This window comes from Kineococcus siccus, from assembly GCF_009906795.1.
GTDB classification, from domain to species: Bacteria; Actinomycetota; Actinomycetes; order Actinomycetales; family Kineococcaceae; genus Kineococcus; species Kineococcus siccus.
In genome coordinates this window covers 1-40,842 of sequence record NZ_JAAALN010000012.1, presented here as the reverse complement: position 1 = coordinate 40,842, position 40,842 = coordinate 1, and the positions used below count along the sequence as shown (strand labels likewise).

The 40,842-nt window shown below is 74.4% G+C and carries 31 protein-coding genes and 2 tRNA genes; 18 read left to right on the top strand and 15 right to left on the bottom strand.

Going from position 1 to position 40,842, the window contains the following annotated elements; translation table 11 throughout:
* The first annotated feature begins 109 nt into the window (after positions 1-109).
* Positions 110-583 carry a ribose-5-phosphate isomerase gene (locus GTR02_RS03325; protein ID WP_166606054.1) on the top strand — a complete coding sequence of 158 codons (474 nt, stop codon included), beginning with the start codon at positions 110-112 and terminating at the stop codon, positions 581-583.
* On the top strand, positions 583-1,380 hold the full coding sequence (locus tag GTR02_RS03320; RefSeq protein ID WP_166606053.1) for an Fpg/Nei family DNA glycosylase: 798 nt from the start codon (positions 583-585) through the stop codon (positions 1,378-1,380). Before GTR02_RS03325 ends, GTR02_RS03320 begins: the two co-directional genes overlap by 1 nt.
* A gap of 12 nt (positions 1,381-1,392) precedes the next feature.
* On the opposite strand, the gene GTR02_RS03315 is transcribed toward GTR02_RS03320, so the two are convergent.
* Complete coding sequence (locus tag GTR02_RS03315) at positions 1,393-2,577, bottom strand: glycerate kinase (RefSeq protein WP_166606052.1); 1,185 nt, start codon at positions 2,575-2,577, stop codon at positions 1,393-1,395.
* Between the two features lie 78 nt (positions 2,578-2,655).
* Here GTR02_RS03315 and GTR02_RS03310 point away from each other — a divergent pair, with 78 nt between their 5' ends.
* Positions 2,656-3,138, top strand: coding sequence for a hypothetical protein (locus GTR02_RS03310; RefSeq protein WP_166606051.1), 483 nt, complete (start codon positions 2,656-2,658; stop codon positions 3,136-3,138).
* Here the strand turns inward: GTR02_RS03310 and GTR02_RS03305 are convergent.
* Positions 3,127-3,200 (bottom strand) — tRNA-Gly (locus GTR02_RS03305). The two genes, GTR02_RS03310 and GTR02_RS03305, sit on opposite strands and share 12 nt — an antisense overlap.
* A 124-nt stretch (positions 3,201-3,324) precedes the next feature.
* Here GTR02_RS03305 and GTR02_RS03300 point away from each other — a divergent pair.
* The 5 genes from GTR02_RS03300 (at position 3,325) to clpX (ending at position 7,987) form a co-directional block, all read left to right on the top strand.
* Positions 3,325-3,398, top strand: a tRNA-Pro gene (locus GTR02_RS03300).
* Positions 3,399-3,561: 163 nt separating this feature from the next.
* A complete protein-coding gene (gene tig, locus GTR02_RS03295; RefSeq protein WP_166606050.1) occupies positions 3,562-4,980 on the top strand; it encodes a trigger factor in 1,419 nt (472 codons plus the stop codon).
* Between the two features lie 187 nt (positions 4,981-5,167).
* The gene (locus GTR02_RS03290; protein WP_166606061.1) at positions 5,168-5,797 is read left to right on the top strand and encodes an ATP-dependent Clp protease proteolytic subunit; all 630 of its coding nucleotides are present in this window, start codon (positions 5,168-5,170) and stop codon (positions 5,795-5,797) included.
* Positions 5,798-5,849: 52 nt separating this feature from the next.
* On the top strand, positions 5,850-6,521 hold the full coding sequence (locus GTR02_RS03285) for an ATP-dependent Clp protease proteolytic subunit (protein WP_166606060.1): 672 nt from the start codon (positions 5,850-5,852) through the stop codon (positions 6,519-6,521).
* A gap of 176 nt (positions 6,522-6,697) precedes the next feature.
* Positions 6,698-7,987 (top strand): ATP-dependent Clp protease ATP-binding subunit ClpX, encoded by a 1,290-nt coding sequence (clpX, locus tag GTR02_RS03280; RefSeq protein WP_166606049.1) that lies wholly within the window; start codon positions 6,698-6,700, stop codon positions 7,985-7,987.
* 69 nt (positions 7,988-8,056) lie between these two features.
* Here the strand turns inward: clpX and GTR02_RS03275 are convergent, their stop codons facing one another.
* The 4 genes from GTR02_RS03275 to GTR02_RS03260 all read right to left on the bottom strand — a co-directional run bounded on the left by GTR02_RS03275 (position 8,057) and on the right by GTR02_RS03260 (position 12,566).
* Positions 8,057-8,914 carry a YceI family protein gene (locus GTR02_RS03275; RefSeq protein WP_166606048.1) on the bottom strand — a complete coding sequence of 286 codons (858 nt, stop codon included), beginning with the start codon at positions 8,912-8,914 and terminating at the stop codon, positions 8,057-8,059.
* Positions 8,911-11,469, bottom strand: a complete 2,559-nt coding sequence (locus GTR02_RS03270) for an MFS transporter (RefSeq protein WP_205708552.1) — start codon at positions 11,467-11,469, stop codon at positions 8,911-8,913. Before GTR02_RS03270 ends, GTR02_RS03275 begins: the two co-directional genes overlap by 4 nt.
* Positions 11,466-11,987 carry a MarR family winged helix-turn-helix transcriptional regulator gene (locus GTR02_RS03265; protein WP_166606047.1) on the bottom strand — a complete coding sequence of 174 codons (522 nt, stop codon included), beginning with the start codon at positions 11,985-11,987 and terminating at the stop codon, positions 11,466-11,468. Before GTR02_RS03265 ends, GTR02_RS03270 begins: the two co-directional genes overlap by 4 nt.
* A gap of 150 nt (positions 11,988-12,137) precedes the next feature.
* Positions 12,138-12,566: a MarR family winged helix-turn-helix transcriptional regulator gene (locus GTR02_RS03260; protein ID WP_166606046.1), complete on the bottom strand. Its 429-nt coding sequence runs from the start codon at positions 12,564-12,566 to the stop codon at positions 12,138-12,140.
* Positions 12,567-12,724: 158 nt separating this feature from the next.
* Here GTR02_RS03260 and GTR02_RS03255 point away from each other — a divergent pair, with 158 nt between their 5' ends.
* The 3 genes from GTR02_RS03255 to GTR02_RS24145 all read left to right on the top strand — a co-directional run bounded on the left by GTR02_RS03255 (position 12,725) and on the right by GTR02_RS24145 (position 16,027).
* Positions 12,725-13,357, top strand: coding sequence for a helix-turn-helix transcriptional regulator (locus GTR02_RS03255; protein WP_166606045.1), 633 nt, complete (start codon positions 12,725-12,727; stop codon positions 13,355-13,357).
* Positions 13,357-14,436 (top strand): inositol-3-phosphate synthase, encoded by a 1,080-nt coding sequence (locus tag GTR02_RS03250; protein WP_166606044.1) that lies wholly within the window; start codon positions 13,357-13,359, stop codon positions 14,434-14,436. Before GTR02_RS03255 ends, GTR02_RS03250 begins: the two co-directional genes overlap by 1 nt.
* A 70-nt stretch (positions 14,437-14,506) precedes the next feature.
* Positions 14,507-16,027 (top strand): diguanylate cyclase domain-containing protein, encoded by a 1,521-nt coding sequence (locus tag GTR02_RS24145; RefSeq protein WP_166606043.1) that lies wholly within the window; start codon positions 14,507-14,509, stop codon positions 16,025-16,027.
* A 1-nt stretch (position 16,028) separates the two neighbouring features.
* Here the strand turns inward: GTR02_RS24145 and valS are convergent, their stop codons facing one another.
* A complete protein-coding gene (valS, locus tag GTR02_RS03240; protein WP_166606042.1) occupies positions 16,029-18,701 on the bottom strand; it encodes a valine--tRNA ligase in 2,673 nt (890 codons plus the stop codon).
* 73 nt (positions 18,702-18,774) lie between these two features.
* A complete protein-coding gene (locus GTR02_RS03235) occupies positions 18,775-19,194 on the bottom strand; it encodes a DUF5684 domain-containing protein (RefSeq protein ID WP_205708550.1) in 420 nt (139 codons plus the stop codon).
* A gap of 162 nt (positions 19,195-19,356) precedes the next feature.
* Between GTR02_RS03235 and GTR02_RS24140 the strand changes: the two genes are divergently transcribed.
* From GTR02_RS24140 to GTR02_RS03220, 3 genes are all read left to right on the top strand, one after another.
* Complete coding sequence (locus GTR02_RS24140) at positions 19,357-20,868, top strand: diguanylate cyclase domain-containing protein (protein WP_166606041.1); 1,512 nt, start codon at positions 19,357-19,359, stop codon at positions 20,866-20,868.
* Positions 20,869-20,930: 62 nt separating this feature from the next.
* Positions 20,931-22,475, top strand: a complete 1,545-nt coding sequence (locus tag GTR02_RS03225) for a long-chain-fatty-acid--CoA ligase (protein WP_166606040.1) — start codon at positions 20,931-20,933, stop codon at positions 22,473-22,475.
* Positions 22,476-22,580: 105 nt separating this feature from the next.
* Positions 22,581-24,572, top strand: coding sequence for a glycosyltransferase family 2 protein (locus GTR02_RS03220; protein ID WP_205708549.1), 1,992 nt, complete (start codon positions 22,581-22,583; stop codon positions 24,570-24,572).
* Positions 24,573-24,682: 110 nt separating this feature from the next.
* Here GTR02_RS03220 and GTR02_RS03215 read toward each other — a convergent pair whose 3' ends face one another.
* The 3 genes from GTR02_RS03215 to GTR02_RS03205 all read right to left on the bottom strand — a co-directional run bounded on the left by GTR02_RS03215 (position 24,683) and on the right by GTR02_RS03205 (position 28,826).
* Positions 24,683-26,734, bottom strand: coding sequence for a 3-hydroxyacyl-CoA dehydrogenase NAD-binding domain-containing protein (locus GTR02_RS03215; RefSeq protein WP_166606039.1), 2,052 nt, complete (start codon positions 26,732-26,734; stop codon positions 24,683-24,685).
* On the bottom strand, positions 26,734-27,969 hold the full coding sequence (locus GTR02_RS03210) for an acetyl-CoA C-acyltransferase (RefSeq protein WP_166606038.1): 1,236 nt from the start codon (positions 27,967-27,969) through the stop codon (positions 26,734-26,736). The genes GTR02_RS03215 and GTR02_RS03210 overlap by 1 nt, the downstream gene beginning before the upstream one ends.
* A 134-nt stretch (positions 27,970-28,103) precedes the next feature.
* Positions 28,104-28,826, bottom strand: a complete 723-nt coding sequence (locus GTR02_RS03205; protein ID WP_205708548.1) for a TetR family transcriptional regulator — start codon at positions 28,824-28,826, stop codon at positions 28,104-28,106.
* Positions 28,827-28,929: 103 nt separating this feature from the next.
* On the opposite strand from GTR02_RS03205, the gene GTR02_RS03200 reads away from it, so the two are divergent.
* On the top strand, positions 28,930-31,308 hold the full coding sequence (locus GTR02_RS03200; RefSeq protein ID WP_166606036.1) for an MFS transporter: 2,379 nt from the start codon (positions 28,930-28,932) through the stop codon (positions 31,306-31,308).
* A gap of 119 nt (positions 31,309-31,427) precedes the next feature.
* Here the strand turns inward: GTR02_RS03200 and GTR02_RS23630 are convergent, their stop codons facing one another.
* A complete protein-coding gene (locus GTR02_RS23630; RefSeq protein ID WP_205708547.1) occupies positions 31,428-32,429 on the bottom strand; it encodes a Fic family protein in 1,002 nt (333 codons plus the stop codon).
* Between the two features lie 367 nt (positions 32,430-32,796).
* Here GTR02_RS23630 and ileS point away from each other — a divergent pair, with 367 nt between their 5' ends.
* The 3 genes from ileS to GTR02_RS03180 all read left to right on the top strand — a co-directional run bounded on the left by ileS (position 32,797) and on the right by GTR02_RS03180 (position 37,900).
* Entirely contained in the window at positions 32,797-36,024 is a 3,228-nt protein-coding gene (ileS, locus tag GTR02_RS03190) for an isoleucine--tRNA ligase (protein ID WP_166606035.1), read from the top strand.
* Between the two features lie 131 nt (positions 36,025-36,155).
* Complete coding sequence (locus GTR02_RS03185; RefSeq protein ID WP_166606055.1) at positions 36,156-37,553, top strand: bifunctional folylpolyglutamate synthase/dihydrofolate synthase; 1,398 nt, start codon at positions 36,156-36,158, stop codon at positions 37,551-37,553.
* The gene (locus GTR02_RS03180; protein ID WP_166606034.1) at positions 37,550-37,900 is read left to right on the top strand and encodes a DUF4233 domain-containing protein; all 351 of its coding nucleotides are present in this window, start codon (positions 37,550-37,552) and stop codon (positions 37,898-37,900) included. Before GTR02_RS03185 ends, GTR02_RS03180 begins: the two co-directional genes overlap by 4 nt.
* Positions 37,901-37,949: 49 nt before the next feature.
* On the opposite strand, the gene GTR02_RS03175 is transcribed toward GTR02_RS03180, so the two are convergent.
* From GTR02_RS03175 to GTR02_RS03165, 3 genes are all read right to left on the bottom strand, one after another.
* Entirely contained in the window at positions 37,950-39,419 is a 1,470-nt protein-coding gene (locus GTR02_RS03175; RefSeq protein ID WP_166606033.1) for a sugar porter family MFS transporter, read from the bottom strand.
* Between the two features lie 100 nt (positions 39,420-39,519).
* On the bottom strand, positions 39,520-39,774 hold the full coding sequence (locus GTR02_RS03170) for a hypothetical protein (protein ID WP_166606032.1): 255 nt from the start codon (positions 39,772-39,774) through the stop codon (positions 39,520-39,522).
* A gap of 59 nt (positions 39,775-39,833) precedes the next feature.
* The coding region (locus tag GTR02_RS03165; RefSeq protein ID WP_166606031.1) for a glycosyl hydrolase family 8 at positions 39,834-40,842 on the bottom strand (1,009 nt) is incomplete at its 5' end.

The window sequence follows — 40,842 nt, the reverse complement described above, 5'->3', positions numbered from 1 at the left end:
CCGTCGACCCCCAGCACGGTCCACACCGCCACGATGCTGCCGTGCGAGCGGGGACGGGGCCCCTCCGGCCCCCGTGCGGGCCCGGGCGGAGGCCTGCCAAGCTGCACCCATGCGCGTCCACCTCGGCACCGACCACGCCGCGTTCGAGCTGAAGCAGCACCTCGTCGCGCACCTGCGCGGGCGCGGTCACGAGGTCGTCGACCACGGCGCGCCGGAGCTCGACCCCACCGACGACTACCCCCCCTTCGTCCTGCGGGCGGCCGCAGCCGTGGCCGCGGACCCGGGGTCGCTCGGCATCGTGCTCGGCGGGTCGGGCAACGGCGAGCAGATCGCGGCCAACGCGGTGCCGGGGATCCGCTGCGCGCTCGCGTGGTCGGTGGAGACGGCGCGGCTGGCCCGCGAGCACAACGACGCGCAGTGCGTCGGCATCGGGGCGCGCATGCACACGCTCGCGGAGGCCACGGCCATCGCCGACGCCTTCGTCGACACGCCCTTCTCCCAGAACCCGCGGCACGTGCGGCGGCTGCGGATGCTCACGGACTACGCCGGCACGGGCGAGCTCCCCCCGCTGCCCGGGACCTGATGCCCGAGGGCCACACCGTCCACCGCAGCGCCCGGACCCTCCGGGAGCGCTTCGGCGGGCAGGAGATCATCGTCTCGAGCCCGCAGGGGCGCTTCTCCGAGGGCGCCGCGCTGCTCGACGGCCGCGAGCTCACGGACACCGAGGCGCACGGCAAGCACCTCCTCGCCCGCTTCGGCGCGGACCGCTGGCTGCACGTGCACCTCGGCCTGTACGGGAAGTGGACGCTCGGCGACGGTGCGCCCGACGCGCCGCGCGGCGCGGTGCGCGTGCGCCTGGAGAGCGAGACCGGCTGGGCGGATCTGCGCGGCCCGACGGCGTGCGAGGTCCTCGACGAGGGCGGCGTCGCCCTCGTGCACCAGCGCCTCGGCCCCGACCCGCTGCGCGCCGACGCCGACCCGGACGCGGTCTGGGCGCGGATCTCCCGCTCGCGCGTCGCGATCGGGGCCCTGCTCATGCAGCAGGAGGTCGTCGCGGGCGTCGGGGCGGTGTACCGCGCGGAGACGTTGTTCCGCACCGGGATCGGGCCCTACCGCCCCGGCCGCAGCCTCACGCGCGAGGAGTTCGACGCCGTGTGGGCCGACCTCGTCGTGCTGCTGCGGGCGGGGGTGCGGTCCGGGCGGATCGTCACCACGCGCCCCGAGCACCGGGCCAAGCGCTCGGGCACGGCCCGGCGCGAGGACGCCTTCTACGTCTACCGCCGCACCGGGCTGCCCTGCCGCCTGTGCGGCACCCCCGTCGCCTACGCCCAGATGGTGGCCCGGCACCTCACCTGGTGCCCCACCTGCCAGCCCGCCTGAGCGCCGCCGGCGTCAGGGCGCGACGCTCGCCGCGAGGTCCGCACCCAGGCCGCGCGCCAGCTCGCGCAGCAGGGGCCCCGCCTGCGCGAGGCAGCGGGCGGTGTCCGGTTCGGCGTCGGTCAGCGCCCGGGCGTCGAGGAACCCGGCCGCCCGCCACTCCTCGGGCGCGAGCGTGCGGCGGCCGCTGAGCACGACCACGGGCAGCTGCCGCTGCGCGGCCGCGGCGGCGACGCCGACGGGCGTCTTGCCGCCCAGGGACTGGTGGTCGAAGCTGCCCTCGCCCGTGACGACGAGGTCCGCCCCCGCGCTGCGGTGGTCGAAGCGCGCGAGCTCCAGCACCACCTCGATGCCCGGGCGCCGCACCGCGCCCAGCAGCCCGAGCACGACGAGACCGGTGCCGCCCGCCGCGCCCGCGCCGGGCGCCTCGCGCGCGTCCCGGCCGCCCGCCTGCGCCAGCGCGTCGGCGAAGCGCGCGAGGGCCGCGTCCAGCCGCGGCACCTCGCCGGGGCCCGCGCCCTTCTGCGGCCCGAACACCGCGGCCGCGCCGCGCGGCCCGAGGAGGGGGTTGTCCACGTCGGCGGCCAGCACCCAGCGCGTCGCGGCGAGGCGCGGGTCGAGGCCCGTGAGGTCGAGGCGGTCCAGGTCGGCGAGGGCGGCCCCGCCGTCGGGCAGCTCGGCGCCGTCCGCGTCCAGCAGCCGCGCCCCCAGGGCCGCCAGCAGCCCCGCCCCGCCGTCGGTGGACGCGCTGCCGCCGACCGCGAGGACCACCTCGCGGGCGCCGTCGTCCAGCGCGGCCCGCACGAGCTCACCCGTGCCGCGGGTGCTCGCGGTCAGCGGCGCGCGGACCCCGCCGGGCAGCCGGTCCAGGCCCGAGGCCTGCGCCATCTCGACCAGCGCGACCGCGCCGTCGCGCGCCAGGACGGCGTCGACCGGCTCGCCCGTCGGCCCCGCGACGCGCACGGCCAGGCGCCGCCAGCCGGCGGCGACGGCCGCGTCGACCGTGCCCTCCCCGCCGTCGGCCAGCGGGACGAGCGTCGTCACGAGGTCGCCGGGGCCGCCGCCGCGGGCGGCGGTGAAGCCCGCGCGCAGACCGTCGGCGATGCACCGGGCGACCTCCTGCGCGGTCAGCGAGCCCTTGAACTTGTCGGGCGCGACGACGACGTGGACCGGCAGCGTCAGCGGGGGCTCCAGGCGCATCGCGCGAGCCTGTCAGACGGCACGCCGGCGCGGGCGGTGCGCTGGCGCGGCGGGCGCGCCGACCCGAGGCTGGCCGGCGTGAGCCCGACCCGCCGCCTGTCCACCGCCGACGTCGCCTGCTGGCTGCTGAAGTCGGCGACGCTGCCGCCCGCGACCCCGGCCGGCTGGGCGCCGGGCACGACCCGGCGCCTGCGCCGCTGCGTCCGCCCCTCCTACCGGCTCTCGCTCATGGCGCCCGGTCAGCCGTGCGTGCTGTGGCTCAGCGGTCGCGTGGACCCGGGTGTCCAGGCGGTGGGCGCGCTCACGTCCTCCCCGGTCGTCGAGGTGGCGGGGGAGGAGGCGGTCGAGGTGGAGCTGCGCCGGGTGCGTCGCGGCGTGCCCCGCGCGGACCTCGTCGACGACCCGGCGTTCCGCGGCGCGGAGGTCGTGCGGATGGCCGCCGGCAGCAACCCCTCCTACCTCACGCACGCGCAGCTGGGCGCGGTCGTGGAGCTGCTGGGGGAAGAGGCCGGCGCCCTGGCGACGGTGTCCGCGGCCGGGGCAGGGGGGTGGAGCGGGTGACGAGAATCGAACTCGCGTAGCCAGTTTGGAAGACTGGGGCTCTACCATTGAGCTACACCCGCAGACGTCGCGGTCCCGGTCCGACGGCACCTGGGAGCGCAGCCGGGGCCGTGGCCCGAGGTCGTCGACCAGCCTACCGGGTTCCGGGCGGTAGCCTGCTGCGGTGCCCGCCGTCCGGTGGGCGCGCGGGGTGTGGCGCAGCTTGGTAGCGCGTCCGCTTTGGGAGCGGAAGGCCCCCGGTTCGAATCCGGGTACCCCGACGGACACCGCCGGTGGACGCGCTGCACCAGGCGCCCCGCCGGTCTCACCAGGGGACCCGGTCCCGGGGCGGCTAGGCTTCCGCGGTCCCCGGGCCCTGCCCCGCTGCCCGCACGCCTGACCACGACCTCCGCTGCGACGGAGAGACCCCAGGAGAACCCTGCTGTGAAGAGCGACGTCGAGACCCTCAACCCGACCCGGGTGAAGCTGACCGTCGAGGTCGGCTACGACGAGCTGAAGCCCAGCCTCGACGCCGCGTACAAGACCATCGGCGGCCAGGTGCAGGTGCCGGGCTTCCGCAAGGGGAAGGTCCCGGCCCGCGTCATCGACCAGCGCTTCGGCCGCGCCGCGGTGCTGCAGGAGGCCGTCAACGACGCCCTGCCGAAGTTCTACCAGCAGGCCATCGAGGCCACGGACTACGTGCCGCTGGGCCAGCCGACCGTCGACGTCGACCAGGTCCCGGACCCGGCGACCGGCGGCGAGCTGAAGTTCTCCGTCGAGGTCGACGTACGCCCGACGCTGGAGCTGCCGGACCTCTCCGAGCTGGCCGTCACGGTCGACGACCTCGCCGTCGCCGACGAGGACGTCGAGGCCCGCCTGACCTCGCTGCGCGAGCGCTTCGGCACCCTGACCGGCGTCGACCGCCCGGCCGCCGAGGGCGACTTCGTCTCCATCGACCTGCGCGCCGAGATCGACGGCGAGGAGATCGAGACCGCGAAGGGCATCTCCTACCAGGTGGGCAACGGCAACATGATCATCGGCCTGGACGACGCCCTCACGGGCCTGTCGGCCGAGGGGACCACGACGTTCACCGCCCCGCTGGCGGGCGGCGACCGCGCCGGCCAGGACGCCGAGATCACCGTGACCGTGCAGTCGGTCAAGGAGCGCGTGCTGCCCGAGGCCGACGACGACTTCGCCCAGATGGCGAGCGAGTTCGACACGCTCGAGGAGCTGCGCGCGGACCTCGTGTCGCAGGTCGAGCAGACCAAGAAGTTCGACCAGGGCCTGCAGGCGCGCGACCGCGTGCTGGAGAAGCTGCTCGAGGTCGTCGACGTGCCCGTGCCCGACTCGCTCGTCGAGGCCGAGGTGCACCGCCACCTCGAGCAGGAGAACCGGCTCGAGGACGAGACCCACCGGGCCGAGGTCACGGAGAGCTCGCGGCAGGCCATCAGGAGCCAGCTGCTGCTCGACGCGCTCGCGGAGCGCGAGGAGGTCGGCGTGGCCCAGGAGGAGCTCGTCGAGTACCTCGTCGGCCAGGCGCAGCAGTACGGCATGGAGCCCAACCAGTTCGTGCAGATGATGGACGGCGCGGGCCAGGTGCCGGCCATGGTCGCCGAGGTCCGCCGCCGCAAGGCGCTGGCGATCGCCATGGAGCGCGCCACCGTGACCGACGCGTCGGGCAACGCGGTCGACCTGGAGGAGCTCGTGGGCACCGACGAGGACGACACCGAGGAGACGGTCGTGGAGAGCACCGAGGAGACCGGCGAGACGGTCGACGCCGTGGGCGACGACGCGCAGGAGGCGGCCGACGCCGCCGCGGCCCCGGCCGGCGACGACGCGCCCGAGGACGACGGCAAGGCCTGAGCACCGCCTCCGCCGGGGGCGCACGGGCACCGCGGCCCGTGCGCCCACAGCGAAAAGGCCCCGTCCCCCCCGTAGCGCCGACGCCCCCCGCGTTAGGGTCGATCGAGTTCGGCGGCGTCCCCGCCGACCCCCGGTCCGCCGGGGTGGTCGATGCCAGGAAGGGCCAGGAGACAGCGTGAGCGAGTTCATGAGCGCACCGGGACTGGTGACGCCCCAGCAGGCCCGAGGCCCGCAGCCGGGGATGGGCCTCGACGACAACGTCTACCAGCGGCTGCTGCAGCAGCGGATCATCTTCCTCGGCACCGAGGTGCGCGACGAGATGGCCAACGCGATCTGCGCGCAGATGCTTCTGCTCGCTGCCGAGGACCCGGACAGCGACATCTACCTCTACATCAACTCGCCCGGCGGCTCGGTGTCCGCCGGCATGGCGATCTACGACACGATGCAGTACATCAAGCCCGACGTCGCGACGATCGCGACCGGGCTCGCGGCCTCGATGGGGCAGTTCCTGCTCTGCGCGGGGGCTCCGGGCAAGCGCTCGGCCCTGCCGCACGCGAAGATCATGATGCACCAGCCCCTGGGCGGCCTCGGCGGCTCGGCCAGCGACATCAAGATCCTCGCCGAGCAGATCATCCTCACCAAGAAGCAGATGGCCGAGCTCATCGCCCAGCACAGCGGGCGCGACTTCGAGACCATCACGCGCGACTCGGACCGCGACCGCTGGTTCACGGCCGAGCAGGCGCAGGAGTACGGCCTCATCGACCACGTCGTCGGGCGCTCGAGCGAGGTCACCGGTGGTGGTGGCACCGGTGCGTGACCCCTTCCGCCTGCCGCCGACCGGAGACCCCCAGATGGAGGACCGCTACGCCATGAGCCCCAGCCAGCAGCCGTTCGGCGACCGCCCGCCGCTGCACGCGCCGTCGGCGCGCTACGTCCTCCCGCAGTTCGAGGAGCGCACGTCCTACGGGATGAAGCGCAGCGACCCGTACACGAAGCTCTTCGAGGACCGCATCATCTTCCTCGGCGTGCAGGTGGACGACGCTTCGGCGGACGACATCATCGCCCAGCTGATCGTGCTCGAGTCCCAGGACACCGACCGCGACATCATCATGTACATCAACTCGCCGGGCGGGTCCTTCACGGCCATGACGGCGATCTACGACACGATGCAGTACATCCGGCCGGACATCCAGACGTACTGCATGGGCCAGGCGGCCTCGGCCGCCGCGGTCCTGCTCGGGGCCGGCGCGAAGGGCAAGCGGTTCGCCCTGCCCAACTCCCGCATCCTCATCCACCAGCCCGCCATGTCCGGCGGCGACTACGGGCAGGCCTCCGACCTGGAGATCCAGGCCCAGGAGATCCTGCGCATGCGGGAGTGGCTCGAGGACACGCTGTCCCAGCACTCGAACCGGTCGGTGGAGCAGGTGCGCGCCGACATCGAGCGCGACAAGTTCCTCTCCGCCGACGGGGCCGTCGAGTACGGCCTCATCGACGAGGTGCTGCAGACCCGCAAGGCGTCACTCAGCGTCACCCCGAGGTAGTCGAGCCGTCACTCGTGTGGGCGTTCCCCGGGGGGTCGGTCTGGCACCGGACCCCCCGGGGGCGTCTAATGAGTCGGATCCCGGTCTCCGCGCCGGGTAGCGTGAACGGCAGGTGACGCTCGGGTGGGGCCCTCGTGGCCCGGTCCGCGTCGTGAGCACGAGGAGAGGAATCGTCGGTGGCACGCATCGGAGACGGTGGCGACCTGCTGAAGTGCTCCTTCTGCGGCAAGAGCCAGAAGCAGGTCAAGAAGTTGATCGCCGGACCCGGCGTCTACATCTGTGACGAGTGCATCGACCTCTGCAACGAGATCATCGAGGAGGAGCTCGCCGAGGCCAACGACCTGGGCCTGGTGGAGCTGCCGAAGCCGAAGGAGATCTTCGACTTCCTCGACCAGTACGTCATCGGCCAGAGCTCGGCGAAGAAGTCCCTCGCCGTGGCCGTCTACAACCACTACAAGCGCATCCAGATCGGCGAGCCCGCCAAGGGCCGCGAGGACGCGGTGGAGATCTCCAAGTCCAACATCCTGCTGATCGGCCCCACGGGCTGCGGCAAGACGTACCTCGCGCAGACGCTCGCCAAGATGCTCAACGTGCCGTTCGCGATCGCCGACGCCACGGCCCTGACCGAGGCGGGCTACGTCGGCGAGGACGTCGAGAACATCCTCCTCAAGCTCATCCAGGCCGCCGACTACGACGTCAAGAAGGCCGAGACGGGCATCATCTACATCGACGAGGTCGACAAGATCGCCCGCAAGTCCGAGAACCCGTCGATCACGCGCGACGTCTCGGGCGAGGGCGTGCAGCAGGCGCTGCTGAAGATCCTCGAGGGGACGACGGCCAGCGTGCCGCCGCAGGGGGGCCGCAAGCACCCGCACCAGGAGTTCATCCAGATCGACACGACGAACGTCCTGTTCATCGTCGGCGGGGCCTTCGCGGGTCTGGACCGCATCATCGAGGCCCGCTCCGGCAAGCAGGGGCTCGGCTTCGGCGCGCAGCTGCGCTCGACGACCGCCTCGAAGACGGAACCGCAGTTCGGTGACGTCATGCCCGAGGACCTCATGAAGTTCGGGCTGATCCCCGAGTTCATCGGCCGCCTGCCCGTCATCACCTCCGTGGAGAACCTCGACCGCGACGCGCTCGTGAAGATCCTCACCGAGCCCCGCAACGCCTTGGCCAAGCAGTACCAGCGCATGTTCGAGCTCGACGGCGTCGAGCTGGAGTTCACCGAGGACGCGCTCGAGGCCGTGGCCGACCAGGCGATCCTGCGCGGCACGGGCGCGCGCGGGCTGCGCGCCATCATCGAGGAGGTCCTGCTCCCGGTGATGTTCGACGTGCCGAGCCGCGACGACATCGCCCGCGTCGTGGTCACCCGCGAGGTCGTCCTGAAGAACGTCAACCCGACCCTGGTGCCGCGTGAGGCGCCCGTGCGCAAGACGCCGCGCGAGCGGCGGGACAAGTCGGCCTGAGCCGGCCGCCGCACCGCACGACGAAGGGCCCGTCCCCCGGGGGACGGGCCCTTCGTCGTCGCGCGGTCCTCAGGTCTCCTGCAGCAGCGCCTCGAGGTCGATGGCGACCTTGAGCGTCGTGCCGAAGACCGTGACGCCGACACCGATGGCCTGGTTCCAGTTCATCTCGAAGTCGTCGCGGCGCAGCTCGGCGGTGGCGGAGAAGGCCGCGCGGGTCCCGCCCCACGGGTCCGGGCCGGACCCCGTGTAGGTCATCCGCAGCTGCACGGGGCGCGTGGTCGCGAGCAGCGTGAGGTCCCCGTCCAGCAGCCACGCCCCGCCGTCGGCGCGGGTGAGGCCGCTCGAGGCGAAGCGGATGCTGGGGTGGCGGGCGACGTCGAGGAAGTCGGCGGCCCGCAGGTGGTCGTCGCGCATCCGGTTGCCGGTGTCGATCGACGTCGCGTCGATGTCGACCTCGACGTGGGAGCGGCTGACGTCGTCGGGCACCGTGATGGCGCCCGTGAACGAGGTGAACCGCCCGTGCACCGCCGAAAGGCCGAGGTGGTGCGCGGTCGCGGTGATCGAGGAGTGCGCCACGTCGATGACCCAGATGCCCGGGGCGGGCGTCGGGGAGGCGCCGTGACGCACCAGGCGGAGGTCGCCCAGCGGCCAGGACCCGGCGGGCACCACGACGGTGCTGGCCTTCGGGTCGTGGCCCGGAGCGGCCACCAGCAGCGTGGCCGGGCCCGGCGGGACGTCCTGCAGCAGCACGCTGCCGTCACCGGCGCTGACCGCGCGGCCGACCTGACGGCCCTCGGCGCTCAGCAGCGTGACGGAGGCTCCGCCCACGGGCCAGCCCTCACGGGTCAGCACGCGGCCGGTCGCCGTGGCGCCGCCGGTGGCCCCGCGGACGGCCGGGGAGACGCGGGCGTCGGGCGTCGAGCTCATGCGTGACGGCTCCCGAGCTCCAGCTGCGCGGCCGCGACGCTGTCCTCCTCGACGTCGACGCTCGTCGCGACGGGCGCGTAGCCCGCCGCCGTCAGCGTGTAGTGCCCGCCCGCCAGGTCTTCGAAGGAGTAGGTGCCGTCCTCGTCGGTGACCGCCGCGGCGACGACGTCGCCCTCGGCGTCGACGAGCGTGACGGAGGCCTCGCGGATGCGCCGGCCGTCGCTGGCGGCGACGACGGTCCCGGTCAGGCGACCACCACCGCTCAGCTGCAGGTCGCACGTCAGGCCGCCGCTGTCGGGCACGTCCACGCTGCGGGCGAGCGGGCGGTGCGCCTCGCTCTGGGCCGTCAGGACGTAGCTGCCGCCCATGAGCTGGGCGAACGCGAAGCCCCCGGCCCCGTCGCTGCGGGTGGAGCCGACGACCTCACCGGTGATGTCGGTGAGCGTCACGAGCGCGCCCGGGACCGGGTCCAGGGACCCGCTCACGGCGTCGCGGCCCACGACGCGCCCCGTCACGGACGCGCGGCCGGACAGCACCACGTCCTGGTGGACCGACGCGCTGCCCACGGGCACGAGCGTCGCGGACGGCTGGACGTGCGCGGCCGCCACGATCAGGAGGTAGGTGCCCCCCGTCGGCAGGGCCAGGACGTAGTCGCCGTCGGCCCCGGTGGCCGTGCGGGCGACCTGCTGACCCATCTGGTCGGCGAGCGTGACGACAGCCCCGGGCAGGAGCCGGCCGTCGTGGTGGCGCACGACGCCGGACACCGTGAGCCCAGCGTCGGACCGCGAGGACTGCGCCGGGACCGTCCCGGCGCGGGCACCGTGGTCGGCCCCGCCGTCGGCGACGCCGTCGAGCGCGGCGCGGGCGGTCCCGTTCACCGTGCCGTTGGTCCGGCGGGGGCCGGAGCCGGTGCCCGCCGCGGAGCCGGTGCCGGCGGACGGCAGACCCGCGCCGACGTCGGCGGGGACGGCCGTCACGGCGGCCTCGGCCGTCCGGGTGGTGCTGCTGCCGGCGCCGCGCAGGGCGACCTCCTTGAAGAAGAGCGTCAGGACGAGGGCGACGAGCGCGAACGGGGCCGCGATGAGGAAGACCTCGGCGATCGAGGAGCCGTAGGCGGCCTGCACGAGGGGCCGCACCGCGTCGGGGAGGGCGTCGAGGTCGGGGATGCCCGTGCTGCTGCCGGAGCCGAGCGCCGAGGCGGGGACCCCCGCGTCGCGCAGGCCGCTCTCGAGGTGCGTGGCGACGCGGTGGCTGAGGACGGCGCCGAGCGCGGAGACGCCGATCGCGCCGCCGAGCGTGCGGGTGAACGCGATCAGGGAGCTGGCCGACCCGAGGTCCTCGGGAGCGGTGACGTTCTGCACCGCGAGCACGAGGTTCTGCATCATCATGCCGACGCCCAGCCCGATGAGGGCCATCCACGGCGCCACGGTCCAGTAGTCGGTGTCCCACTCGACGGTGCCCATCAGGCCCAGGCCCGCGGTGAGCAGGACGCCGCCCGCGACGACCCAGCCCTTCCAGCGCCCGGTGCGGGTGATGAACTGCCCCGCCACGGTCGAGGCCAGGACCAGGCCCGCGATCATCGGGATCGTCATGACGCCGGACATCGTCGGGCTCTCGCCGCGCGCCAGCTGGAAGTACTGGCTGAGGAAGATCGTCGCGGTGAACAGGCCGATGCCGACGAAGAGGCTCGCGACCGCGGCGATGGTGACGGTCCGGCTGCGGAAGAACCGGAGCGGGATGATCGGGTCCTTGGCGCGGCTCTCGGCGAGCACGGCGAGCGCCAGCACGACGAGGCCGCCGCCGACGAGCCCGACGGTCCACCAGGAGGCCCAGTCGAACTGCTGGCCCCCGAGCGAGACCCAGATGAGCAGGGCGGAGATGCCGAGCGCGATCAGCGTGGCGCCGAGGTAGTCGATGTGGACCTCGCGGCGCGGCGTCGGCGGCAGCTTGAGCTTGAACTGCAGGACGACGAAGGCCAGCAGGGCGAACGGGACGCCGACGTAGAAGCACCAGTGCCAGGACAGGTGCTGGGTCAGGACACCGCCGATGAGGGGCCCGCCGACCGTCGCGAGGGCGAAGGTCGCGCCGAGGTAGCCGGAGTACCGCCCGCGCTCGCGCGGCGCGACGATGGTCGCCAGGATCACCTGCGCCAGCGCGATGAGCCCGCCCCCGCCGATGCCCTGGAAGACGCGCATCGTGATGAGCATGCCCATGCTCTGGGACAGGCCCGCGATGGCGGAGGCGACGACGAACAGGACGAGGGCGACCTGGACGAGGACCTTCTTGTCGAAGAGGTCCGCGAGCTTGCCCCAGATGGGCGTCGAGATCGTCGTGGCCAGCAGGGCGGCCGTGACCACCCAGGTGTAGCCCGACTCGGTGCCGTCGAGGTCCTCGACGATGGTGGGCAGCGCGTTGGAGACGACCGTCGAGGACAGGATCGCGACGAACATGCCGAGCAGCAGGCCCGAGAGCGCCTCGAGGACCTGCTGGTGCGACATGGGCCTGGGCGCGGTGTGGGCGACGTGCTGCGCGTGGGGCGGTGCGGTGGTGGTCATGCGTTCCTCTGCAGGTGGTGCCCGGGGTGGTCGGCGGGCGGGGTGTGCGGGGCGGGAGCGGCGGTGGCTCGGCACGCGGCGGGCTCGGCGCAGGTCGCGCCCGTCCCGGGGTCACCGGAGCGGGCGAAGCGGTCCAGCAGCTGCGTCAACCGGTCGATCTCCGCGTCGTCCCAGTCGGCGAGCCTGGTGACGAGGGTCTCGACCAGCGCGCGCCGGTGCCACCGGAGCTCGGCGGCACCCGCCTCGGTGAGGCTGAGGCGCTGCGAGCGGCCGTCCTGCGGGTCGGGGGCGGCGGTGAGCAGCCCGCGCTGGCGCAGGTGCGCCACCTGCCGGCTGACGGTGGAGAGGTCGAGGCCGAGGAGCTCGGCGACCTCCGAGAGCCGGGGGGCGCCGCCGTCGCGGACCGCGGCCAGGGTCGCCGTCGCGGGGGCGGGCGTCGTGCCGACGAGGGAGCGGCGGGCCCGCAGGAGGCGGGGGAGGACCTCCACGAGCCCGGCGCAGGCGGACGGAGTGGCCATGGCGACCTTCGCATCGAGGTTGGTGTGTGCAAGCAACCATAGACGCGGATGGTTGCAGCATGCAACCCGTTGAGCGCCCGCACGCGTCGCCCCGGCAGGGGCGCGGCTCCTCAGGGCGGGGAGGTGGGCGGCCGGTGCGCCCCCGTGGGGCTAGAGGCTGGCGTTGAGCCGGCCGACCAGGCCCGCCAGCTGGGCGATGTCCTCCTGGCTCCAGTCGCGCAGCCGGTCCCGCAGCCGCTCGCGGCGCGCCTGGCGCGCGGCGTGGACCCGGTCACGACCCGTCGCGGACAGGGCCAGGCGGACCGCGCGGCCGTCGGAGGGGTCGGCGGTCCGCTCTACCAGCCCCAGCCGCTCGAGCATCTGCACCTGGCGGCTGAGCGTGGGCTTGCCGATCCCGAAGAAGGTCGCGAGGTCGGAGGGGCGGGCGTCGCCCGTGTCGTCCAGGCGCACGAGCAGGCTGTACGCCTCCGCCTCCAGGTCCGGGTGGACGGAGCGGGCCGTCTCCCGGGAGATCGCGCGCGACCTGCGCAGCAGCACTGCCAGCTCGCGCTCGAGCTGCTCACCGGGTCCGCTCACCATGCGCCGACCGTACTAGTACCGGGGGGTGGGTGAGACCGCTCTCGGTGCGGGTGTCGTGCGGGTGCGCCGCGACACGTCCTCCGGAGGTCGACGTCGTGGTGCGCGGTGTCGTACGGTCACCGCAATGCATCGACTCGATGCATCGGGACGGAGGCGACGTGGTGCGGCGACGGGCGGACTCGCTCCAGCTGGCGGTGCTCGCGCTGCTGGCCGACGGCCCGCTGCACGGCTACGAGGTGCGTCGCCGGCTGGACCTGCGGCTGGGTGCCTTCCGGGCGCTGTCCTACGGGACGCTCTACCCCTGCCTGCGCCAGCTGCAGACCGCCGGCTGGGTCGAGGAGACGACGCAGGCCCGCGCGGCCGGCACGGTCGCCCCGCGTCGCACCCGGGTCACGTACGCGCTCACCGGGCCCGGCCGCGCCCGCCTCGCCCAGCTGCTGGAGGAGGCCGGCCCGGACGCGTGGGAGGACGACGCCTTCGGGGTCCGGCTCGCACTGTTCGCCCGGGTCGCCCCCCGCACGCGGCTGCGCGTCCTGGAGGGCCGGCGCGCCCGGCTGCTCGAGCGGCTGGAGCAGCTGACGCACTCGATCGAGCGGGCGCAGGCGGTCGTCGACGCGTACGCGCTCGAGGCCCAGCGGCACGGCCTGGACACGGTCCGCCGCGAGGTCGACTGGCTCGACGGCCTCATCGAGGCCGAGGAGCGCCGGCCGCCGGCAGGTCCCGTCGCGGGCGGGGAGCACGACCCCGGGCAGCAGGTGCCCGGGCACCACGGAGAACGGGAGAGACCCTGATGGCACCGATCCGCACCGCGATCGTCGGCGTGGGCAACTGCGCGGCGTCCCTCGTGCAGGGCGTGCACTACTACGCCGACGCCGAGGCGACCGCCACCGTGCCCGGCCTCATGCACGTGATGTTCGGGGAGTACCACGTCCGCGACCTCGAGTTCGTGGCCGCGTTCGACGTCGACGACAAGAAGGTCGGGACGGACCTGGCGGACGCCATCGGCGCGAGCGAGAACAACACCGTCAAGATCTGCGACGTCCCCCCGCTGGGCGTGCAGGTGCAGCGCGGCCCGACGCTCGACGGCCTCGGCCGCTACTACCGCGAGACCATCACCGAGTCCGCCGCCCCGGCCGTCGACGTGGTCGCGGCCCTGCGTGCGGCGCAGGCCGAGGTGCTCGTGTGCTACCTGCCCGTGGGCTCCCAGGACGCCGCGACGTTCTACGCGCAGTGCGCCCTGGAGGCGGGCGTGGCCTTCGTCAACGCCCTGCCCGTCTTCATCGCCGGCACGCCCGAGTGGGCGCAGCGGTTCACCGACGCGCGCCTGCCCATCGTCGGCGACGACATCAAGTCGCAGGTCGGCGCCACCATCACGCACCGCGTCCTGGCCAAGCTCCTCGAGGACCGGGGCATCCAGCTCGACCGCACCTACCAGCTGAACGTCGGCGGCAACATGGACTTCAAGAACATGCTGGAGCGGGACCGGCTGGAGTCGAAGAAGATCTCCAAGACGCAGGCCGTCACGAGCAACGTGCACGCCGACTTCGGCACCCGCAACGTCCACATCGGGCCCAGCGACTACGTGCAGTGGCTCGACGACCGGAAGTGGGCCTACGTCCGCCTGGAGGGCCGCGCCTTCGGCGACGTCCCGCTGAACCTCGAGTACAAGCTCGAGGTCTGGGACAGCCCGAACTCCGCGGGCGTCATCATCGACGCGGTGCGGGCCGCGAAGATCGGCCTCGACCGGGGGATCGGCGGGCCGCTGCTGTCCGCGTCCGCCTACTTCATGAAGTCGCCGCCGCAGCAGCTGCCGGACGACGAGGGTCGCGCGGCCGTGGAGGCCTTCATCCGCGGCGACGTCGAGCGCTGAGGCCGCGCCCGTTCGGCCGACCGGGGGCCGGACGCTCAGCCCGGCCCCCGGACGCGCCGACGGACACGGGGTGCCCCCGCTCCACACGCGCCTCACCCCAGCGGCCCGGACCTTCCTCGCCGCGGCCGCCCTGCTCACCGTCCTCGTGCCCGTGCTGCCCCTCGGGCTGTGGCGCGACGCCCTGGCGACCTCCCTCAGCGTCGCGTGCGTCGTGGCCATGGCGGTGGGCGTCGCCCGTCACCGCCCGCGCCGCCCGCTGGCCTGGTGGCTCGTCACGGCCGGCGTCGCCTGCTGGGTGGCCGGCGACGTCGTCTGGTTCGTGCAGGTGTGGGTCCTGGACACCGACCCGTTCCCCTCGCCCGCGGACGTGTGCTACCTCGCGGCGTACGTGCTGCTGGCCGCGGGCTGCTGGCAGTTCGTCCGCGCGCGCCGCGGGGGCCGGGACCGCGAGGGGCTCGTCGACAGCGCCATCGTCACGGTCGGCTTCTGCCTGCTGAGCTGGACCTTCCTCATGCGGCCCACGCTGGCCGCGGTCGACGAGTCCGTGCTGGCGCGGGTGCTCGGGACGGCCTACCCGCTGGGTGACGTGCTGCTGCTGGCCTTCCTCGTGCGGCTGCTCACGACGAACGGCGGGCGCAGCACCGCCTTCCGGCTCCTCGTCGCGGGGACCGTCACGATGCTCGGGGCCGACTGCGCCTACCAGCTCGTGAGCCTGGACAGCGACGACGGCGGCGCGGTCCTGACGGCGCTGTGGGTCGTGAGCTACCTGTTCTTCGCCGCGGCGGCCCTGCACCCGTCCATGCGGTCGCTGACCGACGCCGAACCGCCTGCGGGCTGGGCGTTCACGCGCGGGCGGCTGGCGGCGCTGACGGTGGCCAGCCTGCTGTCGCCCGGCACCCTGCTGGTGCAGCTGGCGCTGGGCCTGCACCTGGAGACGTGGGCGGTCGCGCTCAGCTCGGTCGTGCTGTTCCTCCTCGTCGTGCTGCGCATGTCCGGGCTGGTGCGCCACCTGCAGGAGCAGGCCGGCAAGCTGGCCGCCCTGGCCCGCAGCGACGCCCTCACGGGGCTGCCCAACCGCCGCACGAGCGACGCCGAGCTGGAGCGGATGCGCGAGCGGGCGGGGTGCGACGGGACGCCGCTGTCGCTGGCGATGCTCGACCTGGACCACTTCAAGGCGTTCAACGACACCTTCGGCCACCAGGCGGGGGATCGGCTCCTCGTCGAGACCGGCGCCGCCTGGCGGACCGTGCTCACCGCGAGCACGGGTGGGGACGCCGTGCTGGCCCGCTGGGGCGGGGAGGAGTTCGTCGTGCTGCTGCCCGGCCGGGACGCGGCCTCGGCGCGCGCCGCCGTGCAGGCCCTGCGGCCCGCGACGCCTGCCGGGCAGACGTTCTCGGCCGGCGTGGCGCAGTGGGACGGCCGGGAGGACCCGGGCGCGCTCGTGAGCCGGGCCGACGCGGCGCTCTACGCGGCGAAGACGGCCGGGCGTGACCGCGTCCTGCTGGCGGACGAGGGCGAGGGCGCGGGCGAGCGTGAGGCGGCCGGGCACCGGGCCGGCTCCCGCGGGGAGCCGGCCCAGCCCGTCGGCTGACTCAGGCGGCGGGCGCGGCGATCTCGGCCTCCGCGCGCAGCGCGGCGGCCTGCTCCCCCTCGACGGCGGGGACCTCCGACCACGTGATGGACGCGGCGCGGGCCGCGGCGCGCACGTCGTCCTCCGCCCGCCGCGCGTCGGCGAGCACGCCGGCGGGGCCGGACAGCGTGGCGGCGGCGAGCTCCGTCTTCTGCGAGACCTTGGCCTCGCTCTTGAGCTTGCGCAGCGCCGAGAGCGCCTGCGCCGCAGCGCTGAGGACGCCGAGCTCGGCCTCCGCGGCGGCCGCCGGCCCGAGCTCCGCGACGTCGGGCCAGGCGGCGGTGTGCACGGAGGACTCCTGCCACCACGACCACACCTCCTCGGCCGCGAAAGGCAGGAACGGCGCGAGCAGGCGCAGCAGCGTCCGCAGCGCGATGGCCGCGGTGGCCTGCGCCGACGCCGCCGCCTGCTCGCCGCGCGCCCCGTAGGCGCGGTCCTTGACGAGTTCCACCCACTGGTCGCAGAACGTCCAGAAGAACTGCTCGGTGACCTGCAGCGCGCCCGCATGGTCGTAGCGCTCGAAGGCGTCCGTCGCCGTGCGGACCACGACGGCGAGGTTCGCGAGCGTGCTGACGTCGAGCGGGTCGGTGACCGCGGCGCGGTCGGCGACGTCGCCGCGCGCCACCCCGAGCCCCAGGACGAACTTCGACGCGTTGAGCAGCTTCATCGCGAGCCGCCGGCCGATCTTCATCTGACCGGTGTCGAAGGTGGCGTCGGTGCCGAGCCGGGCGGTGGCCGCCCAGTAGCGGACGGCGTCGGAGCCGAACTCCTCGAGCAGCGCCACCGGGGTGACGACGTTGCCCTTGGACTTGCTCATCTTCTTGCGGTCCGGGTCGAGGATCCAGCCCGACAGCGCGGTCCGGCGCCACGGCAGGCCGCCGTGCTCGAGGTGGGCGCGCACGACGGTGGAGAACAGCCAGGTGCGGATGATGTCCTGGCCCTGCGGACGCAGGTCCATGGGGAACACGCGCGAGAACAGGTCCTCGTCGCGCTCCCAGCCGCCCGCGATCTGCGGCGTCAGCGACGACGTCGCCCAGGTGTCCATGACGTCGGGGTCGGCGGCGAAACCACCCGGCACGCCGCGCTGCTCCTCGGTGTAGCCGGGGGCGGGTTCCGACGCCGGGTCGACCGGCAGGGACGCCTCGTCGGGCAGGACGGGGGCGTCGTAGCGGGGGGTGCCGTCGGCGTCGAGCGGGTACCAGACGGGGAACGGGACGCCGAAGAACCGCTGCCGCGACACGAGCCAGTCGCCGTTGAGCCCCGAGACCCAGTTGTCGTAGCGGTGCTTCATGTGCTCGGGGTGCCAGGCGAGCTCCGCACCGCGGCCCAGCAGCTCCGTGCGCAGCGCCTCGTCGCGGCCGCCGTTGCGCAGGTACCACTGCCGCGTCGTGACGATCTCGAGCGGGCGGTCGCCCTTCTCGTAGAACTTCACGGGGTGCACGATCGGCGTCGGGTCCCCCACGAGGTCCCCGGACTCCCGCAGGGCCGCGACGATCCGCTCCTTCGCGGTGTGCACGGTGGCCCCCGCCAGCTCTCCCCACAGCGCCTCGCCCGGGCCTCCGGCGACCCACGCCGGCAGCTCTCGCTGGAACCGGCCGTCCCAGCCGAGCACCGCGCGGGTGGGCAGCTGGAGCTCGCGCCACCACGTCACGTCGGTGACGTCGCCGAAGGTGCAGATCATCGCGATGCCGGAACCCTTGGCGGGGTCGGCGAGGCGGTGCGCCAGCACGGGCACCTCGACGCCGAACAGCGGCGAGCGCACGGTGGTGCCGAACAGCGGCTGGTAGCGCTCGTCGTCGGGGTGCGCCACCAGCGCCACGCACGCCGGGACGAGTTCCGGGCGGGTGGTCTCGACGAACACCGGCTCGGCGCCGTCGCGGGCGAAGCCGATGCGGTGGTAGGCGCCCTCGCGGTCGCGGTCCTCCAGCTCGGCCTGCGCCACCGCGGTGCGGAACGTGGTGTCCCACAGCGTGGGCGCCTCGGCCGCGTACGCCTCGCCGCGGGCGAGGTTGCGCAGGAAGGCGCGCTGCGCCGTGGCCCGCGCGGGCGCGGAGATCGTGGAGTACGTGTGCGACCAGTCCACCGACAGGCCCAGGCGGCGCCACACGGCCTCGAAGGCCTGCTCGTCCTCGGCGGTCAGGCGCTCGCACAGCTCGACGAAGGTGCGCCGCGACACCTGGACGAAGTCGCGGTCGCTCTTGGGCGCCTTCTCCGGCGGCACGAAGCCGGCCTCGTACGGCAGGCTCGGGTCGCAGCGCACGCCGTAGTAGTTCTGCACTCGGCGTTCGGTCGGCAGGCCGTTGTCGTCCCACCCCATCGGGTAGAACACGGTCTTGCCGCGCATGCGCTGGAAGCGCGCGACGACGTCGGTGTGGGTGTAGCTGAAGACGTGGCCGATGTGCAGCGACCCCGACACGGTGGGCGGCGGCGTGTCGATGGAGTACACGTCGGCCCGCTCCGCGGTGCGGTCGAAGCGGTAGGTGTCCTGCTCGGCCCACGCGGGCGACCAGCGGTCCTCGAGGCCGTCGACCGTGGGGCGGTCGGGGACGAGTACCCCGGGCGCGGTCGGCGGCGGGCCCGCCGCGGCGGGGGCGGCCGGCGAGGTGGAGGCGGTGCTGGGGGGAGCGTCGGACATGGTCCCCATCATCGCAAAGCCGCGGCCCCGCTCCCGACGAGGCGGGAGCGGGGCCGGGTGAGCGGTCGGGGGGTCAGGCGTAGCGGGGCGTCGCCGGCGCGGCGGCCGGCCCGAGGTAGCGGCTGGAGCCCAGCCAGAGGACGAACAGGAAGACGAACGACAGCAGCACGAGGCCGACCGTGAACCCGGCGCCGTGACCGAAGGACCGCGACAGGTCGTGGTAGACGACGACCAGGACGACGATGTTGACGAGGGGCACGAGCAGCAGCAGGAGGAACCACCACGGCCGGCCGACCACCTTGAGCAGGCAGTAGGTGTTGTAGACGGGCACGAAGGCGCCCCAGGCCGGGACGTCGGGGTGGGCGGCCTTCTTGAGGACGCCGTAGAGCGGGATCGTGGCCAGCAGGTAGCCGATCAGCCCGCCGATCAGCGAGCCGACGAGGGCTGCGGCGGCCGCCGCGGCGTCCGGTTGCGTGACGGTCTGCATCAACATGCTCCCGACACTGGCAGACGGGCCGTCGTCACGCTGCGTGTTTGCCGGAGTGTCGCCCGCTCGGGTGGACGCCGCGCACGAGGCGCCACCCGAACGGGGGACGCCCGGGACCGCCGCGGCCGGCGCGCTTGAGCGGCGCCCGGCCCGCGCCGATGACCCCTCGTGATCCCGAGACCGTGGAGGACGCCGCGCGGTGACCGGCGCGCCCGGTCACGCGCCTGGCGCTGGTACCTGCTGGGGAGCGGGCTCGTCGGCGCGCTCGCCGTCACCACGCAGGGCGCCGTCCACGACGCGCTCCTGTCCGCCGTCAGCTGCGGCAGCGCCGCCGCCATCGCCGCCGGCACCCGGCTGCACCGCCCGCAGCGCGCGTGGGCCTGGTGGCTGATGGCCGCCGGGATGGGCGCGTGGGGGATCGGGGACGTCGCCTACACGGTCGTCTACGACGTGCTGGGGTCCGACGCCTACCCCGCGGCCCCGGACGTCGCCTACCTGCTGGCCTACCCGCTGCTCGGCGCCTCCCTGCTCGGGCTCGCCCGGCAGGCCCGGCCCGGCCGCGACCTCGCCGGCCTGGTCGACGCCACGATCCTCGCCGTCGGCACCGGCCTGCTGTCCTGGACCTTCCTGGTCCGCCCGGCGCTTCGGACCCTGGACGAGGGGGTCCTCGGGGGTCTCGTGTCCGCGACCTACCCCGTGGCCGACGTGTTCGTGCTGGCCATGCTCGTCCGGCTGCTGTCCGCCGCGGGCAGCCGGTCCACGTCCTTCCGCCTCCTCGGCGCCGCCGCCGTGCTCATGCTCGTCGCCGACGTGGCCTACCAGCTCAGCTACGCGACGGTCGGCTACGACGGGTCGGCCATGGACCCGGTGTGGCTCGCGGCCTACGCGCTGTGGGGCGCCGCGGCCCTGCACCCGTCCATGCTCCGGCTGTCCGACCCCGACTACGACGCCCGCGAGGACATCAGCGCGCTGCGGCTGTCCCTGCTCGCGGGCGCCAGCCTGCTGGCGCCCGCGACCCTCGCGGTGCAGCTCGTCCTCGGCCTGCCCCTGGACGCGTGGGCGGTCACCGCCTGCTCCGCGGTCCTGTTCCTGCTCGTCGTCGGCCGCATGTCGCTGCTGCTGCGCCGCAACCGCAGCCAGGCCGCGGAGCTCGCGGCGCTCGCGCGCACCGACGTCCTCACGGGCCTGCCCAACCGCCGCAGCGGCGAGGAGGAGCTGCGCCGGCACGCGGCCGAGGCCGCGGCGTCGGGGGGCCCGCTGGTCGTCGCCCTGCTCGACCTCGACGAGTTCAAGCGGTTCAACGACACCTTCGGCCACCCCGCGGGCGACGCGCTGCTGCGCGGGGTCGCCCGGGTCTGGCGCGCGGGCCTGGCGGGCACGGGGGCGGTCCTCTCGCGCTGGGGCGGGGAGGAGTTCCTCGTCTCGGTGCCCGGCCGCGACGTCGACGAGGTCGAGGCGCGGCTGGAGCGGCTGCGGGCCGCGACGCCGCACGGCCAGAGCTTCTCCGCCGGGCTCGCGCGCCGGCGCGAGGGGGAGACGCTGCAGGAGCTGCTGGTGCGCTGCGACGCCGCGCTGTACGCCGCCAAGGCCGCCGGGCGCCGGCGCAGCGTCGTGGCCGGAGGACCGGCCGGCAGCGGCGGCGCGGGCGCGCTGGTCCCCGCGGGTGGTCCCCGGGCCTGAGGCCCCGGCGGTGTGTGAGACTCCGAGGCAGCTGTCAGTCGACGACGCCTGCAGGAGCACCGATGAGCACCCTCGCCCACTTCCTCCCCTCGCACGCCCGGACCCGGCCGGACCGGCCCGCCATCCGGCTCGACGACCACGTCCTCACGTGGGCCCAGCTGGACGACGCCTCGGCCCGCGCCGCCGCGCACCTGCGCGCCGAGGGCGTCCGGCCCGGCGACCGCGTCGCTGTCATGCTGCCCAACGTGCCGCACTTCGCCGTCCTCTACTACGGCGTCCTGCGCGCCGGCGGCGTCGTGGTCCCGATGAACCCGCTGCTGCACGCCCGCGAGGTCGCCCACTACTTCGCCGACTCCGGCGCCGTCCTGGCCTTCGTCTGGCACGGCGTCGCGGACACCGCGCAGGCCGGCGCCGTGGGCGTCGACACCCGCGTGGTCGTCGTCGAGCCCGCGGCCACCGCGGCCCTCCTGGCCGGGATCGACCCCGACCCGGACGTCCACGACGCGGCCGACGAGGACACCGCCGTCATCCTCTACACCTCCGGCACGACGGGTGCGCCCAAGGGCGCCCAGCTGACCCACCACAACCTGCGCAGCAACGCGGTCACGAGCCAGGAGACCCTCGCGAGCCTCGGGACCGACGAGGTCGTCCTGGGGGCGCTGCCGCTGTTCCACGCCTTCGGCCAGACGTGCGCGCTGAACACCGTCGTCGTGGCGGGCGCGCAGCTCACGCTGCTGCCGCGGTTCACGCCCGAGGCGGCGCTCGCGGTCATGCAGCGCGACCGGGTGGCGTACTTCGCGGGCGTCCCGACCATGTACTCGGCGATGCTGAACTGCCCGACGGCGGGCGACTACGACGTGAGTGCGCTGCGGCAGTGCGTGTCCGGGGGAGCGTCCCTGCCCGTGGAGGTGCTGCGCGCGTTCGAGGAGCGGTTCGGCTGCGCGATCCTCGAGGGGTACGGGCTCTCGGAGACCTCACCCGTCGCCTCGTTCAACCTGCCGGACCGCGAGCGTCGCGCCGGCACGATCGGCGTCCCCGTGCGCGGCTGCGAGATGGCGCTGCGCGCCGCCGACGGCACCGTCAGCGCGGAGGGCGAGATCGGGGAGATCGTCGTGCGCGGCGAGAACGTCATGACGGGGTACTGGAACGACCCGGGCGCCACGGCCCTGGCGATCGACGCCGACGGGTGGTTCGCCACGGGCGACCTCGCGACGCGCGACGCCGACGGCTACTACACGATCGTCGACCGCAAGAAGGACATGATCAACCGCGGCGGCTACAACGTGTACCCGCGCGAGGTCGAGGAGGTCCTCTACGAGCACCCGGCCGTCGCGGAGGCCGCCGTCGTGCCCGTGCCGGACGCCCTGCTCGGCGAGGAGGTCGGGGCCGCGGTCGTGCTGCGGCCCGGGGCCACCGCCACGGTCGAGGAGCTGCAGGCGCACGTGAAGGCGGCGCTCGCGGCCTACAAGTACCCGCGCCGCGTGTGGCTCGTCGACGAGCTGCCGAAGGGTGCGACCGGCAAGATCCTCAAGCGCAGGATCACGGCACCGGACGTCCCGGCGACGTCGAGTGTGGCGGGCGCCGCGGGGGCGGCCGGCCCGGTCTGAGGGGGACGCGCCCGAGCCCCCGCGCCGTGGAGCCGGGGGTGCGGCGCAGCGGCTGTCCCCCGTTCGCCGACTCAGGTCGCGCGACGGGTCGGTCGATCCACCAGTGTGCATCCTCGACCCGACCCGGACCTCGGGCAGCCTCCTGCGCTGCCGTCAGCCGACCGGCGCGTTCCCGGCCGCCTCTACGGTCGCGTCGTCACCGAGTCGACCGGGGCGCTGCAGCCCGCCTCCGACACGGTGCAGTACCGCGACGCCTTCACCCCGCGTCAGCGGCGCGGGGTCTTGTCGCTGGGGTGGCTGCACATCGCCACCTCCCTGGCGCTCGCGGGCTACCTCCTCCTGCCGAGCAACCTGCCCGGCTTCGACGGGGGCGCGCTCCTCGACGTCCTGACTGCGGCGGGCCTGCTCGTCATGGTGGCGCTCCAGCTCATCGCCGCGCTGCGGACCTGGACCATCACCTACCACGCCGGTCAGGCTCGGGACCCCGTTCCGATGCGAGCCCGGACGGGGCAGCGGGTGGCCCTGCTGACCACCATCGTGCCCGGCAAGGAACCCGTCGAGCTGGTCATGGCGACGTTGCGCGCGATGCAGCGGGTCCGCCACGACGGTCCGCTCGACGTGTGGTTGCTGGACGAGGGGAACGACCCCGAGGTCAGGCGGCGGTGCGAGCAGATGGGCGTCAAGCACTTCAGCCGCAGGGGCCGGCCGGAGTGGAACCAGGCTGCAGGCCCCTACCGGGCGAAGACCAAGCACGGCAACCACAACAGCTGGCGGGACGACCACGAGCTGGACTACGACGTGGTCGCTCAGATGGATCCCGACCACGTGCCCTTCCCGAACTTCCTGGAGCGCACGCTCGGCTACTTCAACGACGCCGACGTCGCCTTCGTCGTCGCCCCGCAGGTCTACGGCAACCTCAGCGAGTCCTTCGTGGCGCGTGGCTCGGCCGAGCTCGCGTACCTCTTCCACGGTGTCATCCAGCGCGGCGGCAACGGGCACGACGCTCCGCTGCTCATCGGGACCAACCACCTGTACCGGCCGGTCGCCTTCCGGCAGATCGGCGGCTACCAGGACTGCATCATCGAGGACCACCTGACGTCGATGGTGCTCTACACCGCGGTGAACGAGCGGACCGGCGGCAACTGGAAGGGCGTCTACACGCCCGACATCATCGCCGTCGGCGAGGGCCCGGCCACGTACTCGGACTTCTTCAGCCAGCAGAAGCGGTGGGCCTACGGCATCTGGCAGATCGCCCGCCGGCACTCCCCGACGGTGTTCCCGGCCATGCGGACGCGGGCGCAGCGGTGGTCCTTCTTCGCCCTGCAGACCCACTACCCGACGACGTCGCTCGCCTGGGTCGGGGGGATCCTCCTGTCATCGCTGTACCTCGTCGGGGGAGTCTCGGTGACCGACCTCCCCCTGCTGATGTGGGGCGCGCTGTTCGGTGTCAACCTCCTGCTCGGGCTGGTGTTCTGCTTCACGATGCGCCGGTTCAACCTCGTGGAGCACGAGCGGAGGTCGTGGGGCCTGTGCGGGATGGTGCTGGACCTGCTGACCGCACCCGTCTACGTCGCGGCGGCGGCAGCCCAGCTGGCCGGCCGACCGCTGTCCTACGTGGTGACGGCGAAGGGCAGCGCCGCGACCGGTGACACCTGGCGCACGTTCCGCCCGCACCTGCTCTGGCTGGCGGTGGCCGTCGTCGCGGTGGTGGACGGGCTCCTGCAGGACCACGACTACCCGACGCTGTACTTCTGGATGTCCCTGACCGCCCTCGTCTGTGCCGCACCGCTCCTGCAGGTGCTGGGCGGCAACGCGGCCGAGCGGGTGCCTGCGCTGGTCGAGAGGTTCCGGCCCGTCGTGCGCGCGCGTCGCATCGGTGCGGTCCTGGTGGCGCAGGGCGTCCTCACCCCGGCGCAGCTGGGCAGCCTGCTCGACCTCCAGGCGACGACGGACGCCGCCTGGATGCGCCTCGGCGACCTGGCCGTGGAGCAGGGCATGGTGACGCACGCGCAGCTCTCCGCCGGCCTGCTCGCCGCCACACCGTCGGGGGCGCAGCCGCTGCCCCTCGCGGCCGGCGGCGACGTCCAGGCGGCCTGAGCCCGGCGCCGGGGGCCGACCGCCACCCGGCAGGGCGGGGGGCCGGGGCGTGGAGAGCAGGGAGGGCGTCGCGCGGACCGCCCGACGCCCTCCCCGCTGCGCTCTCGCGCCTAGAAGGCGCCGACCTCGTGGAAGCGCCGGCCGGTCGCGCGCTCGCTCGCGCCCGTGCGGTCCAGGTAGGGCGTGATGCCACCCGTGAACAGCGGGTGCCCGGTGCCGAGGACGAGGCAGACGTCGACCTCCTGCGGCCGCGCCACCACGCCGTCGGCGAGCAGCCGGGAGATCTCGTCGGCGAGGGCGTCCTGCACGCGCACCAGGACCTGCTCCGCCGTCGACGGCGCGTCGCCCTGCTCGACGACGCCCTCCTCGGCGCCCGTGAGGGCGACCGGCCCCTTGCGGGTGACGAGGTCGGGACTGCCGGCCTCGACCCAGCGCACGAGGTTCTCCGAGACGCGGTAGCGGTCGGGGAACGCGCCCGCCAGGGTGCGGTGCACGTGGAGCATGACCGGCGGGCCGACGAGGCTCGCCAGGCGCAGCGGCGACATGGGCAGGCCCAGCGGGTCGACCGCGCGGTCGGCCTCGAGCAGCGGCGTGCCCTCGTCGATGGCCCGCATGACCTCGTCGAACATGCGCGTCAGCACCCGGTTCACGACGAAGGCGGGCGCGTCGCTGACGAGCACGCACGTCTTCTTCAGCGTGCGGCCCAGGGCGAACGCCGTCGCGAGGGTCGCGCCGTCGGTCTCCGGGGTCCGCACGACCTCGACGAGCGGCAGCACCGCGACGGGGTTGAAGAAGTGGAACCCCACGAACCGCTCGGGGTGCGCCAGCACGCCCGCCATGGCGGAGACCGACAGGGAGCTCGTGTTCGTGGCGATGACGGCGTCCTCGCGCAGCAGGGGCTCGAGCTCGGCCAGCATCTGCTGCTTCACCGCGAGGTCCTCGAACACGGCCTCGATGACGAAGTCCGCCTGCGCGAGAGCGGCCTTGTCCGTCGACCCCGACACGTTCGCCCGCAGGCGGTTCGCGGTGTCGGCGGTGATCCGGCCCTTGGCCAGCAGGTCGTCGACGCCGGAGCGGACGAACGCCACGCCCTTGTCGACGCGGGCGTCGTCGACGTCGGTCAGCACGACGGGGACCCGCAGGCGGTGCAGCAGCAGCAGCGCGAGCTGGCTCGCCATCAGGCCGGCGCCGACGACGCCCACGCTGGTGACCTTGCGGGCGAGGTCCGCGGACGGCGCGCCCTGGGGCTTCTTGCCCGCGCGCTGCACGAGGGTGAACGCGTACAGGCCCGCGTGCAGCTCGTCGGAGACCCCGAGGTCGGCGAGCGCCGCGTCCTCGGCGGCGAAGCCCTCCTCCCGCGTCGCGGTGCGCGCCCCGGCGAGGAGCTCGAGCGCGCGGTAGGGGGCGGGGGCCGCCCCGTGCACGCGCGCGTCGGCGACGGCACGACCGCGGGCGACGGCGGCCTCCCACGCCTCCGCGTCCGCGGTGTGGTCCGGACGGTCGACGACCACGTCGCCCCGCAGGACGGACGCCGTCCAGCGCAGCGACTCCACCAGGAAGTCGGCGGGCGGGAAGGCCGCGTCGGCGATCCCGAGGCGCAGCGCCGCCGGGCCGTCGATGCTGCGGTTGTTCGCGAGCGCGTTCTCGATCGCCACCGTGACGGCACCGGCGGGCCCGACGAGGCGCGGCAGCAGGTAGCAGCCGCCCCAGCCGGGGACGAGGCCGAGGTGGACCTCGGGCAGGCCGAGGCCGCGGGCCCCCGTGGAGACCGTCCGGTACGTGCAGTTCAGGGCCGTCTCGAGGCCGCCACCGAGGGCGAGCCCGTTGACGTAGGCGAACGTGGGGACGGCCGCGGTGCCGAGCCGGCCGAGCACGGCGTGCCCGCGGCGGCCGAGCTCCTCGCTCACCGAGCGCTCGGTCACGGTCGCGACGGCGCCGAGATCGGCTCCCGCGCAGAACACCCCGTCGACGCCCGTGACGCCGATCGCGACGACGCCCGCCGTCTCGACGAGGCCCTCGGCCACGGCGAGCGCCTCGTCGAGGGAGGTGAGCGCCTCGGCGCCGAGGGTGGCCGGGCGGCGCGGGTCGCCGGAGTCGAGGGTGAGCAGGGCCAGGGGGCCGGCCCCGCCGGGCAGGTCGACGAGGCGGAGGTGGGTGGGCATCAGCGGGCTCCTGCCGTGGCGGGGTCGGTCGCGGGGACGAAGTCGGCGTGGTGCGGGTTCTCCCACACGACGGTGCCGCCCTGCCCGAGACCGACGCACATGGCGGTCACGCCGTAGCGGACCTCGGGCTGCTCGGAGAACTGCCGCGCGAGCTGCGTCATGAGACGCACGCCCGACGCCGCGAGGGGGTGGCCGATGGCGATGGCCCCGCCGTAGGGGTTCACGCGCGGGTCGTCGTCGGCGATCCCGAAGTGGTCCAGGAAGGACAGGACCTGCACCGCGAACGCCTCGTTCAGCTCGAACAGGCCGATGTCGCCGATCCCGAGGCCCGCGTGCCGCAACGCCTTCTCCGTCGAGGGGATCGGGCCCAGGCCCATCACCTCGGGTTCCACGCCCGCGAAGCCGAACCCGACCATCCGCATGCGCGGGGCGAGGCCGAGCTCGGTCGCGACGTCCTCGGCCGCGAGCAGGCACGCGGTCGCGCCGTCGGTGAGGGGGGAGGCGTTGCCGGCCGTCACGCGCCCGTGCGGGCGGAACGGGGTCCGCAGGCTCGCGAGCCCCTCCACGGTGGTCTGCGGGCGGGCCAGCTCGTCGGCGCTCGCGAGGCCCCAGGCGCCCTGCGCGTCGCGGACCGCGACGGGCACGAGGTCGGCGGCGACCTGGCCGGCGGCGACGGCCGCGGCGAACTTCCGCTGGCTGGCGGCGGCGAAGGCGTCGGCGCGCTCCTTGGTCAGCGCGGGGAAGCGGTCGTGCAGGGACTCGGCCGTCTTGCCCATGTCCAGGGCGTCGGGGTCCACGATGCGCTCGGTGAGGAAGCGCGGGTTGGGGTCCATGCCGGCGCCCAGCGGGTGGTGGCCCATGTGCTCCACGCCGCCCGCGAGGGCGACGTCCAGCGCGCCCACCCCGATGCTCGCGGAGACGGTCGTGACGGCCGTCATGGCCCCCGCGCACCAGCGGTCGATCGCGTACCCGGGGGTCGTGACGGGCAGGCCGGCCAGCAGGGCGGCGCTGCGACCGAGCACGAGGCCCTGGTCACCCGTCTGGGTGGCGGCCGCGACGGCGACCTCCTCGACGCGCTCGGGCGGCAGGGACGGGTTGCGGCGCAGCAGCTCGCGCAGGCAGGCGACGACCAGGTCGTCGGCGCGCGTGCCGGCGAACAGCCCGTCCGGCCGGGCCTTGCCGAAGGGTGTGCGGACGCCGTCGGTGAACACGACGTTCCGGGTGGTGCGGGCCACGGGACCTCCTCGTCGGTGACGGACCGGGCTCCTCGAGCCGGTCCGCCGCCACCCTACGCGCGGGTCCCAGGTATCCGGTACCGGCGGTGACAGGTAACGCCCGGGAGGCGCAGCGGGCCTCCCGGGCCGCCGGCTCAGTCGCGACGGCCGTGCTTGCGCAGGCGCATCGCCCGGTCGAGCTCCTCCTCGCTCAGGGGGGCCCCCGGCAGGTCCGGGTGGCCACCGGGCGGGGGACGCAGGCCGTCGAGCAGCACCGCGAACAGCCGGCGCCAGTGCTCCGGGTGGGCCGTGCCGCCGATCTCCGCCGCCACCTGCACCGCCTCCAGCACCGTCACGACGTCGCTCGAGGCGACGTCGGCGCGCAGCTGGCCGCTGTCCCGCGCCCGCTGCAGCAGCCACTCCACGCGGGGGACGAGCTGGCCGCGGGCCAGCGCCACGCCCGCGCGCCCGTGCAGCGGGGACATCACCGCCTGGCGCAGGCCGCGGTCCTCGGCCATGAGCCGGCTGGCCGCCTCGAGGAAGCCGGCCAGGCCGGTCCAGGCGTCCTCGGCCTGCGCGGCGTGCTCCGCGAGCTCGACGAGCCCCGTGATGCGCTCCTCGAACAGGGCCTCGACGAGCGCGTCCTTGTCCGGGAAGCGGCGGTAGACCGTGCCGACGCCCAGGCCCGCGGCGTGGGCGACGTCGTCGAGGGTCGCGGCGAACCCGCGGTCGGCGAAGACCTCCCGGGCCGCGTCGAGCAGTCGCCGGCGGTTGCGCTCCGCGTCGCGGCGCAGGGGCCGGCAGGCCTCGGCCGGTCCCGGCGCGGCGGCCGGTGGCCCGGCGGGGCCCGCGTCCGCGCGGGGGAGTCGTTCGCTCACCCGGGTCAGCGTAGACCGCACAAGCGGAGGTGCTTGCTCAAGTTCGGCTGCTACTCTCGGCCGAAGCGGAGAAGAGGTCTCCGCGTCATCTGGAGGCCCTCCCATGCAGACTCCCGCGCCCGTGGCGGTCGCCCGCGACGACGCCGCCGACGCCGGCGGCGACCCCGGATCCTCGCGCGCGAAGTGGGTCGTGCTCGCGGTCCTCTGCCTCGCGCAGCTGATGGTCGTGCTCGACGCGACCATCGTGAACATCGCGCTGCCCACGGCCCAGCGGGACCTCGGGTTCTCCGACGAGGACCGCCAGTGGGTCGTCACGTCCTACGCGCTGGCCTTCGGCAGCCTCCTGCTGCTCGGCGGCCGGCTGTCGGACCTGCTGGGCCGCAAGCTGATGTTCCTCGTCGGCCTGGTCGGCTTCGCCGCCTCCTCCGCCCTGGGCGGCGCCGCCGAGGGGTTCGGGACGCTGATCGTGGCCCGCGCGCTGCAGGGCGCGTTCGGCGCGATGCTCGCGCCGGCGGCCCTGTCTCTGCTGACCACCACGTTCACGGACCCGCGGATGCGGACGAAGGCGTTCTCCGTCTTCGGGGCCGTGGCCGGCGCCGGCGGTGGGATCGGGCTGCTGCTCGGGGGCCTGCTCACCGAGCACCTGTCCTGGCGCTGGTGCCTCTACATCAACGTCGTGCTGGCCGTCTTCGCCGTCGCGGCCGGTGTCCTGCTGCTGACGAACGACCGCTCCAAGGAGCGCCCCGTCCTGGACTGGTGGGGCACCGTCACGGCGGTCCTCGGTCTCGTCGGCGTCGTCTACGGCCTCGCCAACGCCGAGTCCGACGGCTGGTCGAGCCCGACCACGTGGGGGTTCCTGGCCGCGGGCGTCGTGGTCCTGGTCGTCTTCGTCGTGCTGCAGCGCCGGGTGGCGCACCCGCTGCTGCCCCTGCGGATCGTCCTGGACCGCAACCGTGGCGGTTCGCTCCTCGCCCTGGCCGTCACGGGCGCCGGTATGTTCGGCGTCTTCCTGTTCCTGACCTACTACATGTCGAACAGCCTCGGCTACAGCCCCGTGCAGACCGGCCTGGCGTTCCTGCCGATGATCGCCGCGATCTCCGTCGCGGCCGCGCTGCTCGGCGGACCGCTGCTGGCCCGCTTCGGCCCGCGCCCCGTCATCAGCACGGGCGCGCTGCTCGCCGCGGTCGGCATGGTGCTGCTCACGCGCATCGAGCTGGACTCCCCCTACGCCTCGACGATCCTGCCCGGCCTGCTCGTGCAGGGCGTCGGGCTCGGGTTCGTGTTCTCCGCCGCGATGGCGACCGCCACGCTGGGCGTGCGCGCCGACGACGCCGGGGTCGCCTCGGCCATGGCGAACACGACCCAGCAGATCGGCGGCTCGATCGGCACGGCCCTGCTGAGCGCCTTCGCGGGGACGGCGGCCACGAACTGGATCGCCGACAACGTGAGCGGGCAGCCGACGCCCGGGCAGCTCGCGCAGGCCACCCTCGCGAGCTACCACACGGCGTTCTGGTGGTCGGCCGGCATCTTCGCCGCGGGCGCCGTGCTGTCCTTCCTGCTGCTGCGCCGCGGCGTGCCGCAGCCCGGGGTCGACGCGGCGGACGTCGCCGCCTCCACCGACGTCCCCGGGGCGGCGCACGCGCCCTCCGGCACCGCCGAGGCGGACGGGGCGGCCGCCGCGACCGTGCCCACCCAGGCCGCGCGCAGCGACGCCGGCCTCACGATCTCGGGGACCGTGCGGCAGTCCGGCGGCCGGCCCCTCGCGGGTGCGGTGGTCACCCTGACCGACCAGACCGGCCGGCAGGTGACGCGGACGGGCACCGGGGCGGACGGCTCCTACGTCCTCGCCCTCCCGACCGGCGGGACGTACCTGCTGATCGTCGCGGCCGCGCACGTCCAGCCGTCGGCGACGCTCGTCGCCGTGGCTTCGACCTCGGTGCACCACGACGTCCCGCTGTCCGGGCGGGCCTCGATCGCCGGCGTCGTCGGCAGCCGCGAGCCCGGGACCGGCACGGCGGCGCCCGTCGCCGGGGCGCTGGTGACCCTCACCGACGTCACCGGCGAGGTGGTCGGTTCCACGCGCAGCGACGCGAACGGCGGCTACGCCTTCGCCCAGCTGCTCGGCGGCCGCTTCGTCCTGACGGTGCAGAGCGACGCGCACCGACCGCTGGCCCGCAGCGTCGAGATCCCCGACAGCGGAGGCCTGACCTGCGACCTGCAGCTGACCGGCGGGGGCCGCCTGACGGGCACCGTCGTCGCCGCCAGCGACGGCCGCCGCGTCCGCGAGGCGTCGGTGACGCTCCTGGACGCGCACGGCGAGGTCGTCGCGGCCGCGGTGACCGACGACCAGGGCGCCTACGCCTTCTCCGACCTGCCCGGCGGGCAGTACACGCTCACCGCGTCCGGCTACGCCCCGGTCGCCACGAGCGTGGACGTCGAGGAGGACGCCACGGCGGCCACGCAGGTCGAGCTCGGTCGCTGACCGGCCCGACCCCGCCCGCAGGGCCCGCTCCCGTCCGGGGGCGGGCCCTGCGGTCGTCGAGGGGCGGCGCACGACGAGTCGTCCACCAGCAGCGCGGAGCGCGACGATCCAGCCGAGCCTCAGGTCGGCCGGGCGCGACGGAACCGCGTGCTGAGGTACCGGTCCACGGCTCGCCGTGAGCTGCGCCAGGTGCCGTCGGCGTCCTGGTGGGCTTCGAGACGGCCCCGGCGCGCTGCGTGACGCAGGGCGATGAGAGTCACCTCGGGGGTGACGAGCGCAGGCAGGGGCACCATGCGCGCCGGGCCGGCGACGCTCGGGATGATGAACCGGTGCAGGTTGTCGGTGATCGCGCGCGCGACGATCTCTCCGAGTGGGCCCGGGTCGCCTGCGTCCGCTTTCGCGAGTGCGCCCAGGTACGCCGGGCGTTGCTGCTTGAGCACGATGACGGGCGGCTGACCGAGTCGGACCAGGATGAGGTTGAGGGCGAGCCGTCCCGTGCGCCCGTTGCCGTCGAGGAAGGGGTGCACCCGCTCGAAGGCGGCGTGGACCTCCGCCACCCGCTCCGGCCAAGGCGCATCGTCGACCTGCGTCGCCAGGTTGCACGCCTCCGTGACCCACTGCTGCAGGTCGGCCTCGACCAGCGGCCAGCTCGGCGGCGTCATCCCGTTGGCGAAGGGGGCGATGTCGTGGCGTCGGAAGTTCCCCGGGCTCTCGTCGGCGGTGGCGTGCTCGTGGGGGGCCACCGCCCACACCGGCGACATCGCCAGGTGGTGGATGTGCCGCAGCTCGTCGAGGACGATGAGGTGCTCGTGGCGCTGCCGGTCGTGTCCCTGGGCGTACACCCACTGCGCCGCCGTGGCGTAGCCCTGAACCTCGAGGTACTCCTTCAAGGGCTTGCGGCCGACCGGCCGGCGTTGCTCGAGCAACTGCTCCACCTCACGCAGGACGAGCGTGTTCCCCTCGAGAGCGGTGGAGTGGTGGGCTTCGAGGTGCCAGATGTCCACCCAGACGGCGGAAGCCTCCTCGGGTGTGGGCAGTCCGCCCAGCCGGTCCCGCAGGTCGGTGATCGCGGTGTCGAGCCGCCGGTACACGGTGGCGCGCGTCGGTCGTCCGCGACTCACCCGTCCTCCGTCCTGGTACGTCTCACCTCGAGCTAAATGATCGTACCAACGGAGGGGGTCGAGGCACCGCCGACCTCGGACGCCGCGGGGAACCGGGAAGCCCCGGGTCCCCGCCGCGGTTAGACTCGTCCGCACAGGCGTCGACCCGGCCATCACCGGCGAGCCTCCGGAAGAACGGGCCGTCCGCGGCCTGAGTAGAACCGGACGGGTCCGGCCCGTGACAGCCGGGCGACGAGCGGTCGTCGTCGCCGTCACCCGCTGCGCCGGGGAGCGGGGACGACGGCAAGCGGGGTGGTACCGCGGCACCGCCGGACCCGGCGGGAGTCGTCCTCGCAGGTGGCTGATGCACTTGTGCGAGGAGTGGACGATGTCCGACGCGGTGTCCGACACGACGACCGGCGAGCAGACCGCGGCGACCCCCGGCCCCCGGTTCCCCGAGATCGAGCAGCGGGTCCTGGACTCCTGGGCGGCCGACGGCACCTTCCCGGCGAGCGTCGAGGCGCGTCGCGGCTCGGCCGCGGGGGAGTTCGTCTTCTACGACGGCCCGCCCTTCGCCAACGGGCTGCCCCACTACGGCCACCTCCTGACGGGCTACGTCAAGGACGTCGTGCCGCGGTTCCGCACCATGCGCGGCCAGCACGTGGACCGCCGCTTCGGCTGGGACTGCCACGGCCTGCCCGCCGAGGTCGAGGCCGAGCGGCAGCTGGGCATCACCCACAAGTCCGAGATCGAGGACCTGGGCGTCGCCCGGTTCAACGAGGTCTGCCGCACGTCGGTGCTGAAGTACACGCGCGAGTGGGAGTCCTACGTCACGCGGCAGGCGCGGTGGGTCGACTTCGAGGACGACTACAAGACCCTCGACACCGACTACATGGAGTCGGTCATGTGGGCCTTCAAGACGCTGTGGGACAAGGGGCTCGTCTACGAGGGCTTCCGCGTCCTCGCCTACTGCTGGCGCTGCGAGACCCCGCTGTCGAACTCCGAGACGCGCCTGGACGACGTCTACCGCAACCGGCAGGACCCGGCCGTCACGGTCGGCTTCGCGCTGCGCGGCGACGGTGGGCACGAGGACCTCGACGGCGTGCTCGCCCTCATCTGGACGACGACGCCGTGGACGCTGCCGAGCAACCTCGCCATGGCCGTGCACCCCGACCTCGACTACGTCGTTGTCGAGGGCGCGGGTGAGCACGCGGGCCGGCGCTTCCTCCTGGCCGAGGCGCGCCTGGCCCACCACGCCCGCGAGCTCGGCGAGGACGCGGGGGAGCGCGTCGTGGCCCGCTACCGCGGCGCCGACCTGCTGGGCGTTCGCTACACCCCGCCGTTCGACTACTTCGCGGGGCGCGAGAACGCCCACCAGGTCCTGGCCGCCGACTACGTCACGACCGACTCCGGCACCGGCGTGGTGCACATCGCGCCCGCGTTCGGCGAGGAGGACAAGCTCGTCACCGACGCCGCCGGCATCGTGCCGGTCGTGCCCGTCGCCTCGAACGGCACCTTCACCGACGAGGTGCCCGACTTCGCGGGGCTGCACGTCTTCGCCGCGAACAAGGAGATCTCCCGCACGCTGCGCGACGGCGTGCCCAGCGGCGCCCTGCTGCTGCGCCTGGAGACCTACGACCACCCCTACCCGCACTGCTGGCGCTGCGGCAACGCGCTGATCTACCGGGCGGTCTCTAGCTGGTTCGTGGCCGTGACGAAGATCCGCGACCGCATGGTCGAGCTGAACCAGCAGATCACCTGGGTCCCCGAGCACGTCAAGGACGGCTCCTTCGGCAAGTGGCTGGAGGGCGCGCGCGACTGGTCGATCAGCCGCAACCGCTACTGGGGCAGCCCGATCCCGGTGTGGACCTCCGACGACCCCGCCTACCCCCGCACCGACGTCTACGGGTCGCTGGACGACCTGGAGCGCGACTTCGGGGTGCGCCCGGCCGACCTGCACCGCCCGGACGTCGACGAGCTCACCCGGCCGAACCCCGACGACCCGACGGGGCGCTCGACCATGCGCCGCGTCCCCGAGGTGCTCGACTGCTGGTTCGACTCGGGCTCGATGCCGTTCGCCCAGGTGCACTACCCGTTCGAGAACCGCGACTGGTTCGAGAGCCACTACCCGGGCGACTTCATCGTCGAGTACATCGGGCAGACCCGCGGCTGGTTCTACAACATGCACGTCCTCGCGACGGGCCTGTTCGACCGGCCGGCGTTCCGCACGGCCGTCTCCCACGGGATCCTGCTGGGCGACGACGGCCGGAAGATGAGCAAGTCGCTGCGCAACTACCCCGACGTCAACGAGGTCCTCGACCGCGACGGCTCCGACGCCATGCGGTGGTTCCTCATGAGCTCCCCGGTGCTGCGCGGCGGGAACCTCGTGGTCACCGAGCAGGGCATCCGCGACTCGGTGCGCCAGGTGCTGCTGCCGCTGTGGAACACGTGGCAGTTCTTCCAGCTGTACTCCTCCACCTCCAGCCACACGGCGCGCTGGAGCACGGCCTCGGAGGAGGTTCTCGACCGCTACGTGCTGGCCAAGCTGCACGACACGGTCGCCGAGGTCACGGCGCAGCTGGAGGGCTACGACATCTCCGGCGCCTGCGTCGGCGTACGCGACTTCCTCGACGTGCTGACGAACTGGTACGTGCGCCGGTCGCGGTCGGCGTTCTGGGACGGGGAGTCGCCGCGGGCCCGGGCCGCGCTCGACACGCTGCACACGGTCCTGGAGACCACCACGCGGCTCGTCGCCCCGCTGCTGCCGCTGGTCTCCGAGGAGGTCTGGCGCGGGCTCACGGGCGGACGATCGGTGCACCTCACCGACTGGCCCGACCCGGTCGACCTGCCGGCCGACCCGGCGCTCGTCGCGGCGATGGACCAGGCGCGCGCGGTCTGCTCCGTGGCGCTGTCGCTGCGCAAGTCCGCGGGGCTGCGCGTGCGGCTGCCGCTCACGCGCCTGGAGGTCCTCGACGCGGACCCCGCTGCCCTGCAGGACTTCGCGCAGCTCGTCGCCGAGGAGGTCAACGTCCGCGAGGTGGCCCTGGGCACGCCCGACCGCATCGCGGAGTTCGGCGTCGTCGAGCGACTGACGGTCAACGCGCGCGCCGCGGGGCCCCGCCTCGGCAAGGCGGTGCAGACCGCGATCCGCGCCGCCAAGGCGGGGGACTGGCAGGAGCAGCCCGACGGCACGGTCGTCGCCGGTGGGGTCGCCCTGCAGCCCGGCGAGTTCGAGCGGGCCCTGGTGGTGGAGGGGGAGGACGCCGGGCGGGCCACGGCCCCGCTGCCCGGTGGCGGGTTCGTCGTGCTCGACACCGCGGTGACGCCCGAGCTGGCCGCCGAGGGGATCGCCCGCGACGTCGTCCGGCTCGTGCAGCAGGCGCGGCGCGACGCGGGTCTGCACGTGTCCGACCGCATCCGCCTGACGGTGGCCGCGGACGGGCCCGTCTGGGCGGCGGTCGTGGCGCACCAGAACCTGGTGATCGAGGAGACGCTGGCCCAGCAGTTCGGGTCCGCGGCCTCCGCCGACGTGCTGGCCCTGGACGCGGCCACGCTCGTCGGCACGGTTGAGGGCCACGAGGTCCGGATCTCGGTGGAGAAGGCGGAGCAGCGGTGAGCGGCAATGACGACGAGTACCCCGAGCGGTTCCTGGACGGGCCGATCGAGGGCGACGAGGACGACGACGGGCCGGAGGACGGCTCGGCCGACGGGAGGCCCCCGCGGCGCGACGGCAGCAGCGGCGCCGAGATGGACCGCGTGCGCGCGGCCCGGCTCCGCCCGCAGGAGGAGGACCCCCGGTTCGACGGGGTCGTGGCGGAGATCCTCTCGCGCAACCCGGAGCACCGCATCCACCCGAGCCTCGACCGGGTCCGCGAGGCCTGCGCGCTGCTGGGCGACCCCCAGCTGAGCTACCGGGTCGTGCACCTCGCGGGGACCAACGGCAAGACGTCGACCGCGCGCATGGTGGAGCGCCTCGTCCGCGAGCACGACCTGCGGACGGGGCGGTTCACCAGCCCGCACCTCGTCGACGTCACCGAGCGCATCGCCGTCGACGGCGAGCCGATCAGCCACGCGGCGTTCGTGCGCGCGTGGGACGACGTCGAGCCCGTCGTGCGGATCCTCGACGAGCGCGAGGCGGCCCGCGGCCACGCGCGGCTGAGCTTCTTCGAGGTGCTGACGGTGATGGCCTTCGCGGCGTTCGCCGACGCCCCGGTCGACGTCGCCGTCGTCGAGACGGGGCTGGGTGGCACGTGGGACACGACCAACGTCGTCGCGCCCGACGTCGTCGTCGTCACGCCCGTCTCGATGGACCACGAGGCGTGGCTCGGCTCCACGCTGGAGGAGATCGCCGGGCAGAAGGCGGGGATCATCAAGCACGGCGCCACGGTCGTCCTGGCCGCCCAGGCCGAGGAGGCCGAGGGCGTCCTGCTCGTGAAGGCCGCCACCGAGCGGGTGTCCGTGGTGCGCGAGGGCGTCGACTTCGGCGTCGTCTCCCGGGAGCTCGCCGTCGGGGGGCAGCTGCTGACGCTGCGCACCCGCGGTGGCACCTACGCGGACGTGCTGCTGCCGCTGCACGGCGCCCACCAGGCGCAGAACGCCGCCGTCGCGCTCAGCGCCGCGGAGGCCCTGCTCGCCCTGCCCGGCACCACGCTCGTCCCGGGCCTCGTCGAGGGGGCGCTGACCGACGTCACGTCGCCGGGGCGCCTCGAGGTGGTCCGGACCTCGCCGACGATCCTCGTCGATTCGGCCCACAACCCGGGCGGCGCCCGGGCGCTGGCCGAGGCGGTCGCCGAGGCGTTCACGCTGTCGCGGCTCGTCGGGGTCGTCGGGGTCGCGGGCGACAAGGACGTCGAGGGGGTCCTGCAGGCCCTCGAGCCCGTCCTCGCCGAGGTCGTCGTGACACGATCCTCCTCACCGCGCTCGATGGAGGTCGCGGAGCTGGCGGAGGTGGCCGAGGACGTGTTCGGGGAGGACCGGGTGCACCAGGCGGACAGGCTGGACGAGGCGCTGACGATGGCGGTCGACCTCGCCGAGGCCGACGGCGGCTCGGGCGGCGGTTACGGCGGCTCCGGGGCGGGCGTGCTCGTCGCGGGCTCCGTCGTCCTCGCGGGCGACGTGCGCCGGCTGCTCGGACGGACGTCGTGAGGTCGCCCAAGCGCACGCTCGCGGCGACGACCCTCGTGGCGGAGGCGCTCGTGGTGTTCTTCGCGACGCTGGTCGCGAGCCGCCTCTCCAGCGTCGGGCTGACGACGTCGCTCGTGGCCGGGGGAGTGCTCCTGCTGCTCTGCCTGCTGTGCGCCGGGATGCTGCGGCGGCCCGCGGGCTACGCGCTCGGCTGGGTCCTGCAGGCCGTGATCGTGGCGTGCGGCTTCTGGGTCCCGATGATGTTCGGCATCGGTCTCGTCTTCGCCGTCATCTGGTGGGCGGCGATCCACTTCGGCGGGAAGATCGAGCGCGAGCAGGCGGAGGTCGCCCGCCGGCTGGACGGCTGACCCGTCCGGGTCAGCCGTCCCCGCGCGGCCCCGGCCGCCGCCGGCGCCGTCAGCGGCGGCGGTCGACCTTCGCGTCGCGGACGTCGGTGTCGGCGCCCATGTCCTCCAGCTCCCGGCCCTTCGTCTCACGCACCGCCCGCCACACGAAGACGAACGACAGCGCGGCGAACGTGGCGTAGAGGCCGTAGGCGAACTGCAGGCCCGCCGAGGCGAGCGACGGGAACGACGTCGAGATGGCGAAGTTGGCGAGCCACTGCGCGCTCGCCGCCACCGCGAGGGCGGCCGCCCTGATCTTGTTGGGGAACATCTCCCCGAGCAGGACCCACACGACGGGGCCCCAGGTCGCCCCGAACGCGACGACGTAGGCGTTGGCGGCGACGACCGCGATGACGCCCCAGGGGGCGGGCAGCGACGGGTTCTCCACCCCACCCGTCGCCTGCGCGAAGGACACGGCCATCACGGCCAGGGACACGGCCATGGCGGCGGAACCGACGAGCAGCAGCGGCTTGCGGCCGATCCGGTCCACGGTCGCGATGGCGATGAAGGTGACCACCACGTTGGTGACCGAGGTGATGACCGACGTGGTGAAGGCCTGCGACTCCTCGAACCCGACGGCCTGCCACAGGACGGTGGAGTAGTAGAAGATCACGTTGATGCCGACGGCCTGCTGGAAGACCGACAGCAGGATGCCCACCCACACGATGGGCAGCAGGCCGAAGCGGTGGCCCAGCAGGTCGCGCAGGCTGGGGTCGTGCTCCCGGCGCATGCTCTGCTTGATGTCGGCCACCTTGCGCTGCAGCGCGTCCAGGCTCTTGGTGCCGAGCACCTCGCGCAGGACGTCGGTGGCCTTCTGGGTCTGGCCCTGGGCGATGAGGTAGCGCGGCGACTCCGGCACCTGCAGCGCCAGGAACGCCCACACCACCGAGGGGACGACCCCGGCCAGGAACATCCAGCGCCAGGCGTCCCAGCCCAGCCACGCCTCCTCCGACGCGCCCCCGGCGGTGTTGGCGATGAAGGCGTCGGACAGCAGGGCGACGAAGATGCCGACGGTGATCGCCAGCTGCTGCAGGGAGGCGAGCCGGCCCCGGATGTGCGCGGGAGCGACCTCGGCGATGTAGGTCGGGGCGATGACCGACGCGACGCCGACCCCGACGCCGCCGACGACGCGCCACAGGATGAGGTCGACGACGCCGAAGGCGAACGCGGAACCCACGGCGCTGATCGCGAACAGGCCACCGCCCACGATCATCACGGCCTTCCGGCCGTAGCGGTCGGCCAGCCGCCCGGCGAACCAGGCGCCCACGGCGGCGCCGAGCAGGGCGCACGATACGGCGAAGCCGGACAGGAAGTCCCCGAGCCGGAACTCCTCGGTGACGGCCTTGACGGCGCCGTTGATGACGGCGGTGTCGAAGCCGAAGAGGAATCCGCCGATGGCGGCGACGATCGAGATCAGCACCACCTTCGTCGTGGTGCGCTGCTGCTCGTCCGCCTCGCCGGCCGGACCTCCTGCGTGCGACATGGCGGGCTCCCGGGTCGTGCCACGGGCTCCGGGTCCGGAGTCCGATCCACGATGCTCCGCCCGGAGATCGCGGACCGCACCTCGAAAGGCGCCGCAGCGCTCAGGCGTCCTCGCCGCGGGCGGTAGCGAGGTCGTGGGCGGCGATGTCGACGGCCTCCTCGGCGCGGCGCGCGGCGTCGACGAGCCCCGCGAGCGCGGAGGCCTCGGGGATCCGCACGGACCTCGCCGCGTAGGCCCGGCTCAGCGACTTCGCCTCCGCCGCGAGCTCGGCCAGCACGTCGGCGGCCTCGTCGCGGGCCGCGCGGAGCGCCTCCTCCTGGGCCCGGGTGTCCTCCCGGTCGCTGCGTGGCGCCACGCCGTCCTCCTGCCGTCTCGTGCTCGGGAGAGGCATCCTGCCAGGGCTTCGGCGGCGGCTCAGCGGGGCGCGGGTGGGCGGCAGGGCGACAGCGGGGTGCCGCGGGGATCGAGCAGCGCGGCCCCGAGGGCGACGGCCGCTGCCCCCGAGGACGTCGGGGTGCGCGCGTCCGCCCGGGCGGCGGCGGCCAGCAGGCGGGTGCGGGCCGCGTCGTCCCCGGCCGCCGCGGCGGCGGCCGCGGCGGCCACGAAGGAGGCGGGCTGGGCGTAGTCGACGGTCGGGGTGCCCCCGAGGTCGTAGCGGGCGCGGACCTGGCTGTCGGTGCGCACCAGGGCGGGGGCGAGCGCGGCCGCCAGGGCCGTGTCGGCGGGGTCGCACGAGGCGGCGAACTGGACGGGGACGCGCGCGGCCACCGACCCGAACTGCACGTCCGCGGCCCCCGGGGAGGCCAGCGCCTCCACGCGCCCGTCGGCCAGCACGCGCGCGGCGTCGGGCGGCAGGGTGGCCGCGGCGAGCAGGGCGGCCAGGACCGCGCGGCTGCCCGTGCGCAGCTCCGCCCAGCGCGGGTCCGGCACGGCCGCGGCCAGCTCCTCCACGGCGAGGGGCGAGGCGGCGCCGGGCGCCACCTGCCCGGACGGGCGGCCCACCAGCACCCGGCCGAGCGGGGTGCTCGTCGTCCCGGCGTCCAGCACCGCGCGCGCCAGGCGCGTCCCCGCCGCGGTGAGGGCGGGGTCGGCGAAGCGACGCCCGGCGGCGACGAGGGCGTGGGCCCCGGCCAGGTCGGCGGCCGCGTCCGGGGTGGCGTCCACCACGGCCCCGTCGGCCCACCGCGAGGCCAGCAACCCGTCGGGTCGCTGCAGGTGCGCCGCCGTCCACTCCCACACCAGGGCGGCGAGCTGCGGGTCGTCGCTCTGGACGGCGAGCAGCAGCGCGCTCACCTGGCCCTCGCTGACGGTGTCACCGCCGGTGTCGCGACGGACCGCCCGGCCGTCGGGGTCGACCCACGCGTCGAGGTGGCGGCGGGCCAGCGCCACGGCGTCGGGCGCGGCCTCGGGGACGGGCGGGGGC

Excerpts from the sequence above, each read along its gene's own strand:
- GTR02_RS03325 (WP_166606054.1), top strand. The coding sequence starts at position 110 with ATGCGCGTCCACCTCGGCACCGACCACGCCGCGTTCGAGCTGAAGCAG.
- GTR02_RS03320 (WP_166606053.1), top strand. The coding sequence starts at position 583 with ATGCCCGAGGGCCACACCGTCCACCGCAGCGCCCGGACCCTCCGGGAG.
- GTR02_RS03315 (WP_166606052.1), bottom strand. The coding sequence starts at position 2,577 with ATGCGCCTGGAGCCCCCGCTGACGCTGCCGGTCCACGTCGTCGTCGCG.
- GTR02_RS03290 (WP_166606061.1), top strand. The coding sequence starts at position 5,168 with ATGAGCGCACCGGGACTGGTGACGCCCCAGCAGGCCCGAGGCCCGCAG.
- GTR02_RS03285 (WP_166606060.1), top strand. The coding sequence starts at position 5,850 with ATGAGCCCCAGCCAGCAGCCGTTCGGCGACCGCCCGCCGCTGCACGCG.
- GTR02_RS03275 (WP_166606048.1), bottom strand. The coding sequence starts at position 8,914 with ATGAGCTCGACGCCCGACGCCCGCGTCTCCCCGGCCGTCCGCGGGGCC.
- GTR02_RS03270 (WP_205708552.1), bottom strand. The coding sequence starts at position 11,469 with ATGACCACCACCGCACCGCCCCACGCGCAGCACGTCGCCCACACCGCG.
- GTR02_RS03265 (WP_166606047.1), bottom strand. The coding sequence starts at position 11,987 with ATGGCCACTCCGTCCGCCTGCGCCGGGCTCGTGGAGGTCCTCCCCCGC.
- GTR02_RS03260 (WP_166606046.1), bottom strand. The coding sequence starts at position 12,566 with ATGGTGAGCGGACCCGGTGAGCAGCTCGAGCGCGAGCTGGCAGTGCTG.
- GTR02_RS03250 (WP_166606044.1), top strand. The coding sequence starts at position 13,357 with ATGGCACCGATCCGCACCGCGATCGTCGGCGTGGGCAACTGCGCGGCG.
- valS (WP_166606042.1), bottom strand. The coding sequence starts at position 18,701 with ATGTCCGACGCTCCCCCCAGCACCGCCTCCACCTCGCCGGCCGCCCCC.
- GTR02_RS03235 (WP_205708550.1), bottom strand. The coding sequence starts at position 19,194 with ATGTTGATGCAGACCGTCACGCAACCGGACGCCGCGGCGGCCGCCGCA.
- GTR02_RS03225 (WP_166606040.1), top strand. The coding sequence starts at position 20,931 with ATGAGCACCCTCGCCCACTTCCTCCCCTCGCACGCCCGGACCCGGCCG.
- GTR02_RS03215 (WP_166606039.1), bottom strand. The coding sequence starts at position 26,734 with ATGCCCACCCACCTCCGCCTCGTCGACCTGCCCGGCGGGGCCGGCCCC.
- GTR02_RS03200 (WP_166606036.1), top strand. The coding sequence starts at position 28,930 with ATGCAGACTCCCGCGCCCGTGGCGGTCGCCCGCGACGACGCCGCCGAC.
- ileS (WP_166606035.1), top strand. The coding sequence starts at position 32,797 with ATGTCCGACGCGGTGTCCGACACGACGACCGGCGAGCAGACCGCGGCG.
- GTR02_RS03185 (WP_166606055.1), top strand. The coding sequence starts at position 36,156 with ATGGACCGCGTGCGCGCGGCCCGGCTCCGCCCGCAGGAGGAGGACCCC.
- GTR02_RS03175 (WP_166606033.1), bottom strand. The coding sequence starts at position 39,419 with ATGTCGCACGCAGGAGGTCCGGCCGGCGAGGCGGACGAGCAGCAGCGC.